This window comes from Janthinobacterium kochi (assembly GCF_051380715.1).
Taxonomy (GTDB): domain Bacteria; phylum Pseudomonadota; class Gammaproteobacteria; order Burkholderiales; family Burkholderiaceae_D; genus Janthinobacterium.
This window is the reverse complement of the sequence record NZ_JBNYXO010000001.1, coordinates 852,547-903,101: the sequence shown is the minus strand read 5'-3', so window position 1 is coordinate 903,101 and position 50,555 is coordinate 852,547. Positions and strand designations below refer to the sequence as shown.

At 60.5% G+C, this 50,555-nt stretch carries 75 protein-coding genes, 2 tRNA genes and 1 pseudogene (2 of these 78 only partly in view); 37 read left to right on the top strand and 41 right to left on the bottom strand.

The window, feature by feature from the left end; all coding sequences use genetic code 11:
* The 22 genes from ACQ4WL_RS04320 to ACQ4WL_RS04215 all read right to left on the bottom strand — a co-directional run.
* Nucleotides 1-1,071, bottom strand: the 5' portion of a protein-coding gene (locus ACQ4WL_RS04320; RefSeq protein ID WP_436508306.1) for a DUF4055 domain-containing protein. 297 nt of this gene lie to the left of the window's left edge; only the first 1,071 of its 1,368 coding nucleotides appear in the window; the start codon lies at nt 1,069-1,071; its stop codon lies beyond the left edge, outside the window.
* Nucleotides 1,072-1,085: 14 nt separating this feature from the next.
* Nucleotides 1,086-2,372, bottom strand: a complete 1,287-nt coding sequence (locus ACQ4WL_RS04315; protein WP_436508305.1) for a terminase large subunit domain-containing protein — start codon at nt 2,370-2,372, stop codon at nt 1,086-1,088.
* The gene (locus ACQ4WL_RS04310; protein WP_071077699.1) at nt 2,353-2,814 is read right to left on the bottom strand and encodes a DUF2280 domain-containing protein; all 462 of its coding nucleotides are present in this window, start codon (nt 2,812-2,814) and stop codon (nt 2,353-2,355) included. The genes ACQ4WL_RS04315 and ACQ4WL_RS04310 overlap by 20 nt, the downstream gene beginning before the upstream one ends.
* Nucleotides 2,815-2,844: 30 nt before the next feature.
* Entirely contained in the window at nt 2,845-3,486 is a 642-nt protein-coding gene (locus tag ACQ4WL_RS04305) for a putative metallopeptidase (protein ID WP_436508304.1), read from the bottom strand.
* 95 nt (nt 3,487-3,581) lie between these two features.
* Nucleotides 3,582-3,827: a hypothetical protein gene (locus ACQ4WL_RS04300; protein ID WP_436508303.1), complete on the bottom strand. Its 246-nt coding sequence runs from the start codon at nt 3,825-3,827 to the stop codon at nt 3,582-3,584.
* Nucleotides 3,828-4,235: 408 nt separating this feature from the next.
* Nucleotides 4,236-4,442: a hypothetical protein gene (locus ACQ4WL_RS04295; protein WP_436508302.1), complete on the bottom strand. Its 207-nt coding sequence runs from the start codon at nt 4,440-4,442 to the stop codon at nt 4,236-4,238.
* On the bottom strand, nt 4,439-4,759 hold the full coding sequence (locus tag ACQ4WL_RS04290) for a hypothetical protein (protein WP_436508301.1): 321 nt from the start codon (nt 4,757-4,759) through the stop codon (nt 4,439-4,441). Before ACQ4WL_RS04290 ends, ACQ4WL_RS04295 begins: the two co-directional genes overlap by 4 nt.
* 9 nt (nt 4,760-4,768) lie before the next feature.
* Nucleotides 4,769-4,915 (bottom strand): hypothetical protein, encoded by a 147-nt coding sequence (locus ACQ4WL_RS04285; protein ID WP_436508300.1) that lies wholly within the window; start codon nt 4,913-4,915, stop codon nt 4,769-4,771.
* A gap of 76 nt (nt 4,916-4,991) precedes the next feature.
* A tRNA-Gly gene (locus ACQ4WL_RS04280) sits at nt 4,992-5,065 on the bottom strand.
* A 542-nt stretch (nt 5,066-5,607) separates the two neighbouring features.
* The gene (locus ACQ4WL_RS04275; protein ID WP_436508299.1) at nt 5,608-5,997 is read right to left on the bottom strand and encodes a hypothetical protein; all 390 of its coding nucleotides are present in this window, start codon (nt 5,995-5,997) and stop codon (nt 5,608-5,610) included.
* Between the two features lie 329 nt (nt 5,998-6,326).
* Nucleotides 6,327-6,869, bottom strand: a complete 543-nt coding sequence (locus ACQ4WL_RS04270; RefSeq protein WP_436508298.1) for a hypothetical protein — start codon at nt 6,867-6,869, stop codon at nt 6,327-6,329.
* 77 nt (nt 6,870-6,946) lie between these two features.
* On the bottom strand, nt 6,947-7,372 hold the full coding sequence (locus ACQ4WL_RS04265; protein ID WP_436508297.1) for a hypothetical protein: 426 nt from the start codon (nt 7,370-7,372) through the stop codon (nt 6,947-6,949).
* The gene (locus tag ACQ4WL_RS04260; RefSeq protein ID WP_436508296.1) at nt 7,369-7,881 is read right to left on the bottom strand and encodes an HD domain-containing protein; all 513 of its coding nucleotides are present in this window, start codon (nt 7,879-7,881) and stop codon (nt 7,369-7,371) included. Before ACQ4WL_RS04260 ends, ACQ4WL_RS04265 begins: the two co-directional genes overlap by 4 nt.
* Entirely contained in the window at nt 7,878-8,306 is a 429-nt protein-coding gene (locus ACQ4WL_RS04255; RefSeq protein ID WP_436508295.1) for a RusA family crossover junction endodeoxyribonuclease, read from the bottom strand. The genes ACQ4WL_RS04260 and ACQ4WL_RS04255 overlap by 4 nt, the downstream gene beginning before the upstream one ends.
* The gene (locus tag ACQ4WL_RS04250; protein ID WP_436508294.1) at nt 8,303-8,659 is read right to left on the bottom strand and encodes a hypothetical protein; all 357 of its coding nucleotides are present in this window, start codon (nt 8,657-8,659) and stop codon (nt 8,303-8,305) included. Before ACQ4WL_RS04250 ends, ACQ4WL_RS04255 begins: the two co-directional genes overlap by 4 nt.
* Nucleotides 8,640-9,545 (bottom strand): ATP-binding protein, encoded by a 906-nt coding sequence (locus ACQ4WL_RS04245; protein ID WP_436508293.1) that lies wholly within the window; start codon nt 9,543-9,545, stop codon nt 8,640-8,642. The genes ACQ4WL_RS04250 and ACQ4WL_RS04245 overlap by 20 nt, the downstream gene beginning before the upstream one ends.
* The gene (locus tag ACQ4WL_RS04240; RefSeq protein WP_436508292.1) at nt 9,532-10,488 is read right to left on the bottom strand and encodes a YdaU family protein; all 957 of its coding nucleotides are present in this window, start codon (nt 10,486-10,488) and stop codon (nt 9,532-9,534) included. The genes ACQ4WL_RS04245 and ACQ4WL_RS04240 overlap by 14 nt, the downstream gene beginning before the upstream one ends.
* Nucleotides 10,485-10,892: a hypothetical protein gene (locus ACQ4WL_RS04235; protein WP_436508291.1), complete on the bottom strand. Its 408-nt coding sequence runs from the start codon at nt 10,890-10,892 to the stop codon at nt 10,485-10,487. Before ACQ4WL_RS04235 ends, ACQ4WL_RS04240 begins: the two co-directional genes overlap by 4 nt.
* Nucleotides 10,889-12,382, bottom strand: a complete 1,494-nt coding sequence (locus ACQ4WL_RS04230) for a DNA-methyltransferase (RefSeq protein ID WP_436508289.1) — start codon at nt 12,380-12,382, stop codon at nt 10,889-10,891. Before ACQ4WL_RS04230 ends, ACQ4WL_RS04235 begins: the two co-directional genes overlap by 4 nt.
* Nucleotides 12,379-12,867, bottom strand: coding sequence for a nuclease domain-containing protein (locus ACQ4WL_RS04225; protein WP_436508288.1), 489 nt, complete (start codon nt 12,865-12,867; stop codon nt 12,379-12,381). Before ACQ4WL_RS04225 ends, ACQ4WL_RS04230 begins: the two co-directional genes overlap by 4 nt.
* A gap of 388 nt (nt 12,868-13,255) precedes the next feature.
* On the bottom strand, nt 13,256-13,384 hold the full coding sequence (locus ACQ4WL_RS04220) for a hypothetical protein (protein WP_436508287.1): 129 nt from the start codon (nt 13,382-13,384) through the stop codon (nt 13,256-13,258).
* Nucleotides 13,381-14,373, bottom strand: coding sequence for a phosphoadenosine phosphosulfate reductase domain-containing protein (locus tag ACQ4WL_RS04215; RefSeq protein ID WP_436508285.1), 993 nt, complete (start codon nt 14,371-14,373; stop codon nt 13,381-13,383). Before ACQ4WL_RS04215 ends, ACQ4WL_RS04220 begins: the two co-directional genes overlap by 4 nt.
* Before the next feature lie 29 nt (nt 14,374-14,402).
* Here ACQ4WL_RS04215 and ACQ4WL_RS04210 point away from each other — a divergent pair, with 29 nt between their 5' ends.
* Nucleotides 14,403-15,032: a hypothetical protein gene (locus ACQ4WL_RS04210; protein WP_436508283.1), complete on the top strand. Its 630-nt coding sequence runs from the start codon at nt 14,403-14,405 to the stop codon at nt 15,030-15,032.
* Between the two features lie 29 nt (nt 15,033-15,061).
* Here ACQ4WL_RS04210 and ACQ4WL_RS04205 read toward each other — a convergent pair whose 3' ends face one another.
* A complete protein-coding gene (locus ACQ4WL_RS04205) occupies nt 15,062-15,493 on the bottom strand; it encodes a hypothetical protein (protein WP_436508281.1) in 432 nt (143 codons plus the stop codon).
* 71 nt (nt 15,494-15,564) lie between these two features.
* On the opposite strand from ACQ4WL_RS04205, the gene ACQ4WL_RS04200 reads away from it, so the two are divergent.
* Entirely contained in the window at nt 15,565-16,209 is a 645-nt protein-coding gene (locus ACQ4WL_RS04200) for a hypothetical protein (protein ID WP_436508279.1), read from the top strand.
* Nucleotides 16,210-16,211: 2 nt separating this feature from the next.
* On the opposite strand, the gene ACQ4WL_RS04195 is transcribed toward ACQ4WL_RS04200, so the two are convergent.
* From ACQ4WL_RS04195 to ACQ4WL_RS04155, 9 genes are all read right to left on the bottom strand, one after another.
* Nucleotides 16,212-18,458 carry a DNA cytosine methyltransferase gene (locus tag ACQ4WL_RS04195; protein WP_436508277.1) on the bottom strand — a complete coding sequence of 749 codons (2,247 nt, stop codon included), beginning with the start codon at nt 18,456-18,458 and terminating at the stop codon, nt 16,212-16,214.
* A 292-nt stretch (nt 18,459-18,750) separates the two neighbouring features.
* On the bottom strand, nt 18,751-19,155 hold the full coding sequence (locus tag ACQ4WL_RS04190; protein ID WP_436508275.1) for a hypothetical protein: 405 nt from the start codon (nt 19,153-19,155) through the stop codon (nt 18,751-18,753).
* Nucleotides 19,152-19,907, bottom strand: a complete 756-nt coding sequence (locus ACQ4WL_RS04185; RefSeq protein ID WP_436508273.1) for a KilA-N domain-containing protein — start codon at nt 19,905-19,907, stop codon at nt 19,152-19,154. Before ACQ4WL_RS04185 ends, ACQ4WL_RS04190 begins: the two co-directional genes overlap by 4 nt.
* Before the next feature lie 57 nt (nt 19,908-19,964).
* Nucleotides 19,965-20,129 (bottom strand): hypothetical protein, encoded by a 165-nt coding sequence (locus tag ACQ4WL_RS04180; protein WP_436508271.1) that lies wholly within the window; start codon nt 20,127-20,129, stop codon nt 19,965-19,967.
* On the bottom strand, nt 20,126-20,389 hold the full coding sequence (locus ACQ4WL_RS04175) for a helix-turn-helix domain-containing protein (RefSeq protein WP_436508269.1): 264 nt from the start codon (nt 20,387-20,389) through the stop codon (nt 20,126-20,128). The genes ACQ4WL_RS04180 and ACQ4WL_RS04175 overlap by 4 nt, the downstream gene beginning before the upstream one ends.
* Before the next feature lie 76 nt (nt 20,390-20,465).
* A complete protein-coding gene (locus ACQ4WL_RS04170) occupies nt 20,466-20,681 on the bottom strand; it encodes a hypothetical protein (protein WP_436508267.1) in 216 nt (71 codons plus the stop codon).
* Between the two features lie 17 nt (nt 20,682-20,698).
* Nucleotides 20,699-20,989, bottom strand: a complete 291-nt coding sequence (locus ACQ4WL_RS04165; RefSeq protein ID WP_436508265.1) for a hypothetical protein — start codon at nt 20,987-20,989, stop codon at nt 20,699-20,701.
* A 67-nt stretch (nt 20,990-21,056) separates the two neighbouring features.
* Nucleotides 21,057-21,197, bottom strand: coding sequence for a hypothetical protein (locus tag ACQ4WL_RS04160; protein WP_436508263.1), 141 nt, complete (start codon nt 21,195-21,197; stop codon nt 21,057-21,059).
* The gene (locus ACQ4WL_RS04155; RefSeq protein ID WP_436508261.1) at nt 21,194-21,544 is read right to left on the bottom strand and encodes a transcriptional regulator; all 351 of its coding nucleotides are present in this window, start codon (nt 21,542-21,544) and stop codon (nt 21,194-21,196) included. Before ACQ4WL_RS04155 ends, ACQ4WL_RS04160 begins: the two co-directional genes overlap by 4 nt.
* A gap of 79 nt (nt 21,545-21,623) precedes the next feature.
* Between ACQ4WL_RS04155 and ACQ4WL_RS04150 the strand changes: the two genes are divergently transcribed.
* From ACQ4WL_RS04150 to ACQ4WL_RS04005, 31 genes and pseudogenes are all read left to right on the top strand, one after another.
* Nucleotides 21,624-22,313: a S24 family peptidase gene (locus tag ACQ4WL_RS04150; RefSeq protein WP_165829470.1), complete on the top strand. Its 690-nt coding sequence runs from the start codon at nt 21,624-21,626 to the stop codon at nt 22,311-22,313.
* Nucleotides 22,314-22,796: a hypothetical protein gene (locus ACQ4WL_RS04145; protein ID WP_436508259.1), complete on the top strand. Its 483-nt coding sequence runs from the start codon at nt 22,314-22,316 to the stop codon at nt 22,794-22,796.
* 40 nt (nt 22,797-22,836) lie between these two features.
* Nucleotides 22,837-23,724 (top strand): hypothetical protein, encoded by an 888-nt coding sequence (locus ACQ4WL_RS04140; RefSeq protein WP_436508257.1) that lies wholly within the window; start codon nt 22,837-22,839, stop codon nt 23,722-23,724.
* Between the two features lie 127 nt (nt 23,725-23,851).
* Nucleotides 23,852-24,139: a hypothetical protein gene (locus tag ACQ4WL_RS04135; RefSeq protein WP_436508255.1), complete on the top strand. Its 288-nt coding sequence runs from the start codon at nt 23,852-23,854 to the stop codon at nt 24,137-24,139.
* Nucleotides 24,136-24,300, top strand: a complete 165-nt coding sequence (locus ACQ4WL_RS27615; protein ID WP_495542726.1) for a DUF3761 domain-containing protein — start codon at nt 24,136-24,138, stop codon at nt 24,298-24,300. The genes ACQ4WL_RS04135 and ACQ4WL_RS27615 overlap by 4 nt, the downstream gene beginning before the upstream one ends.
* A gap of 91 nt (nt 24,301-24,391) precedes the next feature.
* The gene (locus tag ACQ4WL_RS04130) at nt 24,392-24,685 is read left to right on the top strand and encodes a hypothetical protein (protein WP_436508253.1); all 294 of its coding nucleotides are present in this window, start codon (nt 24,392-24,394) and stop codon (nt 24,683-24,685) included.
* Between the two features lie 246 nt (nt 24,686-24,931).
* On the top strand, nt 24,932-25,306 hold the full coding sequence (locus tag ACQ4WL_RS04125; protein WP_436508251.1) for a hypothetical protein: 375 nt from the start codon (nt 24,932-24,934) through the stop codon (nt 25,304-25,306).
* Between the two features lie 62 nt (nt 25,307-25,368).
* On the top strand, nt 25,369-25,890 hold the full coding sequence (locus ACQ4WL_RS04120; RefSeq protein WP_436508249.1) for an HNH endonuclease: 522 nt from the start codon (nt 25,369-25,371) through the stop codon (nt 25,888-25,890).
* Nucleotides 25,891-26,038: 148 nt separating this feature from the next.
* Entirely contained in the window at nt 26,039-26,218 is a 180-nt protein-coding gene (locus tag ACQ4WL_RS04115; protein ID WP_099376056.1) for a hypothetical protein, read from the top strand.
* Nucleotides 26,219-26,624: 406 nt separating this feature from the next.
* On the top strand, nt 26,625-26,852 hold the full coding sequence (locus ACQ4WL_RS04110; RefSeq protein ID WP_436508247.1) for a hypothetical protein: 228 nt from the start codon (nt 26,625-26,627) through the stop codon (nt 26,850-26,852).
* A complete protein-coding gene (locus tag ACQ4WL_RS04105) occupies nt 26,849-27,073 on the top strand; it encodes a hypothetical protein (RefSeq protein WP_436508245.1) in 225 nt (74 codons plus the stop codon). Before ACQ4WL_RS04110 ends, ACQ4WL_RS04105 begins: the two co-directional genes overlap by 4 nt.
* Nucleotides 27,070-27,204, top strand: coding sequence for a hypothetical protein (locus tag ACQ4WL_RS04100; protein WP_254926668.1), 135 nt, complete (start codon nt 27,070-27,072; stop codon nt 27,202-27,204). Before ACQ4WL_RS04105 ends, ACQ4WL_RS04100 begins: the two co-directional genes overlap by 4 nt.
* Nucleotides 27,201-27,446 (top strand): hypothetical protein, encoded by a 246-nt coding sequence (locus tag ACQ4WL_RS04095; protein WP_436508243.1) that lies wholly within the window; start codon nt 27,201-27,203, stop codon nt 27,444-27,446. Before ACQ4WL_RS04100 ends, ACQ4WL_RS04095 begins: the two co-directional genes overlap by 4 nt.
* Entirely contained in the window at nt 27,422-27,562 is a 141-nt protein-coding gene (locus tag ACQ4WL_RS04090) for a hypothetical protein (protein ID WP_436508241.1), read from the top strand. The genes ACQ4WL_RS04095 and ACQ4WL_RS04090 overlap by 25 nt, the downstream gene beginning before the upstream one ends.
* Nucleotides 27,559-28,497: a RecT family recombinase gene (locus ACQ4WL_RS04085; RefSeq protein ID WP_436508240.1), complete on the top strand. Its 939-nt coding sequence runs from the start codon at nt 27,559-27,561 to the stop codon at nt 28,495-28,497. The genes ACQ4WL_RS04090 and ACQ4WL_RS04085 overlap by 4 nt, the downstream gene beginning before the upstream one ends.
* A gap of 37 nt (nt 28,498-28,534) precedes the next feature.
* Nucleotides 28,535-30,316, top strand: coding sequence for a YqaJ viral recombinase family protein (locus ACQ4WL_RS04080; RefSeq protein ID WP_436508239.1), 1,782 nt, complete (start codon nt 28,535-28,537; stop codon nt 30,314-30,316).
* Between the two features lie 31 nt (nt 30,317-30,347).
* Nucleotides 30,348-31,100: a KTSC domain-containing protein gene (locus ACQ4WL_RS04075; protein ID WP_436508237.1), complete on the top strand. Its 753-nt coding sequence runs from the start codon at nt 30,348-30,350 to the stop codon at nt 31,098-31,100.
* Complete coding sequence (locus ACQ4WL_RS04070; RefSeq protein ID WP_436508236.1) at nt 31,097-31,345, top strand: hypothetical protein; 249 nt, start codon at nt 31,097-31,099, stop codon at nt 31,343-31,345. Before ACQ4WL_RS04075 ends, ACQ4WL_RS04070 begins: the two co-directional genes overlap by 4 nt.
* The gene (locus ACQ4WL_RS04065) at nt 31,342-32,028 is read left to right on the top strand and encodes a hypothetical protein (protein ID WP_436508234.1); all 687 of its coding nucleotides are present in this window, start codon (nt 31,342-31,344) and stop codon (nt 32,026-32,028) included. Before ACQ4WL_RS04070 ends, ACQ4WL_RS04065 begins: the two co-directional genes overlap by 4 nt.
* Nucleotides 32,025-32,330 (top strand): hypothetical protein, encoded by a 306-nt coding sequence (locus ACQ4WL_RS04060; protein ID WP_436508233.1) that lies wholly within the window; start codon nt 32,025-32,027, stop codon nt 32,328-32,330. Before ACQ4WL_RS04065 ends, ACQ4WL_RS04060 begins: the two co-directional genes overlap by 4 nt.
* The gene (locus ACQ4WL_RS04055; RefSeq protein WP_099376061.1) at nt 32,327-32,740 is read left to right on the top strand and encodes a recombination protein NinB; all 414 of its coding nucleotides are present in this window, start codon (nt 32,327-32,329) and stop codon (nt 32,738-32,740) included. Before ACQ4WL_RS04060 ends, ACQ4WL_RS04055 begins: the two co-directional genes overlap by 4 nt.
* Before the next feature lie 9 nt (nt 32,741-32,749).
* Nucleotides 32,750-33,637, top strand: a pseudogene (locus ACQ4WL_RS04050) (recombination-associated protein RdgC); the annotation flags it as partial.
* A 60-nt stretch (nt 33,638-33,697) separates the two neighbouring features.
* Nucleotides 33,698-33,967, top strand: coding sequence for a DNA translocase FtsK (locus ACQ4WL_RS04045; RefSeq protein WP_436508356.1), 270 nt, complete (start codon nt 33,698-33,700; stop codon nt 33,965-33,967).
* The gene (locus tag ACQ4WL_RS04040) at nt 33,964-34,380 is read left to right on the top strand and encodes a hypothetical protein (RefSeq protein WP_436508231.1); all 417 of its coding nucleotides are present in this window, start codon (nt 33,964-33,966) and stop codon (nt 34,378-34,380) included. The genes ACQ4WL_RS04045 and ACQ4WL_RS04040 overlap by 4 nt, the downstream gene beginning before the upstream one ends.
* On the top strand, nt 34,377-34,694 hold the full coding sequence (locus ACQ4WL_RS04035) for a hypothetical protein (RefSeq protein WP_436508229.1): 318 nt from the start codon (nt 34,377-34,379) through the stop codon (nt 34,692-34,694). Before ACQ4WL_RS04040 ends, ACQ4WL_RS04035 begins: the two co-directional genes overlap by 4 nt.
* Nucleotides 34,691-35,062, top strand: a complete 372-nt coding sequence (locus ACQ4WL_RS04030; RefSeq protein ID WP_436508228.1) for a hypothetical protein — start codon at nt 34,691-34,693, stop codon at nt 35,060-35,062. Before ACQ4WL_RS04035 ends, ACQ4WL_RS04030 begins: the two co-directional genes overlap by 4 nt.
* Nucleotides 35,059-36,813: a DEAD/DEAH box helicase gene (locus tag ACQ4WL_RS04025; protein ID WP_436508227.1), complete on the top strand. Its 1,755-nt coding sequence runs from the start codon at nt 35,059-35,061 to the stop codon at nt 36,811-36,813. Before ACQ4WL_RS04030 ends, ACQ4WL_RS04025 begins: the two co-directional genes overlap by 4 nt.
* A 112-nt stretch (nt 36,814-36,925) precedes the next feature.
* On the top strand, nt 36,926-37,159 hold the full coding sequence (locus ACQ4WL_RS04020; RefSeq protein WP_436508226.1) for a hypothetical protein: 234 nt from the start codon (nt 36,926-36,928) through the stop codon (nt 37,157-37,159).
* Nucleotides 37,156-37,329, top strand: a complete 174-nt coding sequence (locus ACQ4WL_RS04015; protein WP_436508224.1) for a hypothetical protein — start codon at nt 37,156-37,158, stop codon at nt 37,327-37,329. Before ACQ4WL_RS04020 ends, ACQ4WL_RS04015 begins: the two co-directional genes overlap by 4 nt.
* Nucleotides 37,326-37,685 (top strand): hypothetical protein, encoded by a 360-nt coding sequence (locus tag ACQ4WL_RS04010; protein ID WP_436508223.1) that lies wholly within the window; start codon nt 37,326-37,328, stop codon nt 37,683-37,685. Before ACQ4WL_RS04015 ends, ACQ4WL_RS04010 begins: the two co-directional genes overlap by 4 nt.
* Entirely contained in the window at nt 37,619-38,578 is a 960-nt protein-coding gene (locus ACQ4WL_RS04005; protein WP_436508222.1) for a tyrosine-type recombinase/integrase, read from the top strand. Before ACQ4WL_RS04010 ends, ACQ4WL_RS04005 begins: the two co-directional genes overlap by 67 nt.
* An 88-nt stretch (nt 38,579-38,666) precedes the next feature.
* On the opposite strand, the gene ACQ4WL_RS04000 is transcribed toward ACQ4WL_RS04005, so the two are convergent.
* The 4 genes from ACQ4WL_RS04000 to ACQ4WL_RS03985 all read right to left on the bottom strand — a co-directional run bounded on the left by ACQ4WL_RS04000 (nt 38,667) and on the right by ACQ4WL_RS03985 (nt 40,897).
* A tRNA-Val gene (locus ACQ4WL_RS04000) sits at nt 38,667-38,741 on the bottom strand.
* 82 nt (nt 38,742-38,823) lie between these two features.
* Nucleotides 38,824-39,543 carry a DNA polymerase III subunit epsilon gene (gene dnaQ / locus ACQ4WL_RS03995; RefSeq protein WP_436508220.1) on the bottom strand — a complete coding sequence of 240 codons (720 nt, stop codon included), beginning with the start codon at nt 39,541-39,543 and terminating at the stop codon, nt 38,824-38,826.
* A gap of 135 nt (nt 39,544-39,678) precedes the next feature.
* Entirely contained in the window at nt 39,679-40,128 is a 450-nt protein-coding gene (rnhA, locus tag ACQ4WL_RS03990; protein WP_436508218.1) for a ribonuclease HI, read from the bottom strand.
* Nucleotides 40,121-40,897: a class I SAM-dependent methyltransferase gene (locus tag ACQ4WL_RS03985; protein ID WP_436508216.1), complete on the bottom strand. Its 777-nt coding sequence runs from the start codon at nt 40,895-40,897 to the stop codon at nt 40,121-40,123. Before ACQ4WL_RS03985 ends, rnhA begins: the two co-directional genes overlap by 8 nt.
* Before the next feature lie 19 nt (nt 40,898-40,916).
* On the opposite strand from ACQ4WL_RS03985, the gene gloB reads away from it, so the two are divergent.
* Nucleotides 40,917-41,726, top strand: coding sequence for a hydroxyacylglutathione hydrolase (gene gloB, locus ACQ4WL_RS03980; RefSeq protein WP_436508214.1), 810 nt, complete (start codon nt 40,917-40,919; stop codon nt 41,724-41,726).
* 81 nt (nt 41,727-41,807) lie between these two features.
* Here the strand turns inward: gloB and aceB are convergent, their stop codons facing one another.
* On the bottom strand, nt 41,808-43,406 hold the full coding sequence (gene aceB, locus ACQ4WL_RS03975; RefSeq protein ID WP_436508212.1) for a malate synthase A: 1,599 nt from the start codon (nt 43,404-43,406) through the stop codon (nt 41,808-41,810).
* Nucleotides 43,407-43,621: 215 nt separating this feature from the next.
* Between aceB and ACQ4WL_RS03970 the strand changes: the two genes are divergently transcribed.
* Nucleotides 43,622-44,533, top strand: a complete 912-nt coding sequence (locus ACQ4WL_RS03970; protein ID WP_436508211.1) for a LysR family transcriptional regulator — start codon at nt 43,622-43,624, stop codon at nt 44,531-44,533.
* A 263-nt stretch (nt 44,534-44,796) separates the two neighbouring features.
* On the opposite strand, the gene ACQ4WL_RS03965 is transcribed toward ACQ4WL_RS03970, so the two are convergent.
* The 4 genes from ACQ4WL_RS03965 to ACQ4WL_RS03950 form a co-directional block, all read right to left on the bottom strand.
* Nucleotides 44,797-45,000 carry a cold-shock protein gene (locus ACQ4WL_RS03965; RefSeq protein WP_010398811.1) on the bottom strand — a complete coding sequence of 68 codons (204 nt, stop codon included), beginning with the start codon at nt 44,998-45,000 and terminating at the stop codon, nt 44,797-44,799.
* A gap of 296 nt (nt 45,001-45,296) precedes the next feature.
* Nucleotides 45,297-45,659: an Hpt domain-containing protein gene (locus ACQ4WL_RS03960; protein ID WP_436508209.1), complete on the bottom strand. Its 363-nt coding sequence runs from the start codon at nt 45,657-45,659 to the stop codon at nt 45,297-45,299.
* A gap of 21 nt (nt 45,660-45,680) precedes the next feature.
* Nucleotides 45,681-46,331 (bottom strand): uracil phosphoribosyltransferase, encoded by a 651-nt coding sequence (gene upp, locus ACQ4WL_RS03955; protein WP_436508208.1) that lies wholly within the window; start codon nt 46,329-46,331, stop codon nt 45,681-45,683.
* 145 nt (nt 46,332-46,476) lie between these two features.
* The gene (locus ACQ4WL_RS03950) at nt 46,477-48,159 is read right to left on the bottom strand and encodes an isovaleryl-CoA dehydrogenase (RefSeq protein WP_436508207.1); all 1,683 of its coding nucleotides are present in this window, start codon (nt 48,157-48,159) and stop codon (nt 46,477-46,479) included.
* 396 nt (nt 48,160-48,555) lie between these two features.
* On the opposite strand from ACQ4WL_RS03950, the gene ACQ4WL_RS03945 reads away from it, so the two are divergent.
* Both ACQ4WL_RS03945 and ACQ4WL_RS03940 read left to right on the top strand, forming a co-directional pair.
* Nucleotides 48,556-50,295, top strand: a complete 1,740-nt coding sequence (locus tag ACQ4WL_RS03945) for a putative bifunctional diguanylate cyclase/phosphodiesterase (protein WP_436508205.1) — start codon at nt 48,556-48,558, stop codon at nt 50,293-50,295.
* A protein-coding gene (locus ACQ4WL_RS03940) for an HDOD domain-containing protein (protein WP_436508204.1) crosses the window boundary here: on the top strand, nt 50,292-50,555 show its beginning. Its footprint extends 1,233 nt past the window's final position; the window shows 264 of its 1,497 coding nt (coding positions 1-264); it begins with the start codon at nt 50,292-50,294; its stop codon lies beyond the right edge, outside the window. Before ACQ4WL_RS03945 ends, ACQ4WL_RS03940 begins: the two co-directional genes overlap by 4 nt.

Below are 50,555 nucleotides of genomic sequence, written 5' to 3'. Positions count from 1 at the left end.
GCAGGCGCCCTGCTCGTTGTCGGCCAACGTCTGGCTCACGGTCACGTTCCCAGGCTTGATCACTAGCAGCTCGGCGCCGGCCTGACGCATTTGATCCTCAAGATCAAGCAGGACCAAGCGCCCTGCCTCAACCGCCACGCCGGACATTTCGACATACTTCATGTCGGCATCCGGATGATCAGCCTTAACAGCACTACCCACACCTACAGTCAAAATGGCGGCTTCAAGCATGCGCGCAAAGAGAATAGGTACGCTCAACATGTGGAGGTTTGTCTGGCGATCGCTTTTCGTTTGCCAGTGCTCGACATTAGCATGGGCCAACTCCAGCAGAGGCGGCGTGGCCTGCATGTAGCCCAGGCGCTTGCCGTAGACCGGCACGAATGCGATGCGTTTCAGTGTGGTGGCGCCCTCTTCGTGCAGCACCCAGTCCTTTTTGCCAGCCGTTTCGCGCTGACGCCAGGTCTGCCAGGTGCCACACCCCAGGACGCGCACCTGCTCGATTTCCTTGGTATCGAAGTCGCCATTCGGCTCGGACACGCTTTCCAACAGTCGCAACTGGGTCAGCCCGTCAAGGCTGGTCGCATTCTTCGGCAGCCAGCCCAGGATATTCTGCACGTGCACCTGGACGAAGTACGGGCGCACGCCAGCTGCCTGCTCGTCGGCCTTCGTGACCAGGTTGCCCGCCTTGGGAAAGTCGACCAGGATGCCAGCGAAGCCGTAGCCCATCGCCTCCTGCGTGATCTCCGATAGGAAGCTATGCAGGTCGCGGCCGGACAGGTCAACATTCTGCAGCCAGGGCTTGAGCCGCTCCGGCACGTCCTCGCCCAGCGTCAGCGGTTTGCTGAATGGCTTGGCCGACAGGACGTCGATGGTGCGGGCATAAGCTGGAAAGAGTGTAGCCACACTGAGGCGCATTTTGTGGCTTTCGTCATCCTCGCTTGGCCACTGGGGCATATGCGTCTTCCCGGCGGCGCGCATAGCCTTGGTCCCGCCCAGCAGCGCGGTTACCAGGGCGCAATCCTCGTTCAGCTTTGCGGCTTCTGCTGATTGTTTGCGTACGGCGTCGGTCATGGAATTCCTTGTTGTTACATGCGCAGCGGCGATACTGTGGTAGTTCGCTGCACAATCGGGTAGCGCTTCACGAGGAAGTAGCCGTTTGCGTCGTTCGGATGGTCATGGCCAGACTTCTTGTCCGGCTGGCCGTCGGCGCCCCACACCTGCTGCTCCAGCGCCTCGGTGGTGGTCGGGCACTGGTCGGTGTTGATCTTCCAGCGGCGCTCGCCTTGGGCGTTCAGGATCATGCCGTTGTAGGCGTTGACCCGGTCCTTGACCGCAGGATTTGAGTGGTTCACTTCGAGCAGGAAGCCAGCCTGGCGCAGAATGGACAGGTCGGACTCGCTCGCGTTCTTACTACTGGTGTTCTGGCCGGACGCGTCCGGGAAAATCTTCACCTGGTGGCCCTTGTCCTTGAAGTCCTCCTTCAGGATCTTGGCCATGGCCGGCGTATCACGCACTTGCACGCGCTCGGCCAGCGTGCGCGGCAGCCCTTCGCGCACCACATTGATACAGGCAGTCATGTTCTGCACGTTGAAGTCGAGGCCCACCATTAGCGGCTCACCGGGCAGGATAATCTCGTTCGTGTGGTTCAGCGCGCGGTCGAAGTCGGCATACACGCTGCCGCTGGTCAGATTGGTGAACTTGCCGCGCAGGTAAGCATCAATCAGCGCAGGCGGGTAGCTGGCCATCAGCGACGGGATATAGTCGTCCGGCAGGTTCAGCTCATTGTCGAACGTGCTCGCCTGGATCAGGCCGTACAGGCTGGCCAGCTCTGGCTTGTCCCGGATAGCCTTCACGAACTGCTGATAGACGAACTTGAAGCCCTCGGGCGTCGTCGTCACGTCGATGCCGTTCATCAGCCCCGGCACCTTGTAGCGCATCCGGGCGATGATCTTGCGCCAGGCCATCTGCGCCTTCTTCAGCGGCATCACGTCCAGCTCATCGATCAGCGCGTGGCCGATCTTGAAGCCGACGATGGTTTCCGGCTTCTCCATCGAGCGGCAGATGACCGTGCCGCGATAGCGTCGGCCCTCGTACACCTCGACCTCGTGGTCGCCCTGCTTCACCTTGATGCGCAGGCCCATCGCATAGGCCACCTCCTCCATCGTGGGATAGAAGATGTCGCGGATCTGCGGATAGGTCGGCGCGAAGTAGCCCTGGTTGATGCCCGGCCACTGCCAGAAGTGAGCACAGATCCCAGCGCAGCCCACAAACGTCTTGCCCGAACCGAACCCGGCCACGTAGGCCTTGAACTTGTGCGGCAACTGCAGGAAGCTCGATTGTGGGACGTTCAGGTCAAACTGGATTGTCGTCATGGCGCTTGGCGTCTTTCACGCCGAAGGTGATGGCGACAGGTGTGGGCGCCTGGTCGGCCTGCTCGGCCTTGCCCTTATTCACGTAGATGTCGCCCACTTCCTTGGCGGCCTGCTCGTAGAGACTGGCCACCAGCGGCAAATTGCGCATGTTCTCGGCCTTCTGCGCCAGGCGGCCCAGGCCACGCAAGCGGAATGCCTTGCTGGCAATCGGGATTTCCTCAGCAGTGGCGCGGAACTTGGCGCGCGTCTCTTCGAAGATCGTGCGCCATTTCTGGCTCAGGTTGCGGCCGACGTAGGTATTCGGGTCGTACAGCGACACCTGCTGGCGCGGCACATCGAGGCCGAATTCTTCCTTTACTGCTATCGAAACCTGCGTCGGCGAGTCGAAACAGGCCAGCGCGTTGACGATGTACAGCTTCACCTCGTCCTTGAGTGCGGCCATGTTTTAGTTTCCTGTAAAGCAACGTAAAGGCTACGCAGCCTTTAGAAGACACGTTCCGCACGCCCTCGCTATGTTGATTTTCGCCACTTCTGGCGGTGTCTTTGCTGCGTCGATGATGCGCTGCACGTCCTCGCTTGCGCCGTAGCGCCGGACCACGCCGATGAACTCCTCGACGTCATGGCCGCGCATGCACAGCTTCGGCAGCCCGTACTTGTTGAAGGCTGGCGCGCCGAATTCATCCTGCTCCTGGGCGATGTGATAAAGCTCGTGCTCGAGCAGCGCGCAGAACTCAGCGTCGCTGCACGTCAGGCAATACGATGCGTCCAATGTGATGAGGAAGTCCGGCACGGCGCCGAACCAGTCGGCCATCTGCTGTTGCTGGCGACCCTTCTGCCACGGCCCACAGCGGAACGTCACTTCCTCGCACTGGCCCAGCACGGTGCGGCCGGCCTTCACGAACCCTTCTGGCGCCCACAGGAACTGCACGTCGGCATATTCCAGGTGGACGTGGTCTTCGTTGTAGAGCGCGCCGCCTTCGGTGAGGATGGTTGCGCGCGCCCACTTGAGCACCTCGGGTGCGGGCAGGTACCGGTTGTTCAGCGGGTCGGCGAATTCGGGTGGCGGCATCGGGCGCGAGGAGCTGGGCGCTGCGAGATTGCGGCTTTTTTTCATTCCGACCTACTAGATGTAGTGTTTGACAGTAATTCTAGCGGTCTCAGCCCGGTGATTTTTGACACTTTCGCTCGCGACCTACTAAATGTAGTGTCTCATGCGCCGTCGACGTCGAGCATCACGGGAGGCATCGTTGCGCCTACCACCCACAGCCGGACGGCACCACCTGCATTCAGTGCTGCCAGCTCCACGGCATCTGGGTGCCAGTACGACACCACGGCAGGCAGATCGCCCACGTGCGTGCGCGTTATCGGCAGCGCGTTGCATGGCAACTCGGCTTGATCCCAGCCTGCAGGCGCGCCGAGCACGCCGTTGTTCGACGGATGTTGAATTTTTTTCATTTCACTTATTCGCCAATGTGTTGACGCAAATCAAGGCCCACTCAGGTGGCTTTGACATCATTTGATTTCGAACAAGGATCCGATGCGATGCCGACAACCTACCTGCTTACGCCTGGCCGGAGTTGCCATCCAGACAGCGCGCTCAATGCTATTATCGAGACCGCCATGCAGCTAGTCATGGAGGATGGCTTAGACGCAGCTGAGGGCTACCTTCATGCCCAAGGCGTTAGCCGATACTCGCCGACAACTCCCGCAACTGCGGATAACCTATGTCACCGCCCGTGCCAAGCAGGGCCGCGATGAATTGCGGTGGAGCCTCTTGGCCATGATACGTCGGTGACTGCGCCCGTTTTTCAAAGCTCTGCCACTGGAGCGCGCTGGCAGGTCGCAGTTATCAGGTCGATCTGGTTATTGTGAGCCACGCTGCTGGCGTGCAATAGCGCTCAATACTTGGTGATTGGCGGCAATGCCTCCCGCGAAATACTGCCGCGCAAGCTGCGCCGGGCAACCGAGACGGTCGTCGCGCACCACATGCTCTGTCATGGCCCGCAAATAGATTCGCCGGCCGCGCCCCCCCCGGGCGGATGAATAAAGTGATTGCAGGGCTTCGATCATGGGCGTTCGTAGCCCTTCCCGCCCTGCCGGGCGTGCTTCATCATGGCTTGGTGCGCAGCCTCGGTGCGCTCGCGCATCCAGGCATCGAAGCCGTCATCGGAGCGGCATTGGGCGATGAATACCGACACGCTGCCGTGCGCGGTCTGCGCCAGCGCGTCGCCGGTTGCCTCGTTGATGAGAATGCGCCCGGCGCGATCCGGCGCGTAGATGATGACCTCGCCAAGCTCTTCATCGGCCATCGTGCACATGGTGATCGGGGCGCCGTTGAAAAATACCGTAGCCCGGTATGCGTCCGGATCGCCTACTGTGATGCGCATGGAATCTCCTTATGCGGTGAATGCGTGCAGCGCCGGTTTGGCAATCGCCCACAACCAGGGCCAGGCCAGCAGCACGATCGCGACGATGGCGCCGCCGATCAGCGCGCCCGCCAGAATCAGGGTGATGATCATGGCGCGGAAGTCGATATCGAACATGCGGCACCTCAAATAAAAAGCCGCCAGCGCAGTGATGCGGCCGGCGGCGAAGCCCGGCGTGCCGGGCAAGGAGAACTGGAGCGGGCGGCGGGAATCGAACCCGCGTGGAAAGCTTGGAAGGCTTCCGCTCTACCATTGAGCTACGCCCGCGAAATCTGGTTGCCGGTTACAGCGTCCGGCGCCGAATAGCCGCGGCTACAACGCGCGTCGGCTGGGTGATGCATATCCTGCTCGTGGTTTTAGGCTGATTGATGCGCTAAGGCCTCGCCAGTGCCAAACTACCCGCTGCGCCAATGGCTAAATGCGCGGTAAGTCGCCTTCACATTTGCGCCTCATGGCGCTGGGGATGAATTCTTCGCTACTTCATGGTGCACCTCCTTTTCAGGCCTGCGGCGGCATGCTCGCGCGCGCATCTGGCCAGTTCAGTTTCGTTCGTCGACCTCGGCCTGCGTCTGGCGCTCGGCAGTGATCAAGGTCCACCCCAGCTCGCGGCGCACCTCTTCACGTGTGGGCAGCGGCTCTGGCGTCGGCGTGCGGCGCCCCAGGTACTCATGCCCGAGGGAGGCATCATTTCGGACATGGCGGCCTCGAAGGTGGCGCGCAAATAGAAAAAAAGCCACCTTCGAGGGTGGCTTCGACATTCTTTTTAGGGCAATCTGTAGTCTAACTATTGCCACGAAAGCAACTTAAACTTATATTTTTTTTATTTTCGCCAAATTATCAAACCCACGCACAGCGATATAAATTGCACCTGAAAACGCCAAAAGCGATCCCCATGACGACTGATCTGTCGTCAGTGCATTGTAAACAGTTGCGCCAGCCGTTAGCATTGCCACCCCAATTTCCACTGACGCGTACCAAAGGCGTTGCTTCTCCCTGAATCTATAACCAAAATATCCCGCAAGAAAACAAAACAGTCCCCCAGCGATAGTATAAGAAACAGCATACTGGGACAAATTAAAGCTGATATACAGCCAATTAGTAAGCCTGTCTAAAGAGAGTAGAAATATAACGCCTACCAATAAACTCAGCAATACCCCAGCCACCGCCTTCAACCATTTGTTTTTATCAGTAAGCATCATTGCAATTCCAAAAAAGTTTAATGATGTATCATATCAAAAAAACTTTCCATTTTGAAATTAATTTATTTGCTCATAGACGATTCAGAAGAGGACTGCGCAATAGAAAAAGCCCGCATGAGCGGGCTTCGGTATTGCTCCCACGACTATAGTGCGTGGTGAGCGGCGAATTCAAGACGTGCAGATACGGCGCTGGGTCCGGGTACTGTCGCTAGTTCCGGCTATCGGTGGCGCCAGGCGCACATTACGATTTCCGGAAGAGTTTTCTTGAATAAGAGACTGGATTATACAACGGAATACTGTTTGTAAACACAGGCCCTGCATATTTTTCGCTACCGGTCGCCGCCGCGCAACAGGCCAGATGCCCGCCCCGAATGACTATCGGCGATGGCGCTCAGTTCGCTCACCATATCCTTGACGCGCTCCAACTCCAGGCCGGCAGTGCCGTGGATTGCGGCCGTGCCGGTTCCCTTGCAACTGGCGCAGATGCCGTTGCCCAGCAGCGCCTTGACGCCGGTGCCGCTGCAGCCCTTGCAAGTGCTGTCGAGCCAGTGAGCCAGCGACTTCTCGGCCACGCGACGGTACAGCGCCTGCGCGGACTGCGCATCCCAAGCGGTATTCTCCGGCACCCAGCGCCGCATCTGGCCGCGCTTGATCACCTCGACAGTCCAGATGCGCAGCAGCTGCGCCAGATTCTGCTGGTTGCCCTCGAACATGCGAATGAGCGTGCCGTCGGCGTACTTCACGCGGCACAGCAGCGCGCCGATGTCGCCAGCCAGCGCCGCGGCGGCCAGCGGGTCCGTCTGGTGGTGCAAAGCGTCGTCCATCAGGTTGCTCGAACCTATCGATGCGATGTAGCGGTCTGTAAAGCCCATGTCTTGCCTTTCATTTTGTATGCCAACGTTAACACCCTTTTTAGCCCTGCGCCAGCCCTGCCACTCCTCGGAGCCGCTCATACCCGCAGCACGCCGGTGCGGTTGAATTCGCGCACGGCGGCTAGGCCAGCGCGGGCAATTTCGACATTCGACGCGCGGCGCAGGAAGACCATGGTCTTGCCTACGCCATCACGCAGCACGCGCATTTCATCGCCGTTGACGCCGAATGTGCCTGTGCGCTGGGCGCGCGCTTGGATCTCGGCAATCGCCTCGACCATGGCCTGGGCCACCGGCAGGATGGCATGGCCAGCTGGCGCAATGCGGCGCGCCATGTCGGCGTTGCTCAGCAGGTCGTAGACGTGCTGCTCCTGGAAGTGACCCTTACCCATAGCCTCGCTGGCCTGGAAGCCTGGCATTTCGAATGCCATGGCGCGGCGCATCCCGGGCGGCAGCACGGCTGGCTTCGGGGTGTAGCGCTTGCGCGGTTTCTTGTTGCTGCTCATGCTTCCACCTTGGACTGAGCCATTGCCAGCGCGCGCAGACGCGGATCGGCGTGCGCCATCACATCCAGCAGCAAGCGCTTTTCCTCCAGGTAGGTCACGGCGAATTTCGGATCGTGCATCACAATGCTGGACGTATTGCTGATCAGGTCCGCGCACTTGATCGTCTGCACCCAGCCAGGCGCGGCGGCCAAGCGCTTGCGGCCGGCGGCCTTGCGCTCGGCGCGGTTACCCACTTCCAGGTCGGACAGCAGCATGACGCCATCGGCGACGACGGGGCCAAACTGGCGGCAGAGCTGCGCGTATTCGACGCCCTGATCCTCGATGCAGTCGTGCAGCCAGGCCGTGGCCATCATTTGATCAGGATGGATCAGCGATGCCTGCCAGCCGACAGACATGGCAATGCCGGCCACCTCGGCCAAATGATCCGAATATGGGTTTCCCGTGTATTTTCGCTGCTGCGCGCGGTGCGCGTGACGCGCAAACATCATTGCTTCGTATGCAATAGTCATGCCGAATCTCCTTGTAATTCTCGAATGGAAACACTGGCGTGTGGTATCTCGGAATAGCCTTTTTGCAGAGTGATGCTGACCACCTGTGCGTCGTCGCGCCACACGATGCCGTTGCAGCCATCCTTGATGCCTTTTAGCACGTTGTCGGCGTCAGGCTTCTTCGTGGCCCGAATGGCGCCGGCGGCGGCCAGCGCTCGACGCTTGTTCGACCAGCTGGCCGGGATCTGCAACGCCAGGGCAATGATGATTTCGATTGGCGCAGCGCTGGGAGCGGCGCCAGCCATGGCCGCAGTTGCGGCAATCTTGACCAAGTTTTCGTAACTGGCTGTTTTGGCGGGCGTGTAGGCGACAACGGCAGGTCCGCGCCGGGCAAACTTCGGCCGCCCCTTGGCGACTGGCTGGCCGGGAATGATGAAGGTGATCATCGGCCAGCCTCCAGCTTGGCGACCACGGCAAGCGTCAGCGCCATGCGAGTCGCTGCGTCGCGGTCGTCGGACCAATGGTCAATCACCACCCGCACCGCGCAGTTGGCACCAGCGCCCCAGCGGCCATGAACGCTACCCCAGTTGTGCAACACGTCGACCTGGTGCTCGGCTGCCAGCGGCCCGATTGCCGCCCAGTCGCCAGCCCAATCCGGCACCAGCGCCTGGCCACGGCTTTCGGCCGCGCCCGCCGGCGGCGTGCCGACCAGGGCGCCGCCCAACTCGGCGATGTTGGTCCAGCCCAGCAACTCGGCAAGCCGTTTGTTTGCTGCGATTTTATTTTCTTGATTTTGCATTAGAGGCCTTTCTAAGCCGTTTTTCTGATGTGTCCGCTACGCGGGTAGCCACCACACCGCTCGCGCAGTGCGGCGGCACCTCTGGCAAATCCTGAGCAGCATTCGCAGCCTGGATGCTCGGGCGTTTCCCCCTGTGCGACTGCCAATCGAAGACCACCAGCCTGCCGCCGCCCTCGCGCAATCGGTCAAACGCCCGCGCACCCAGGAACTGCTCCAGGCCGGCCGCGTCCAGGTTGCTGATGACGATGGTCGGGCGCGCCGCCTCATAGCGGCCGTTGATAATCTCGAACAGGATCAGCTTTTCCGTGTCGCTGCCGTGCTGCACGCCAACCTCGTCGAGGATCAGCAGGTCTGGGTCGACCAGGTCGCGGATGGCCTGCGCCTCGGTGCGGCCAGCGCCCTTGGCGTAGGTTTCCTTGACGGAGCGCACCGCGCGCATCACCGACGTGAACACAGCTTGGCGGCCGTGGCCCATGATGTGATGGGCAATGCCCACGGCCAAGTGCGTCTTGCCGGTGCCGACATCACCAGCGAAGATCAGGCATGCACCAGTGGCCCGTGCATCTTCGAAGTTCTCGGCGTACCGGGTGGCCACGGCCAGCGCACGCTCGGCGCCTGGGCAGTCTGGCCGGTACGATTCGAGGCGGCGATCAGCAAAGCGCTCGGGAATAGCGGCACGGCCAAGCTTTGCGGTCCATTCGCGCGCCTTGAGCTCCTGGCGCCACGCGGCGCGCTGCTCTGCCTCGCGCACCTGGTCCTCGACGTTCATGCAGCCAGGGCAGCCGGACCAGGCGTCGCGAATCAGCATTGCCGTGTACTCGCCGTGCATCGGGCACCGCTCGATCTGCGCGCTGGCGTAGCGCTTCTTGCCTTCAAAAGGTGCCATCTGCCCCAACGCCCTTGTGGTAATCCTGCTTGCCAAAGTTTCCATGCTGTGCCGTCTTTCCGCCCAAAGGCGTTCGTTTCATCGTCAGTTGATCCCACTTCTCGCGCAACTTTGCCGGCGAGAGGATGTTCGAGCACCAGAACGCGTCTCCCTGGGCCCATTGGAAAAGTTCGCAGATTTCCGCGTGGGTGCGCTTGTCCCGCTCGCGCAGCAGACGCACGTCATCAGCCCAGCCGTCGAAGTTCGGCTGCTTTGCAGCAGCATTGTTCGCCAGCACCCGGCCGAACAGCCAACGGGCGCACTTCTCGTCGTCAGCGCTGTGCTTGCGCTTCTCCCTGGCTTCCTTGATATCGACCACAGGCACCGTTGGAATCGCCGCGTCGGGGATTTTCTCCGACAAGGTTTTATATATTGGTGATTGGGTATTGGGTATTGGTGTTTGGGTAGCCGTTGCAGGCGTTGCAGGTGCCGTTACAGGTGGCGTTTCAGGTTCCGGGATTTTCGGGGCCTGCAACGCACCCGCCATCGCCCGGAGTTCCTTGATTCCGATATTCCAAGCAGCGTGCTGCCCAGCAGCCGTAAGCTGCGCAAACAGGGCTGCACGCTCGTCTCTATGCCGCCTCATGCGTGTTTCCTCGTTCGCTTTCTTTGCCTCTCGCTCTGGCTCGCCGGCCTGGAATGCGAAGATAATTTCGTCGCACGTTTTGTGGTGCCAGCCATCGGCAGCGAGAGAAAAAAACTCTTTGAGAACGACGTCAACTGCTTTTTTTTCTTCGCGGCTGCGTGCGCGGACGACACGTTTTATTTCCTCGACGTCCGGATCGAGCGGCATTTCCTTGTCGAGGTAGCGTCGAATCATGCGGCAATAGATCCCGTCCTCGCAGGCGGAAAGGTGCGAGGTATTCTTGTCATAGTCGCCAATATGGTGCTCGAAGTAATTCAAGGTCGGGCCTCCTGCGCACGCGCCGCGCCGAACAGCGCAACTACCAGCGGATCGCCCACGGCGCCCGCCTTGCGGATCCAGTACTTGCTGCGCCATCGCGCCTTCATCGAGTCATAGCGGCCGTCCTGCTTGGCCTTGGCCTCAAAGCGTAAGCGAACCTGGCGCTTCGTCAGGTGCTTTAGCGTGCACGGCGCATCTGGCAGGTCGCCGACGGCGTACACGGCCATGGCGGCGCCGGCGCGCGGGTGCGGCTTCCAGCTGGCGATGTAAATCTTGCGATCGGCGTGCAGCAGGCCCACCCAGCGCAGCACGGCAGCCTGGCTGACGCCTGACTTGATAACGATCTCGGCTTTGGTGCCGGGCATGGCGCCCAGCACGAACTCACTGAAATTTGCGCGCGTCATGCTTCACGCTCCGCGAACAGGTCGGCTTGGCGCGCCAACTCCTTCACTGCTGCCGCATCAGCGACCACGGCTGCAGCAACCACATCAACCTCATGCCGCGTGCGCGCGACGGCGATCGGGAAATATTCAGCACTGATTTCAAAGCCGATGAATTTAAATCCTTCTCGCACGGCCGCCTTAGCGCTTGTGCCGCTGCCCATGAACAAATCCAACGTGGTGCCTCCCGGCGGTGTGACGAGGCGTTGAAGGTAGGCCATCAAGTCGGTGGGCTTGACGGTTGGATGGGTGTTGCTGGTCGTCTCAGTCATTTCGACCTTGCGCAGCGTGGTACCCTGCTTGAACTGCGGCCCAGGGTCTGTCAGCCCCGCGTTGCGGTCGGCGCGGCTGGCCTTTGCACAGTAGAAAAACCGAGCAGCACTGCCGCCGTCAAGCCGGCGCGCGCCAGGCTTCATCTTGAAGCCGACCACGCCGTCGTTTTCGCTGTCGGCGCTCGGCTCCGCGCCACGTCCCTTGCACAAACTTCCGTAAATTCCTTGGCGCTCGCGCGGTGAAGAATCGTGGCTGATATCGCCCTGCTGCCCTGCCGCATCCGGAAATACTGCCAACACCTCATCACTGCCGTCATGAATGATGTTGGCGGGAAAGCGGCCCGGCGCCATCTGCCCATGAAACAGGGTGGCACCGACCTCCTCCTGACGCCAGTTGCCACCCGTCTCGTTCAGTGTGGCGCCCGGTTTTAAACGCTTGACGGTGTAAGCCCCACCCAGAGCGTCGCTGGCGTGCACGCGGCAGGCGTCGACGTTGATCGCACCGGTGCCGTGCGCCAAGACATTAGTTGCGACCGAGCCGACCAGCGGCTTGCGCGCCACGCAAATCGGCTCATGGGCCGGCTTAAGGCCGCCGCGAGCCCAGCCCTCGAAGCCTACTTCAAGCATTTTCACGCTTTCGGCTTGTCCAGCGGCCGCCTTGGCCCGGGTCCAGATTTCAACCTTCGGAAAGCCTGAGCCGAACAGCCACATGATCTGGTCGCGGATCTCAAAACCTGCGTCCTCAATGCCACTCGCCATGCGATGATAGGTGCGTGCCGAAGAGAACGACAACAGGTGGCCGCCAGGCTTGAGCACGCGGAACACCTCGCGCGCCCAGTCCTCGCTGAAGTCCTGGAATGCACGCATTGCGGCCGGTGTAAGGTCATATTTACCGGCCTCGGCTGCGATCGACTTGTGACCGCCATTCGGGCCGGCGTCCGGCGCATGCGAGGCGAAGCCGCGTCGGCGCTCAGTGCGCGCCACGATATCGGCACCATCCCAGGCTTTACCCATGAAGGAAATGCCATACGGTGGGTCAGTAACGACGCTGTCAACGCTATCGTCAGGCAGCGTGCGCATCAGCGCGATGCAATCAGCGCGATACAGCGTGGCGTCGCCAATGACGACGCATTCGGCTGCGTCAGTAACTGCGGCATGTTCTTGAGCGTTAAAGGCACTCATGGATTCTCCAAATTGGGTGTGGTGGTCGACGCTGCATCGAGCAGGCTCATCGACCGTAAGATTTCATGTGTGGCGCCGATGGCCGCGCGAAAGGCAGCCTCCAGGCCGACCAGCGACAGATCAGCTGGGCGCGGGCGCCGGCCGTCGAGCACGTCGTGGCAGGCGCTGCAGCCGAACGCCGCGGCAGTGTCGGGCGCCTTCAGGCCCATGCCCTTCCCGTCTGCCAGGAAATTGCTGTGGCAGAGCACCGTGGTGTCAGGATCGAAGTTGCAGACGGCCAGGCGCAGCGTGCAGTCCTGGCCTCGCGCGGCGCGCCGGATCGGCGTCGAGACCGGGCCTTTCGACTTTAAGCCGGCCTTGCGCTTCGGCGCCGTGCGCTGGTGCGACTGCACGGACAACATGCCGGTGCTGGGCATGGGCGAGGTGCGCTTGAATGAAGTGCGCGCAAGGGGCTTGCTAAGCTTCATGGGTGAGCGGCGCATCATGTTACGATCGCCAATTTGATCGAGGCGCCTATGAGGCTAAGAACGCTGAAAGACGTAGATACAGCCGCAGAGGCGGTGCAAAACGTCGAAACTCCAGAATATGGTATCCAAACCATGCATATCGACCACGTCGTAACCGAAATTAGGTCGCGATTGCTTCGCGGCGATTTCATTGATTTCAGGAGCAGACTAGTTGTCAGGCTTTGGCTCGCACGGGAGGCCCGTCGACGCCGCGCACGCGAGGAAATAACGCAAAATGGCCTGGCTATAAGAAGCACTCGTGCGGCCGAGCGAGCTAATTTGCACTCGTTTGTCGCCATACTAATATCGCTGCTCGCCCTTGCAATATCGCTATGGCCCATCTTGCTCCCCTCAAAATAGCAGTGCGTCATGCGTCCTCCTCGGAAAACAAGCGCGCCTGCACACCGCCATTCGCATAGACCATATCCATGATGGTCGTGGCGGTAGGTTCATCGCGGTCGCCACGCCATTTGTTGCTGGTAATATTCTTTATCATTCGCAAAGTCCGTAAGCAGAGCTGCACGCCGTTGGCTCGTCCAACGCTGTGAGCAGCGAAAATTGTTTGCCGCCGCGGCTGGTCTTCGACCACTCGACCACGGATTCGATGGTTGATGCCTGACCCGCGTGCGCCTTGGTGCCCATGTGAAAGAACGACACAGGCGAGCGTGGCCGGCACACTTCCGACACCAGAGCCTCCCATTCCGCGATTCGAGCGATGTGCTCGGGGAACCGGCGCGACACTTCGTGCAGCTCCCCTTTACTGCAGTTGACGCAAGGCATGCAGCCGACGCGTGACATCCCTTGCTTGTAGAGTGGATTCGGCTCGATGCCGGCCAAGCGATGGGCCTCGAACACGTCACCGACATTCCAGCGCAAGATGGGCCGGTAGGTGAACAGGCCGCCGCCCACTACCTCGAAGTGCTTGACGCACGCACCAGTGCCTTGCAGCCGCTCGCGGCGCGACTGGCTTTCATCGATACGGACGCCCTGCCAGGACCAGATCGCATCGCATTCACGATCGATCAAATCCATGGCGAACTCCGTCAAGGGCTTGGTCTTGAGGTATTCAGTGCAAAACTGCCGTTTGCGCGATGGGAAGCCGCCGCGCACCATGCAGAGGTCCAAGTACGGGTTTCCAGTTGGGTGAAGTAATTCAAGGGCGCGCTGGGCGGCCTCTGCCGTCCAGTGGTACATAAACTTGCGTTTGCCATACACTGCAAATTCAGGTTCGCCGCCTGCGATACGTGACAAGTTGGCGCGTTTGGTAGCGAACTCGTCAGCGAAGTCGGCTCGCACCACGTCGACCTTGATGCCCAGGGCCGCTGGCAAGTAGTCCAGCGCATATTCCAGCGTGCTCTCGTGCTCGTTGCCCGTATCGGCCATGACGAAGCGACACGCGGCCATACCGTGCTGCTCGAGCGCGAGAATAGCGGTGGCCGTGCTGTCTTTGCCGCCCGAAAGTGAAATCAAGTGGATCAGGCTCATGATAAGCTTTCCTTTTGACAAGGAAATTTATGCTGATTCGGCTGAACTGGTTTAGATGGGCAACTTTGATGATTGCTTTGAGCGCAGCCTCGTACTACGGATATCGCGCCACTCCTTGGTCGTGCATGGATGTGACCGTGACAGCTTACTGGGTGCAGGCTTTGGGATCGATCGCCGCGATTCTTGGCGCTTTTTTCCTTGGAGAAAGACAGGCCCAAAAAGCCGCCGAAAACTCCTTGCATTTGATTGAGACTGAAGAAAGAAAACGATTGGCCTCTATTTTTGCAATCTGCACTGCGGCGAAAACTCGTGTGGATAATATTCGATCGATTTTTTGTGCCAAAGACTACCTCGACAATGTCGGAATCAGGCGTTACGCGAACTATGACCACTCTATTACTAAAAGCATCATAAATGTACTTGGTGCAATACCCGTGCATGAAATTGGAAGCGCGTCTGCGGCTGAGGCAATTCTGGATATACGAGATCAGCTCATTTTTACAATGAAATCGATTGATGCCCTTGACGTTGCATTTAAAGAGCGCGCTATTCACCATGACAACAACTTTGTTGTTGCTCAAACAAACGTAGCCGTTCATTTGAACGTTATTGATAAGGCCTACTTGACCCTTCAAGAAACAATCGGGGCGAAATCTTGATTGCAACCATACTAAAGCGGTAATAGATATCATGCGGACTCCATCGCGCGCTTGATGCCAGCGGCGTCGAGGCCAGCAGCCTTGCAACCCAAGCGCGTGGCGTGAAAGTAGGCCTGCGTCTCGCTTTCGTGGCCGGTCATAGCCAGGCCAGCATCGACCAGGCGCCGCATGGCCTCTCGCGCAGCGCCGGAAGAGTTCGCGCAATAGTAATTCCGCAAACCCCAGTGATATTTCGGGCGCTCAGCCACGGCGCCCAGCATGTGCCGCAGCTTGGCGAAGTCGCCAGGCATGATTGCGTCGCGGACGGCGGCCAGCGCGCAGGCGGCGCATTTGCCGTGCTGGGCCAGCTGCTTGGCGGTGCTGGCCTTGCCGCAGGCGCAGGCCTTGCGGATCAGTGAATAATCCGGAGCGGCCTGGTTCGCCATGTGGCGGCGGGTAATTTGAGCGGGATTGGCGATCATGGCAACTCCGTTTTGATTGCATTTGAGAAAGTTCGGGTATGCTTCAAAATTTCGTCCATTAAGTATCTAGAATGAAATTCACTCGTAAAGACATAGCCATTTGCCTTATAGCCATATTGATAATTTCCATCCTTGGTTTTATGACGGCTGGTTTGCAGGATGCAATGACAGCGAAAGGTGGGCGCCTCGGAACAAGCGAAACAGCCAGTTGGGTTCAAGCCCTCTCTTCGTTCGTAGCTATATGTGCAGGTTTCGTGATCGCGAGTGTGCAGAGCGCTAATGCAGAGAAACTGGCTAAGCGTGAACGCGCGGAAGCGGACGATGAGCGCCTCACTTCCGCATTTACCGTCGCGGCATACGCCCACCAAATCGCAATTGAAGCTATTGACGATATGTTGGATCAAGCAAAAATCTTTGGGTACTTGGAAGTCAGTTCTTATCACCTGGACTTTGATGGCGCCGAAGCTGCTCTCGCGGCGATTCCCTTGCACAATTTGAGATCCACTGTAATGGTCGGTGCAATACTCGCGATGAAGAGAAGCGTCCATGTACTTCGTTTCATTACTGAAAACGCCCGTCGGGATCCTGGCTTCATGAATTCGGACTATCGCGACCTTCACGCAGAGGTGCTTACATTTAAGGCAATAGAACAAGACGCATTTCACGAAATCGTTGCCGTTGTAGAGCAAGGTAGGGTCGTACTTAGTAATATATAAACTCACGCCACCCTCGCTATCTCGCGCTCATGTGCGAAGTTCGCCAGGATCAACGCCTTGGCCATGGGCGGGCAGACCGAGTTGCCACACATGCGCACCTGGGCGCTCTTCGTCAGTTTCAGGCCTTGGGCCGGGTCGTCGCCGATGATGTAATCGTCGGGAAAGCCCTGGGCCCGGAACAGCTCGCGCGGCTGTAACATGCGCAGGCCAATATCCACGATCTGATAGTCCTGGCCTTGAATCGTCACCAGGCCGAACCTGTCGCGGCTCGTGACCGTATTGAGCGGATCGGTAAGGCTGTGCGTCTCGCTGGCGCCGTAGTAGGCCAGCAGGAACGAGCGCACCTCGGCGTGGTGCTGGCCACCGGCGCTCACCGTGCCCAGCGGCTCATCCGTACCGGCCGCCGTGCTGGTGCCACGCAGCTTGATAATGTTGCTGGTGACCAGTACCGACTTTCCGCCACCGCCGGCCGTTACCGTGCCGAGTGGCGCATCAGCGGCGTGGCCCACGCTGGCGCCCATGTCGCGCTGGATGTGCGCCGTGACGATGCCCATGGCATTGCCGGTGCCGGGCCGGGCCTGCTGGCCCCCAGCGGTGACCGTGTGCATTGGCTCATCGAGGCCGCTGCCGGTGGCGCCGGTGCGGAACTTCGTGATGTGCGCCGACACCATGCTGAAATGGCCGCCCTTGACCTGGGCGCAGATGGTGCGCAACGGCTCGTCGGCCGGCATCACGCGCTGATTGCTCGCGTTGGCATGCTCGGTCAGGAAGGCCGTCACCAGGCTATGGTGGTCGCATGCGGTGACTGTGCCGATAGGATCGGTCAAGTCGGAGCCGACGACGCCCGTGTAATGCTTGGCCAGGAATGCCGTGGCCACCGCTTGATTGCCTGCGGCGGTGATAGTCGGTACCGGCATGTCTGCTCCCGCGCCAGGATGGCCGGTGGTGTTTGTCATGACGAATGGAACCAATTCAGCTTCGATCAAAGCATGCTTCGATGCTGCGCCGACAACCGTGCCCAGCGGCTTTTCAATGTCGAGCGAGCGCGGCCCCCGCGCCGCGTGCACCAACACAACGCTTTCCTCTTCCCCGCAGCGCGGGCATTCGGCGGGCGCCAATCCGCCGACGCCAGTTGCGTGCTGGTCGTGGAATTTGTCCCCGCAAGCCTTGCAGTGGTACAGCGCCGGGCGCTCGCCATATCCAACCTGAACCAGCGTGGCCACGCCCAGTGCCTTCTCACCGCGGTGCGCGCCGGTGATTGTGCGGAACGGCTCGCCGATGGATTCCGTGCGATCGCTTCCTTGGTGCGTTACAGGGACGATAGTCGGCGCCACGACGGAAAACCCTGGTGCGCTGGTGATGGTGCGCAGCGGTTCGGCCGTTTCCCAAACGTTCGGGGCCCTGCCGGTGGTTTTGCTGTTGGCCGTGTTCACGATGAACGGATCGGCCGCGTCGACCACATAGCGCATGATGCCCTTGGCGATGCGGCGCAGCGTGGCCGGCGCCAGCGGCTTGTCGCGCTCAAAGATCGATGGGCACGGCAGGCTGAAGTCGATGCATTCGGCGGCCGTGCGGTACGGCAGCAGCTTGCCCGCGCGCACGCCGATGCTGTCCGGAGCGCCGTGGGTTGGTTCTGGCCACTTGATGGCGATGCCGTCGCGACGCGCCACCAGGAAGAAGCGCTTGCGGATGGTGGGCGTATCGTGGTCGCAGCCGCGCATTTCGCGGTAGTCGACGGTGTAACCGTGCGCGCGCAGCTGGCGAATGAAGCTGTCGAAGGTCTTGCCCTTCTTCGCTGGGTCCGGCTTGGCGCTGCCGTCGGCTTCGACCAGCAGCGGGCCCCACGTTTTGAATTCCTCGACATTTTCCAGCATGATGACGCGGGGCTTGCACTTGGCCGCCCAGCGCAGCGTCACCCAGGCCAGGCCACGGATGCGTTTCTCGACGGGCTTGCCGCCCTTCGCCTTGGAAAAATGCTTGCAGTCTGGCGACAGCCATACCAGGCCCACCGGACGGTTGTTCGTGACCTTGATCGGGTCGACGTCCCACACGCTCTCGCACAGGTGCGTGGTGTGCGGGTGGTTTGCCGCATGCATGGCCAGCGCCTCGGGGTCGTGATTGATGGCGATATCGACCGGGCGGCCGAATGCTTGCTCCAGGCCGGTGCTGGTCCCGCCGCCACCGGCAAAGTTGTCGATGATCAGTTCGCTGCCGAGGTCGAGCGGTATAGTAGAGAAATCGCGCCTCATGATATGACGCCTTTTTTGCAACGGAGGAAACTATGTCGAAGATGCACTACTACCGAGGTTGCGAGATCGAAGTGCGAGCCTCGCAATACACTTGGGGTGCGCAGCAAGGCAAATGGCACGGTAGTTTCACGATATTGAGAACGCCAGATGGCGAATCCCACGCTATGTCTGGCGTCTTGCTGGGCGGAGTTGAACCGGAAACGGAAATCGAGGCCCGAGAGCATGCTTTGTACTTGGCAATCCGCTGGATTGACCAGAATTGGTTTAAGGGCGTTCCACACTAACGATGGCTTCATGGGCGCACCTCCGCAACTGGCCGGCGAACGACCACGACAGGCATTGCGCCCACCGTGCCACGAAAATGCGGCGTGGCAATCTGGCCAGGCTGTTCGGGCTCAGCGCCGATCAGCGCCGCGCGCGAGGCTTCTTTCAGCACGTAGCGAATGCCCGCCAGGCGCACATTTCCCTGGATGAAGCGTGAAAAAATCATGCGCAAGCGGTGCTCCATGCCCGCTTCTTCGATATCAAAGCCAGCACGCTCGCAGATTTGGTAGAAGGTGCCCGGCCCGGCCAGCATCGCCTGCAGCAATACATACGAGCGGGAGCCCTGTTTAGGGAGCGTGACGCCAGAACGGCGGCGCTTCGTCTTATTTACGCCAAAAGTCGGGCGCGCGCGATTGTCAGCTTGGCCAGTCACAATGCCACCTCAGCCAGCACCGAATCGCGCCACTTCACTTGCTGGATGGGCGTGCCGCTGGAATGCGCCTTGCCGGTGTCCGCCACGAAAGCGTGAGCACGCCCCTTTTCCGTCGGCACCCAGTGCCCGGCGATGTTCTCTTGCAGGCCAGCTTGCACCAGCAGCTGGTTGAAGGCCTTGGCGCTCTTGACAAAGCGGCTGCCCAGCTCGGTCGGCGTGTAGTAAATCTCCTGGCTGGGCGTGGCCAAGTGCGTGCGTTCCATCAGCTGCAGCATGTTGACGCCGGTCAGCGCGGCGGTGCCCTGGTTCGCGCTGATGGCAGCGGCATTCTTGTCGAGGCCGATCAGGCGCGCGATGCCGAAGATGGCGCGAAATTCCTTGGCGGGCGAGATTGCGCTGGGCTTCGGCGCGGCCGGCGCTTGGCCGGTGGCCACCGCGTCGAAGGTGCGGATGACTTCCAGGTGGAATTTCGGGCTGATCCACATGGCGTAGGCGTACACCAGCTCCTTGCAAACGTAGGTGCCGCCATTGCGGCCCTGGCTGGTGATGGTTGGCAAACTCTGCGCCGGCGCAGAGTTTAATTCCGCTTCCAGCTCCTGTATTTCCGGGCGACGGAAGAAGAATGCGGGCTGGTGGCGACTTTCCGCACCAGCAGCCTTGTGCAGGTCGTTAAGGCAAAAGCGGCCTTCTTTATCGACCGCGATCAGCGTATTCGCTATCGTGATGCCTTTGTGTTGTACAATTTCGGTCATAAATTCTTTCGCGAATTTTTGTTGTTTCAAGGAAGCCCGCCTGCCAGCGGGCTTTTTTCATTTCTGGCCTTGCATATCCTGCAGCATTGCTTCGTAGTGCTGGCGCGTCCGGACATGGCAGGGGTCGACCGGCAATTCGCGCTCGACGTGCTCTTGCTGCTGGGCGCCCTGCTCGGCCTGCGCCGGCGCGCCGCCTCCCGGCTGCATGGTTGTCCAGGTCAAGCCGCCACCTCGGCGCGCGCGATGCGCTTGAGCTCGCTGATCGACACGTCGAACACCTCGTGCATGCGGATCAACAGCGACGCGCCGACGGGCAGGCGGCCGTGGCGAATCTTGGAAATCACAGGCGGCGCCACTTCCAGCGCGCGGGCCAGGGCGGCGTCGTTCTTTGGGCCTTTGGCCAGCAGCGTGTCGAGCAGCTCGTTGTTGCCAGCAGCGTTGTCCAGCGAGCGATACGGCGTAATTGCAGTTGTTTGCGTCATGTCATATTCCTAATTGATGGTGATTAAAGTGGCTGTTTCCGGTCATGCGATGCTGTAGCTGTCGGGTGAGGATCCGTTATGGAGGCTCACGCTGCGGCACCTCGTATTTCTTCGCCACCCTGTCGGTGGCATCGCGCCATTTCTGGCGCGCTTCCTTGTGCGCGGCCTTCGCCGCGCTCTCGCCCTCCCCGTCCTTGGCACCCTGCAGGTCTTTCTCGGCCTGGCGGTAGATCATCGAACGCTGGAAGACCAGCTCCCTTTCCTCGGCGGTGACCTCGGCTTGTTTATTCAATAGCTGCCTCCATGCCGTTAAACCCGCATCCGCACGACGCGCGGGACGACGCCGAAGCACGGGCGCGGCGCCGGCGAAATCTGGGCCCTGTTATTTATTGATTTGGGCCTAGCTCCGCTCGAAAACGGCGGCGTATCATTCCGTTTCGGCCTGGCGTCCAGGTGATTGCGGATGATTACGATCGTGCATTCGTTCAGCACATCGCTGACGGTCTTGCGCATCGCTGTGCATGCGGCTTGCAAGGCATCCTTGTTGTCGTCCGTGATGTAGCCCTTGACGAGTGCGGTACGTTTTTGCTTCTGTTTCATGGTTTTCTCCTGGTGGTCGGTGGTACAGGGTTTGGGTACAGCGAAATTGCAGGGTGATAGGCGCGCGTTACGGCGGCTGCTCACCCTCCAGTTGTTCAAGGCATTCATCGAACGGCACGCCTGGCGGCAACTGGTGCGGTTCGACAATGGGGATGCGCACGAAGTCATCCGCCGGGCGCGGCGGAGAAATGGGGATCAGGCGGATCATGGAATTGCCCTTGCGTCGATGCCGACAGCAGCGCGGTCTGGCACGGTGTCGAGAATGCAGTTCGTTGTGGGCGGCTGGCGGCCGGCGTGGCCTGGCGGTGGAACGGAATCGGTGGCGCGGCGAGGTGTGGACGCAGCAGCCAAGTCAGGCCAAATCTTGTGCCAGTCGTCAGGGCGCAGATCTTTGCGGGAAACCTCCCCTGCGGTTGCCGTTTCGATAGCGAGGCAGTATTCGATGGGCACGCTGCGCAAGCGCCAATTGCCGAGCCGTGCGGAGCTGACGTCGATCTCCTTGGCCAAGGCTGAAAGGCCGCCGCACAACTGGATTGCTTTATCTAGTGGATTCATGAAGATCATATTACACGACTTGTGTATTTCGATCAAACATTTTGTGTAACACACTCTGTGAATGTTTAGCTATTCTTTGATGATGAACAAAAAGGCAAACAATATTCCTTGGGAGCGCATTGAAGCGCGACTGGTGGAACTCCAAAAAGACCAGCAATGGCTGCGCGAAACGCTGGGCATTGCGCCCGCTGTATTGACGAACTGGAAATCACGGGGAGCGCCTGTTGGCAAAGCTGTGCCGGTGGCACGCGCCTTGGGTCTGACCACAGATCAGCTCTTGGGCCTCGACAGCTCATCCCATATTGCCGACGGCAGTCCCGTAACCGATGATGAAAGCATGGCACCTTCCACGGTCGCCATTCGCATGGTGCCAGAGCATGTGCGCGCCGGAATTACGGGCTTCGGAGCAGATCACATATTCGAGGACGGCGGCCACTTCCATATCCCGCGCCTTTGGCTGGAAGAGCGAGACTTGGCACCAGGCGCATTGCTGGCAATCAAAGTTAGGGGCGACAGCATGCGACCGCTGATGTTTGAGGGGGACGTAGTTGTCGTGAACGTCACTGACAAGAATCGGGTGAACGGCAGCGTATTTGCGCTGAATTTCAAGGGAGAGCCGGTCGTGAAGCGCCTCAAATATGAGCGCCGCGAGTGGTATCTAACATCTGAAAATCCAGACTTCCCGCAAGAGCCTTGTCGCCCCGGTGATTGTGACGTCATCGGTCGCGTCGTGCGCTTTGAGGCGCGCAATTTCAAGGATCGGCTATAAATGAAGGTCTTGATATTCGTCCTCGGCGCAATGCTTGCGCCGGTGGCCCACGCTGAGACTTGGCAATGCACGAACGCAGCATCTGGTCGCGTCTACACCGTCAGCCAGGCCGTGCCGGCCGACGCCTGCAAGCTGGTCAGCAGTACGAAAAATCCGCACTTCACAGGCCCAGCGGTCAGTGAGCAGCCGGTTCCTGTATCCATGCGTAGGCCGCAGTCCTGCAACAAGATGGCAGCCCAAGAAGTCCAGTTAGGCATCCGAGAATTCGCAAAGTGGCACATCGAGGGCGATCACCTTGCCGTGCATTGGGTCTACGCAATCGAGAAGCAGCCCGAGGCGAAGCGCCTGCAGATGGTCACGACCTACGCAAATATGGATGCGTGCCTTGGTGGCGCCGCACGGGAGATCATGTTCTACCGCAAGGGCAAGCTGATGGGGATTGCTTCGCCAAGCGCGGGCGTGCAATTACTAAAACTAAAATAAAACCATTTACTTTGCACTTTCTTAGTCAAGATAAAATAACATGACCTCGAACACAGGAGCAGTTGGCCACGGAAAAGCATCTACTAGTGCCTATCCAGATGACGCACATCTTTCCACCTTTACGCAAAACATCCGGATATTTGCATCTTTAATAGAGATGGCGAATAGCGAATTTTCCAAAGATGAGCCGGATACTAATCGCCTGTCGATCTATCTCGCGGACATTAAATCGCTTCAGGCTGAACTAGTAGCGCAGCGCGATCGGGCAATCGCAGCAAATGGGCAAGACGATCCAAACGTTATCGCCCTTTCTACAGTGATGCAGGGCGATATGGTTGCGCTAAACACCAGAGCGATGTTGCGTGTCGCCCAGATTGAGACTGGCATGGCCGCCGCAAAAGAAAAATATGATGCCAATATGGCAGCACTTGATGACGATCTAGTAAAAATATTGGTACAAAATAGTGATGTGATCAAGGTTGACAATAAGCCCATACAGGATAATGATGCAATTATGAGCGCAACAACTGACAAAGATTATATAGATGCACGTCTTAAAGCTATGTCGGACAGTCTCGATCATCGGCTGGAAACGGCTGCGGCAAAGTCGGATGGCCGGCTCGAGGTCATCGAAACGAGATTGGATGGAAGGCTTGCATCGATTGAGCACATGCTTGTGGCGAAATTTGCCGCACTAGATGCCAATGTCCATAAAACCAACGCCGACACCATCAAATGGACTGTCGGTCTTTTCATCACAATCGGCTTGCTTGGTCTTGCGCTCATGACCTTCCTGATCAATAATTCCGGTAAATTCTCTGCAGTTCAACCGCCGCCCGCGACGTCTACCGCTCAATCTGGTGCAACGGCGCCAGCCGCGACTGCCGCGCCTCAAGTTGTGCCGGCGACACCCGCAGCGAAGCAATAGCTGAAGCCCGCCGCGTGCGGGCTTTTTTACGCCTGTCACCGCAACTATTGGTTAGATTTACTATTGCTAATTTTACATATAATTGGTGTGCGAAACGGCACGCCCCTATGCCGCACCAGGAATAAAAATGAAAGCAATATTGGTTGCAGCACTGGCAGTCTCCCTCTCCATATCCATTCCAGCCTTCGCACGCGGCGGGCACTCGACGAGCCATGCAAGCCCATCTGGTCACAGCGCCAAAGCTGCAACTGGAACGGGGGCAAAATCATCTCACGAACATGTCGGCGGTTATACAAAGAAAGATGGCACAGTCGTCAAAGGACATGACCGCTCGACCAAGGATGACACCAAAGACAATAACTGGTCCACCAAGGGCAATATAAATCCTGAGACTGGCAAGGCCGGGACGAAATGAAATCTCTTTTCCTTTGCTGCGCCTTGGCCGCCTCCGTCGCATTGAGCGGCTGCGGCGGTGGGGGCATTGACGACAGCGACACCGTTACCTGCAAAGATGGATGGATTTCCCATTCAAAAGATAAGCAAGGTGCATGCTCCTCTCATGGCGGCGTGCGCTAACTTTCTGTCGAATTTGTTTTAAGAAAGCCCGCCGTGCGCGGGCTCTTTAATGCCCTCGCATTCCCAATAACTTACAAATTGGCAATACTCAATGCATAATGCATTTATGCAACTTTGCGCCGCCATTATTGAGATCAAGCAAATCCAGCTGGCCGTGGTCCAGGTCGAGCCAGAGCATACCTGGCCGTCTACTGGCCCGGCCGCGCTGGCGCATGCGCAACTGTTCTTCCCCGCCCTCCCTATCTTGCTCCTGGCACCGCGCGTCGGCAGCTTCTCCCGAAGCTACGCCACGTTCGATGTCGCGCCTCTGATCAGCCAGATCAACGCTAACGAAATCAAATGGCAGGCTTACCGGCGCCCACCGCCGCCCGAACTGCCCTTTTAAGCATCCACACCAGCCTCGACGATTCGAGGCTTTTTTTCGTCCGTCAAATCCTATCGTCATCCGACACAAAAAATAATTACACAAACTGTTTGCTGTGAATACACAATATGTGTAATACTTCGTCCATCGAAAGCAAACACAGGAGTACGACATGTCCCCAGCAGAGCTCGCAGCACTCGAAGCGGTCCTCATCTCCCACGGCGAAGTGATCCCGGCAATCGCCATCCCAGCGCGCGGCTAATCGCCATGAGCGCCCGCGACCACCATGCAGCCGAGCTGCGCGAAGAAATGATCACCGCTCTGGCAGCCGAGAAAACCTCGGCAGCACGCACCGTAGTGCTGACCGGCGGCACCGGCGCCAGCGGGATCGCCAACCTGCTGCTCGAACGGCTGGCAGCGCCTGGCGCCATGAATGTGCTGGCGCGCACCGCCTTGGCATGCGATGCGGCCACCGCTGGCAACGCGTTCCGGGAATTTGTCGCTGGCACGATTTATTCGGATGCGCTGGCGGCAGCCACCAAAGAAGTCGATGGTGCCGCGCAGCTGGCGCGTGACGATCCGGCGAACTGCCAGGCCAGGACCCGCGCACAAGCCGCTGTGCTGGAGAAATTGCAGATTTAGCGGTCGCCCGTGCCGCTGTTCAAGGCAGAACAGGACTCATAAACATAGATGGATTTCTACCCATGCTCACTATCTCGATTGACTACCTGCGTTCCGAAATCGAATACGCCCCGGAAACCGGACTGCTGACCTGGAAGAAAACCTCCAAGAACAAAGTTCGGCAGCGCGGCTCGCCGTGCGGGCGACTCGACAGGGATGGTTATCGCATTTTGAGCATTGACAACCACTCCCATTTGGCGCACCGCCTGGCATGGGCGATTCATTTTGGCGAGTTCCCAACGCTGAGCATGGATCACATAAATGGTGTGAGAGACGACAACCGAATTGTGAATCTTCGTCTGGCAACTCATGCACAGAACATTGCAAACACAACCGTCAAGGCGGCATCTGGCCTCAAAGGCGTGACGGAGCGCCGCAATGGCAGTTGGCAGGCCCAAATCAAGATCGGCGGCGTCAATCACTACCTTGGCTGCCACAAGACACGTGAACTGGCTGCTCAGGCTTACGAGATTGCGGCAAAAGCAGCATTCGGTGAGTTTCGATTTAGCAATCGTCCCTCCCCAGTAACGGGTTCTCTGCAGTAAGCGGTCGTCGGGTGCTGCAACCATCCGGCTAGTCCTGGTCAGGCAAAAGAACCGACCCAGTGGGATCTGAAATGCCCCGATTGATCTTCGTGAGGATCAGGCGCCCGGGGAAGCCCGGCGCCACAACTAACCTTGAAGGAAATACAGCATGTCGAATTTCAAAAAAGACCAGAAAGTGAATGTGAAGGGCACGAAGACCGAGCCGCTGCCGCGTCCGGGCAAGTTCGTGCAGACGCATCCAGGTGCGCGCGGTGACTTCCTCGAAGTGCTGTTGGACGGTTCGACGCAAAGCCAGCGCTTCCGCCCTTCGCAGGTGTCGGCCGCCTGATTTACCGCTGCGGCCTGTCGCCCAGGCCGTCGCCCCTGCCCTGCGCCAGGCGAGCGCAGGAACCACATGGCTGCTGATTGCCGAGGAACCTAGACCACACAGGTAAAGCTGGTGCAAGCGGGTGGGCGGATCGGAGGGGTAGTCGGCAGCCATGTGGTGAATGCGCAGGCTGATGCGCGAGCGGAGATTATCCCGGGCGCTTGTTTGAGCTGACGTATCGAGAACTGGAATATGCCGGAGGAAATCAGCGCCGGCCGCCACACGCGCTTCCTGGCGTACGCAGGATTGAATACCCCGTTAGCTCAGTGGAGAGCGCCGAGGAAACTAACTCGGAGGATGGCTTAGCGGCCGGGTTCGACTCCCAGCGGGGCACCAAAGAACAACGAATTTCAACAGGGAGAGCGCGATGCGCCGAGTAATGCTTAAAAAGTTCGATAAGTCGGCTGGAAAGTTTGGAGCCTACGTCGATGACGTTGCCGCAACATTCCACCAGTTTGGCGCGACCTATCAGGAATTTGAGTCTGGCCCCGGCAACTACACGGTCGGAATTATCGAACTTGCCGACGGCACTGTGCAGGAATTCGCTCTGAACATGTTCCGTTTTCTTGATCCAATCGGCGCAGGCAAAGCATGATCGCCGCCCGCAACGTCACCGCCGGCCGCCAGTCCCGCCTGGCCGTTTCTGCCGCCCTCGCCTTTGCCCACCAGGATGCAGGCGTCGAATCAGCGCTGAACAGCGGCTGCCTGGATGCGACCGACCATATCCCGGCCGGTGCGTGCTACGGCGCCGAGGCCTCGACCAAGCGCAACGGTATCCGCGTGCTGCTGACTGGCCGTGAAGGGAGTGCATCGTGAGCTACGTCATCACCACCTGCACCGCCGCCGGCAGCCAGCACACCTACGCCGGCACCGGCAGCCCTGACGCCACCCTCGCCGCGCTGCCGGAAGACGAGCCGATGAGCATCACCGTGCTGGTGTCGCCATGATCACCCTCTTCCACCGCCTGCTGGCCGCCCACCGCCACTACCAGGCGCAACACCAGCACCGCATGAACAAGATGCGCCTGGCCGGCGTGCGCCGCGAACTGGCCGGCCTCGAAGAAATGCGCAAGGAATTGATCACTGCACAGATCGAAGCGCTGATCGACCTGGACGCATCCGCCGCGCGCGTGCAGCGCCTGGGCCGCGCCCACCGGGAGGCGCAGTGGACGTCGTCAGCCAAGCCGTGATTGACGTGGCCAGCCAGGCCCTGCGCAACTGGCATGCCGGCCACGCCATCGTCTACGCCGTCCGCCTGGCGCTGTTGAAGGAAAAAATCATAAAACTCACAAGGAAAAAGTCATGAACGCAGTTACGCAAGAAAGCCGCACCGCCATGCAAACAACGCAGTACGAACAAGGCGACCTGCCCGTGGTGGCCACAAGCAGCGCCTCGCTGATTCTGGACAGCGCAAGTATGGACAGCATGATGCGCTTGGCCGACATCATGGCCAAAGGCCGCGCCACTATCCCGGAGCACTTGCGCGGTAGCCCGTCCGACTGCGCCGCCGTCATCATGCAGGCCATCCAGTGGCGCATGAATCCCTTTGCAGTGGCGCAGAAAACGCACTTGGTCAACGGCGCGCTGGGCTACGAAGCGCAGCTGGTAAATGCCGTGATCCAGTCGAGCGGTGTCACGCGGGACCGCTTCAACTACGAATGGTATGGCCCTTGGGAAAAGATCATCGGCAAATCCAAGGTCTGCACCGCGCCGGCGAAGGGCACGAAGGGCGCTGCTGACTACAAGAAAGAATATCAGTTCCGCGTGCCGGACTACGACCTCAAGGACGAGGATGGCCTGGGCGTGCGCATCTGGGCGACGTTACGCGGTGAGGCTGAACCACGCGTGCTCGAACTGCTGCTGGTGCAGGCCAGCGTGCGTAATTCCCCGCTGTGGGCGACGGACCCGAAACAGCAGTTGGCGTACCTGGCGATGAAGCGCTGGACCCGCCTTTACTCCCCCGACGTGATCCTGGGCGTGTACACGCCGGACGAGTTGGACGAAGGCAGCCGCGAGGCCCGCGACATCACGCCGGCTGCGGCGGCTACGGATGACCGCACCATAGACCAGCTTCCGGAATGCACTGACGAGCTGTTCAAGCAAAAAGCGCCGGAATGGCGCAAGACCATCCTGGACAAGAAGAAAACGCCGGCGCAGCTGATCGCAATGCTCAGCACCCGCGCCACGTTCACCGAAGCGCAAAAAAATACCATCGACAGCTGGGCGCACGAAAACGACTAATCGCCACATCCAACAATAAAATCATCGAGGACACATCATGCAACGCGAAAACACTCTCACCCGCGAAATCCACAATCTGCTCCAGGGCAGCGACGACTGGCACGCTTTCCGCTTCGACCACCATGGCGCCAGCGAGGCAGCCGCGATGCTGGGTCTGTCGAAAAAAGTCACTCGCAGCGAACTGGTGCGCATGAAGGCCACAGGCCTCGCCAAGGAGTTCAGCGACTGGGTGCAGGAAAATATCCTGGACTACGGCCACGAGGTCGAAGCGCTGGCACGCCCTTTCGCCGAACGCATCATCGGCGACGACCTCTACCCCGCCACCCTGTCTCTGGGCCGCGAAAGCGCCTCTTGCGATGGCCTGAACATGGCCGAGACCATCGGCTTCGAGCACAAGCAATGGAATGCAGAGCTGGCGGCATCAGTTCGCGCCGACGTGCTGCCAGAAGAGCATCAGCCGCAGGTCCAGCAGCAACTGCTGGTGACCGGCGCCGAGAAGTGGCTGTTCATGGCATCCGACGGCACTGAAAACAACATGGTCTGGATGTGGGTGTATCCGGACACCGCCTGGTTCGCGCGTATCGTCGCCGGCTGGGAGCAGTTCGATATCGACGTCGCCAATTACACGCAGGTGGACATTGCCGAGAAGCCAGCGGCCGAGCCTATCGCCGCCCTGCCCGCCCTGGTCGTCCAGACCGAAGGCAAGGTCGTCAGCAGCAACCTGGTGGCGTACAAGGCCGCCGCCGAAAAGTTCATCGCCAAGATCAACACCAAGCTGGAAACCGACGAAGACTTCGCCAATGCCGAAAACACCGTGAAATACTGCGGCGAGGCGGAAGATAAGCTCGAGCTGGCCAAGGCTGCCGCCCTGGCACAGACCGCTACCATTGACGAGGTGATGCGCACGGTCGACCACATCAAGGCGCAGTTCCGCGCCAAGCGCCTTGAGCTGGAAAAGCTGGTAAAGACCCGCAAGGAACAGATCAAGGAAACCATCCTGAACGAAGGCCGGCACGCATTTACCGCCCACATTGCCGCGCTCGAAACCGAAATCACGCCGCTGCGCCTGCAGCAGCCCCAGCCGGATTTTGCAGGCGCCATGAAAAACAAGCGCACCTTGGGCAGCCTGCGCGATGCCGTCAGCACCACGCTGGCCAATGCCAAGATCGCCGCCAACACACAAGCCGCCGACTACCGCGCCAAGCAGGCCTGGTGCCGCGAACACGCCGCTACCTATGGTTTCCTGTTTATGGACATGGCCAACATCATCGGCAAGCCCATGGAAGACTTCCAGCTCGTCATCACCACCCGCATCGCAGACCACAAGCGCGCAGAGGAAGCGAAGGCCGAAGCCGAGCGGGCACGGATCCGGGAAGAGGAGCGCGTCAAGGCAGAAAAGGCAGCCGCCGAAACGATCCGCCTGGCCCAAGTCGAATCTGACCGCCTCGCGGCAGACGCGGCGCAGGCCGAGCGCGAACGCGCGGAAGCCGACACGCAGCGTCAGCTGGCGGAGCAAGCATCGCAGATCGCTGCCGAGCGCGCCGCCGCACCCGGCGCGCAGGTTGCCGCGCCCGCGCCGACCTCCCCTATCGGCCTCCGCCGCGCGCCGTCGGCCGCTGCACCAGTGCGGGCCCCGAGCCGCTCAGCGCCAGCACCTGACCTGCTCGACGACGCCGCCGATGACCTCTACCCATCCGACAGCGACATCCTCGATGTGCTGCTCGACCAGTTCGGCCTGACGCCGGCCGAGGCCATCGACCGCCTGGCCAAGTTCGACTTTGCCGCCGCGCGCGCCAGCCTGGTCGCCGAAGCCGCATAACCACCGCCCCACCCATTACTAGGAGAACATTGTGAGCACCATCCCTCAAATCGTCATGTGCCAGGTCGAGTCCAGCCAGTTTGCAGCCATCGGCCACGTGCCAGAACTGAACGTGCTGGCCATCCAGTTCCACCCGAAGAAGTCGACCGGCCAGAGCGACATTTACCACTATCAGAATTTCAGCGCCGATCTGTTCGCTGAATTCCTGGGCGCTGAGTCGCAAGGCAAGTTTTTCATCCATCGCATCAAGAAGTTCGCCGACCAGTTTCCGTATTCGAAGATCGATCAGGCGGCGTTCAACCACACGGCGCCGCAGCCGGCCGTTAAACCGGCCAGCTTGGCCGAAGCCGCGCCGGTCAAGCTGAGCAAGGAACTGTTGGCTGGCCTGCTGACGGGCCGCGAATACGGCAAGGAAATGATGAAGGAAGAGGAAATACAGGCCAAGGCCGCCGGCCTGATCGTGATCTTTGGCGCCAGCGACGACCTGATGGAGTTCCGTGGCTTCGTGGATGACGAGCGCGGCGCGCCGACCATCGCACTGCTCGACGCCAAGGGGTTGCTGCCATTCCGCGAGGATATCCAGCACGACGACGATGCACTCAAGGATTATTTCGCCCGGGCGCCGCAGGTGCGCGCCGTGGATGCCCTGTGGGCCAAGGAAGACGGCTACAGCTGGACTTACCGCACCGACGTGCCGCACGCCACGTTCGAAATCGTGGAAGGCGGCGAGCCGTATTGCCGCGGCATCGTAATCGACGTGGCTGACCTGGGCGGTGCAGCATGACCACCCGCGCCGAACGCCAGGCACAGGCGACTGCAAAGCTCCAGGCTGCTTGCGACAAGTTCAACGCCGCGCACCAAGTCGGCGCCGCCGTCAGCGTCGAGCTGGATGGCGGCGAATTCCGCGAGACAATCACCGTCAGCGAGGCGCAGGTGCTCAGCGGCCACACCGCAGTCATCTGGCTGGATGGCATCAGCGGCTGCTATGACCTGGAACGCGTGACGGCTTTGAAGGCGGCAAAAGCATGAGCGCCGCCAGTACCGAAGAACGTTTCCTGCGCGACGTATCCAAGCACGAGATGACCGTGATCCGCGATGACGGCGTGCACCGCCACATCCGGTTCAAGCAGCCGGACAGCAGCAACATGTTCTTCGACCTGATCACCTGGCCGGGCTACCTGTGCTACTGCGGCGACATGGGCACCTACGTTTTCCAGCGCACGCAGGACATGTTTGGCTTCTTCCGCAAGAACGGACGTCTGGACGGCATCGATCACCGCTATTGGGCCGAGAAGATCGAGGCAGCCGACCGCACCGGCGCGACAAGGCACAGTCACGATGAGTTCATACGCCAGATAAATGACTGGGTGGACCAGCAAGCAGAAGGCGACAAGCCGGGCGACGACGAGCCTGAGCAGCTTGCGCTGTGGGCTGAAGCCTACGCCGAGCTGCGCGCCGAGGTCGAGTCGGAGGTGCTGAGCGCGGACAGCAACGAGGTGCGATGCTTCGACGCCGCGAACGACTTCCAGCACGCCGGCGATGCGTGGCAGGCATTCCATGGCCCGGATGCAAAGTTCGAGTTCAGCGATTTTTGGGAGGTCGATACGAAGGAATACACGCCCCGCTTCCTCTGGTGCTGTTACGCGTTGGCCTGGGGCATTGAGCAATACGACGCGGCCAAGCGGTTGCCGGCCGAGGCGGTGCCGGCATGAGCGAAGAGCAGAACTTCGGCACCCGCCGGGTCAGTATGTGCCTCTCGGTTCGTGGTGCGCTGCGGCGCCTGGCCGAGTCGCGGGCCAAGCGGTCGGAATTTACCGACGATGGCAAGCCGCTTTCACGCCTGCAGGCCATCGAATTGCTCCAGGACGAGTTGTCCAAAGGGCGCGAAACCATCCCGCTGGGCGAGAACTGCGCCAACCCATGCCGTCATGCCAGCAAAGGATGCAAAGGGTTTGACTATGGCAAAGACGGCGGCTGCCCCGGTTATTGGATTGATCCGGGAGTACCGCCATGACGAAACAGACCTACTTCCTCGTACACGACGAGGCACGGCGCCGGGCGGTTGAATTTGCCAAGACCGCACCGCCCGGCTGGATGGTCGTGTTTTCCGAGCCGAAGAAAAAGCGGGCCCAGGAAGAGAAGTATCACGCAATGATCGGCGAGATCGCCAAGCAGGTGGAGCACATTGGGCGAAAGTGGGACGCCGACGACATGAAGCGGTTGCTGGTGGACGAGTTTGCCGACGAAATGCGCCTGGCCGGCACGCCGCTGCACCACGACGGGCGCGTGACGCCCAGCTTCGACGGCCGCCGCATTGTGCAGTTGGGTGTCCAGACCAGCGACTTCTACGTGAAGGAAGCCGCGCAGTTTATTGAGTTCCTCTACGCCTTTGGCGCCGCGCGCGGTGTCGTTTTCTCAGAATAAGGAAATGCCATGTTTTTCAAGAATTTGCAGGGCTACCGCCTGCCGCAAAACTGGCCGATGACGGCCGACGCCCTCGCCGATGCGCTGGAGCCACAGAAATTCACCGATGCCACCAGCATGGATATGGTCAGCCAAGGCTGGGCCTCTCCGCGTGGCGCCGACCAGCCGCTGGTGCACGCCGTCGGCGGCCAGCTCCTGCTGCAGCTGAAAACCGAAAAGAAGCTGCTGCCGTCCAGCGTCATCAACCAGTTCACGAAAACCCGGGCGGCGGAAATGGAAGAAGCTCAAGGCTTCCCGCCCGGCAAAAAGGCCATGAAGGAACTGAAAGAGCGCGTCACCGACGAGCTGCTGCCGCGTGCGTTCCCGCTGGCCAGTACCACTGACGTGTGGATCGACCCGATCCACGGCTGGCTGGTGGTGGACGCGGCCAGCCCGGCCAAGGCCGACGAAGTCGTCAAGCTGCTGCTCAAGTCCGTCGACAAGCTGCCACTGGAAAGCCTGCGCGTGCAGCGCTCGCCGGTGGGCGCTATGACGGAATGGCTGCAAGCGGACGAATCACCGGCAGGCTTTACGGTCGACCAGGACGCCATCATGCGCGCCACAGGCGAAAGCAAGGCCCAAGTGGCGTACAAGCGCCACACGCTGGAAGCGGACGATATCCGCCGCCACATCGCCGCCGGCAAGCAGTGCACGCGCCTGGCCATGACCTGGGGCGACAAGATTTCTTTCGTGCTGGACGAGAGCCTGGCCATTAAGAGCGTCAAGGCACTGGACATCATCAAGGAAAGCGCCACGCGCAACGACGACGAGCGCCTCGACAGCGATTTCGCGCTGATGTCGGGCGAACTGGCCAAGATGCTGGCCGATCTGGTTGAGGCGCTGGGTGGTGAGGCCGAGGTAGATTCGCGGCCGCTGGGCCCTGCCGTTGACGCGGCGCCGGCCAAAGGTCACGAGCCAGTGCACGAACAGCGCGTGGTGCTGGAATTGAACGGCCAAGCGCCCGGCACCGTGCCGCCCGGCGACGGCAGCGCGACCGATCCGCTGTACGACCAGGCCGTCGAGGTGGTGCGCACAAACCAGCGCGCATCGATCTCGCTGGTGCAGCGCCACCTGCGGATCGGCTACAACCGAGCGGCCCGGCTGATCGAAGCGATGGCAGCCGCCGGCGTGGTCAAGGGCACGCAGGGCATCTACACGGTGGCGGCCGTGGCGGGAGCAGCAGCATGAGCGCTGTGCGCACCCCTGGCCTGCTTTTCGTTGCCGAAACAGGCCAAGATGACGGCTGCAGCCCGGAAACCGTGATCCGTGGGATGGACGGCCGTGCCGGCGTAGCGGTGGCCATCGACTTTGGCGCAAACAATCCCGGTATGCGCGAGGCCAACGCGCAGCGCCTGGTCGCTTGCTGGAATGCGCTCGATGGCCTGTCCGACGATCATCTTGCTGGCGGCTGGAACGTGCGTGGCATGAGCTCCTACGCCAAGGACCTGGAAGAAAAGCTTGCCGCAGCACGGGTGCTGCTGGCCGAAGCGGTGAAGCCGCACGACGACCATCTGGCCGCCCTTAAGGCCGCCGGCGAGCAGCCAGTCATCAATCCGCTTTCCGTCCGGATCAACAACTTCCTCAATGGCGGCGCCACATGATCAACCGCCTCTACACGGTCAGCGCCACCCTGACGGCCGTCATTATGGCCACCAGCGAACGCGAGGCTGAAATCTGCTTTAAGTCGAGCTTTGGCGAGATCAAGGACCAGCCCATCGATGCGGTGGCAGATCAGGAAATCCGGACCGAGGCCGACCTTCCTGACGACTGGACCGTCGATTGCCTGCCGTATGGCCCACGCGACAACGCGCTGACCATCGGCGAATTCCTGGACGTGCTGCCGCCGCTGGTGGTGCGCGATACCAAAACCGTCGATATGTTTGCGGCACTGGGCGAGAAAGCGACTGCAGCATGAGCGCAATGATCCTGCGCAGCGTGGCGGAAACGCTGCCGCGCTTCGCCTATCGATTCGCTAACGAGGTCGCACTGCACGAGGGCATGGCGCAGGTGCTCGCCGAAGCCGGAATCGAATTCCAGCGCGAGGTGGTGGCCGGGCCGAAGGACCGCTTCGACTTCCTTGTCGCGCCAGGCATCGTCATCGAGGCCAAGATTAAGGGCTCGCTGTCGCAGGCGCTGACGCAAATCGCCCGGTATGCCGCCCGGTCCGACGTTACAGCGGTGGTGCTTGTAACAACCAGGTTCTGGGGCAATGCGGGCGCCAAGGTCGACCAACTGCACGGCAAGCCAGTGCGCATTATCAAACTGACAGGAGCATCGTTTTGACTTCGACATACGGAACCATCAACTACACCGAGCGCTTCTGGCTGATCCAGGGCGAGCCGTTCGTGCGGGCGCGACTCAAGCGCGTATTCCCGCGCGTGCCGCAGCACGCCGCCAAGCATATCTGCATTTCGGTGACGCCCGAGAATACGCGCGAGCTGGCCTGGTTTATCGACCGGTACCCGATGGACGTCGACCGCCGCGACATCATGGATCGGCTGGCAAATCAGCACCGGGATAGCGAGACACGCCTGGCGGATCTGATGGCCGGACATGTGACGCCCTTCGAGATTAAGCTCGCCAAGCCAGCGCGCGAGTATCAGGCTTTCGCGGCGCAGATGCTTGAACTGAAAGGCGGCTTCTTGCTGGCCGACGACCTGGGCCTGGGTAAAACGGTCTCAGCGATCTGCGGCATGGTGCGGGCCGAGAACCTGCCCGTGGTGGTGGTCTGCCCGGCGCACCTGCCGCGCCAGTGGCGCGCCATGATCAAGGAATTCGCGCCCGACCTGATCGTGCACATTCTCAAGAAGGGCTCGCCATACGACCTGATGCCGCGCACGCGCTCGAAGCAGATTGAACTGATTCCGCCACGCCTGCCGGACGTGATCATCACCTCGTATCACAAACTGCGCGGCTGGGCCGAAACGTTGCATGGCGTGGCGAAATACGTGGTCTATGACGAATGCCAGGCGCTGCGCAGCCCTGGCACAGCAATCTACCAGGCAGCCGCACACCTTGGCGCCGGCGCGGCGCGGCGCATGGGCCTGAGCGCAACACCGATCTACAACTATGGCCACGAGTTCTATCACGTGCTGAACGTAGTGGCGCCCGAGGCGCTGGGCGAGTACGACGAATTCGTGCGCGAGTGGTGCTCGACTGAAGTGGACGGCAAAGCCAGGCTGGCCAACGCCAAGGAATTCGGCGCCTACCTGCGCCGCGAGGGCATCATGCTGCGCCGCACGCGCGCCGACGTCGGCCGAGAGCTGCCCGACCTGTCGAAGATAGTGCACGAAATCGACGCCGACGAGAAAGCGCTCGACGCCCTGCACAGCGATGCGATTTCGCTGGCCAAGATCGTCTTGCGCCATAACGAGCAGTTCCGCGGTGAAAAGATGCAGGCCGCCGGCGAGTTCGACGCGCTGATGCGCCAGGCCACTGGAATCGCCAAGGCGCCGTACGTCGCTGAATTCGTCAAGCTGCTGCTCGACAGTGGCGAGCCAATCGTGCTGTTTGGCTGGCACCGTGCGGTCTACAGCATCTGGATGGAAGCGCTGGCCAGCTTCAACCCTGTCTTGTACACGGGCAGCGAGTCAGCAAATCAAAAGGACGAGGCAGTCAACGCGTTCCTGACCGGCAAAGCCCAGGTGCTGATCATGTCGCTGCGCTCCGGTGCCGGCGTCGACGGCCTGCAGGGCTACTGCAACACCGTGGTGTTCGGTGAGTTGGACTGGTCGCCTGGCGTGCATGAGCAATGTATCGGGCGCGTGCACCGGGATGGCCAGGATGCGCCCTGCTCTGCCTACTTCCTCGTGTCGGACAGCGGCGCCGACCCGATCATGGCCGAAGTGCTGGGCGTGAAGCGGGAGCAGATCGAATCGGTGCGCAATCCGGACTCGGCCCTTGCCGAACGGATCAACACCGGCGAGAACAACATTCAGCGGCTGGCGCGGGAATTTTTGGCAAGGCGCGGCGAGGCGTTGACGCCAGTGGACACGGTGACCGCACTTCCAGGCGATCCAGGAGCTGCGCCATGAACGACAACGACGAAGCCCCGAACAGCGAGCGCAGCCCGCGAGCGGCACGCGTGGCGACGGCCTTGATCCTGATCTATGTGATCGCCAGCGTGACCGGCGCCTGGTGGGCGGCATGAGCGCCCGCAAGCCGGCGCCGGCCGAATCGCCGCGCGAGCTGGCCGATCAGCACGACCTGCGCCTGCACCGCGCAAAGCAGCTGGCCAGGCAAGTGAGCTACCAGGGCCTGAACTGCTTCATCGCCGGCTTCTGCTGGCACAAAGGCGATGCCGACATGACCGTGTACATCGAGGGCCTGGCCGAACCGGTCGCGCCCGCCGAATTAACCATATTGGAGCAACCACAATGATTGACCTTCTGGACCTGGTCCGCAGTATTGCCGCCAACGCAGCGCGCGCGGAAGAAGGTGAGAAATATTCCAATCCGTGCGCACCCGGCTCGCAGGTACTGGCCAGAGCGCGTCAGGCCTGCGTCGAGCGCGGCCACGCCGCCGACGTTCCGGCCAGGAGTGCGCCATGAACATGAGCGAAGTCGAAATGCGCCACATCGCCGAGATGGTGGCGGCGCTGGACAAGGCCGCAGGCAAGAGGCCCGCCAGCGCATCGGGGGAATTGAACAGGCAGCAGATCTGCGCCGCGCTCGGGGTCAGCGAATCAACGATCCGGCGCCTTGAGCAGATCGGGCTGCCATATACACCGGTCGGCGCGCGCTCCAAGCGCTACGACCTTGAAGAATGCAAGAACTGGTTAAAGGAAAACAACCAATGTCCATCTGGGATGACAAAGAAGGTAGGAAACACGTCGGCATCATGGTCGATGGCAAAAGAATTCACAGAAAGTTGCCGGAAGGCGCAACTACGAGTGATGCCAAGTTAGCAGAGGCAGAGCTGCGCGCAGCGGTTGCGCGCGCTCCGAAAAGCCAACAGGTGCACATTCCCGGCGACCCGCCAATGGCCTTCATCCTCGCGCTCTACGTCGAGCACGCCGCCAGTTTGCGTAGTAGCGACACGTCGAAGCATCATGCGAAACGGCTTGGTCCCTGGGCGGAGCGCTACAAAGCAAGCCAGGCCCAGGAGTTTGCCGATCATGCTATTCGTGACATGAGCAAGCTCATACCAAATAAGAAAACCGGCAAACTGGAGCCTGCGTATGCGCCAGCAACGGTGAACCGGTCATTGGCATGTGCAAAAAAGGGATTGCAGCTGGCATGGCGCCAGCGCCTCATTCCTGAAAACTATGGCTTGCGGATCGATAACGTGGCCGTCAACAACAAGCGCGAGGTGTTTCTCACGGTTGAGCAAGTGAGGAAGATTGCCGCCTTCTGCACGCCGATTGCGCAGGCCGCGATATGGGCAGCACTGCTGACTGGCGCGCGCCGCGGCGAACTGTTCCAGATTCAGCGTGAGCATATTGGTAGGGATTCGATCACCTTCCCTGCCAGCAATACTAAAACACTTCGTATGCGCGTGGTGCCGATCATCCCGGCCTTGCGGCCATGGCTGAAATATTTTCCATTGGAGATGACGTTGTACGGCGTGCAGTCGTCGTGGCGCCGCGCGCGCGTGAAGGCTGGCATGCCTCACGTGAATTTCCATGACCTGCGCCATTCTTGCGCAAGCATCATGCTGGGCCTGGGCGTGGACCTGTACACCATCAGCAAAATTCTCGGCCATGCCAATGTGCAAACAACACAGCGCTACGCACACTTGCAGGTGGATGCTCAGCGCCTGGCGCTGGATAAGTTATCGGCACTGGTGGTGGCGAAGTAAATTACACCCGAAAATTACACCCAATAAAAAAGCCGACCACATAAATGTGTCGGCTTTAATATAAGTACTTGATTGTATTGCGAATTCTTGGTGGGAAGTGCAAGTTTCGAACTTGCGACCCCTGCAGTGTGAATGCAGTGCTCTACCCCTGAGCTAACCTCCCGAAGCGAGGCGAATTATCGCATAGGTGTTGCGGCATCTGCAAGGGCTGGCAACAGGAAATTTAGCATGTCCCGCTTTTTTTCTCAGGTGGCCGCTGGTGGTGGCGCCAGGACGGCGGTCCAGATGCACTGGCCTTTGGCGGCCTTGTCGAGGCCGACGATGGTGGCTTCGTGGGCGGCAAGCTCGTCGGCCGTGGCGCTCTGGAAGATGACTTCGGCCAGGGGCACGATTTCCAGCACGGCACCGTCGGCAGCCACTTCCACTTCTTCTTCCATGCTCAGGCTGTTTTGCCCCCGCGTCATGGCCAGGTAGACGTCGGCCAGCAATTCGGAGTCGAGCAGCGCGCCGTGCAGCTTGCGGTGGGCGTTTGACACGCCGTAACGGTCGCACAGAGCATCGAGCGAGTTGCGCTTGCCCGGATGCATTTCCTTCGCCTGCACCAGGGTGTCGATCACGCCATGTACTTGCTCATGCACGGGTGGCAGGTTCAAGCGCTTGAATTCCGCGTTCAGGAAGCCGATATCGAACGGGGCGTTGTGGATGATCAGTTCGGCGCCAGCGATGTAGGCACGAAACTCATCGGCGATTTCCGCGAATTTCGGCTTGTCGCTGAGGAATTCCGTCGTCAATCCGTGGACAGCCAGCGCGCCCTCTTCCGAGTCGCGCTCGGGATTGATGTAATGGTGAAAGTTATTCCCCGTCAACATGCGGTTGTTCAGTTCGACCGCCCCGATCTCCAGGATGCGGTCGCCCGTGCGCGGGTTCAGGCCGGTGGTTTCAGTATCGAGAACGATTTGACGCATGGCAGATTCAGTCGTAAAAGCAAAAAGCGAAGGGCACAGTATAGCAAACCTGTGCCCTTCTTTTACAGCATCATGCGCTGCTTCGCAGGCCGCAAAGCGCGACGCGCGACGCGCAGCAGGTTTGCTTGGGCATTCTCAGGCGCGCACGGTTTCCACGCCCAGATTGGCCAGTTCATCGGCCCGTTCGTTGCCCGGATGGCCATTGTGGCCGCGCACCCAGCGCCATTCCACTTCATGCACGGCCTGGGCCATATCGAGGGCTTGCCACAGGTCGACGTTCTTCACGGGTGCCTTGGCCGCCGTTTTCCAGCCACGCGCCTTCCAGCCGTGGATCCATTCGCTGATGCCCTTCTGGACATACTGGCTATCGGTATACATCACCACCTGGCAGGGACGTTTGAGCGCCGTCAAGGCTTCGATCACGGCCTTCAATTCCATGCGGTTATTCGTCGTATTGAGTTCCCCGCCGTAAATTTCTTTCTTGGCGCCATCGGCAACCATCAGCGCACCCCAGCCGCCCGTGCCGGGATTGCCCTTGCATGCGCCATCGGCATAAATCTCAACCTTCGTTTCTACCTTATCCATCTTGCTGTTCCCGCCTTTTATTCGTGACCGGTGCGCCTGCGGGCGCCGTCGCCGGTTTTTTGGTCCACGCCGGACCGATCAAACGCATCCCTTTGACGCGCTTGATCGCCTGCACTATATACACTGCGCCCAGATATGGCCACCAGCGCGCACCGGCCTTGTCCATGAAGGCGTTGCGGCGCAGCCATTTTTCTGTCTTGCAGGCGGGCGCGTAGCAGCCGAAGTGGCTTTGGCTGACGCCCATGTTCAGCAATTTTAACCAGTCTTTCATGCGCGGCATAGAGATCAGTTCGCCCGCCCGCGGCAGATAATGGCGTCCCGTGACCCTCCCCAGGCCCTGGCGCATGCCCCACAGGCTGGCCGGATTGAAGCCGCAGACGATCACACGCCCCTCGGGTATCAGCACGCGCTCGACTTCGCGCAAGACCTGGTGCGGCTCGGCGGCAAACTCAAGTACGTGCGGCAAGACCACCAGGTCCAGGCTTTGCGAGTCGAACGGCAGCTCATCGAAGGCAGACACCAGGGCCAGGCGGCTCTCTTGCGGCGGGCGCGACGGCAGGCGCGAATCGAGCAGCCATTTGTTCGGCATGCGGCTGGCGGCCAGCGCGTCGAGCTGCGGCAAGCCGATCTGCACGGCGTTGTAACCGAAGATGTCGACGGTCAGGCTGTCGAGGCATTGCTGTTCCCAGGCACGCACATACAGGCCGGCCGGCGTCTGCAGCCAGCCGTCAAGCGCTATAATGGATTTTTCGGATGCCACACTGTCCATTCAGTTTTCTCTTTTGCTCATGACACACTCCCCTGAACACGCTTTATCGGTACTTGCCGTGCCCGCCTTTGCCGACAATTACCTGTGGCTGATCCATGACGGCCGCCACGCCGCCGTGGTCGACCCCGGCGATGCGATGGCCATCCTCGATGCGCTGCAAGCCCATCAGTTGACCTTGTCCGCCATTTTACTCACGCACCACCACGCCGACCACACGGGTGGCGTGCCTGAATTGTTGCAGCATTTCGCCGTGCCCGTCTTCGGCCCGCGCAATGAGGCTATCACAGCTATCACGGAACCGCTTGCGGAAGGCGATGTTGCCTATGTGGCCGAGCTGGGCTTGCAGATGACGGTCATCGACGTGCCCGGCCACACCAAGGGGCATATCGCCTATGTGCGCCAGCGCGACGAGCGCAGCGGCGCACCGTGGCTGTTTTCCGGCGACACCCTGTTTGCGGGCGGCTGCGGCCGCCTGTTCGAAGGCACGCCGGGCCAAATGGCCGACTCGCTGGGCAAGCTGGCCGCCCTGCCCGACGATACCGAGGTATTTTGCGCGCATGAGTACACCTTGTCCAATCTGCGCTTCGCCAACGCCGTCGAGCCGGGCAATCTGGTCTTGCAGGAGCGCATCGCCATCGACACGGAAAAGCGCCAGCAAGGTTTATCGACCGTGCCGTCGACCATTGCCCTTGAGAAGGCCACGAACCCCTTCCTGCGCTACCGTGAACCGGCAATTTTGACCAGCCTGAAGGTGGAAGGCAAGCTGGCCGCCGACGCCTCGCCCGTGGAAGCGTTTGCGGCATTGCGGATGTGGAAGAATAATTTTTAAGCCGATCTTTCCGCAATAAAAAATCCCGGCAGATGCTTTGTTGCATCGCCGGGATTTTTTCATGCTGCTACTTGATCAGGATCAGATTTCTTCGTACAACGGCAAGGTCAGGAATTCGGCGAACGATTCCGACGTCGACATTTCCTCGAAAATCTGGCCGGCACGCACATAGGTCGGGCCATTGCCGCCTGGCGCATCGCGCTGCACCTTGGCCAGCTCTTCCGGAATCATGGCGCGCACCATGTCAGCCGTGACCTTGCGGCCATCTTCCAGCACACCCTTGCTGGAACGGATCCACTGCCACACTTGCGAGCGGCTGATCTCGGCCGTGGCCGCATCTTCCATCAGGTTATGGATAGGCACGCAACCATTGCCGGCCAGCCAGCTGCCCAGATAATGGATGCCCACGTTGATGTTGTAACGCAAGCCCGCTTCCGTGATCGGCGCTTCCGGCTGGAAGTTCAACAGATCCGACGCTTTCACATCGATGTCGGGACGCTGTTTCTCGATCTGGTTCGGTTTGTCGCCCAGCACTTTCGTGAACTCGCCCATGGCCAGCTCGACCAGGCCCGGATGGGCCACCCAGCCGCCGTCGTAGCCATCGGTGGCGTCACGCGCCTTGTCGTTGCGCACGCCGCCCATGGCGATGTCGTTCTTTTCCGGATCGTTCTTGATCGGGATCAAGGCTGCCATGCCGCCAATGGCCGGTGCGCCACGTTTATGACACGTTTTCAGCAGCAGCAAGGCGTAGGCGCGCATGAATGGGGCCGTCATCGTGACTTTCGCGCGGTCGGCCAGGCAGAAATCCTTGTCCAGCTTGAATTTCTTGATGCACGAGAAGATGTAATCCCAGCGGCCCGCGTTCAGGCCCGAGCTATGCTCCTTCAGTTCGTACAGGATTTCATCCATTTCAAACGCAGCCAAAATGGTTTCGATCAGGACAGTCGCCTTGATCGTGCCCTGTGGCAAGCCCAATTCGTTTTGCGTCATGACGAAAATATCGTTCCACAGGCGCGCTTCCAGGTGCGATTCCATCTTCGGCAGGTAGAAATACGGGCCGGCACCGCGCGCCAATTGTTCCTTGGCGTTATGGAACATGAACAGGGCGAAATCGAAAATGCCGCCGGAAATGCGCTTGCCATCGACCAGCACGTGCTTCTCATCGAGGTGCCAGCCGCGCGGGCGCACGACGAGGGTCGCGATCTTGTCGTTCAACTTGTATGACTTGCCATTTTGCTCCAGCGAAATCGTCTTGCGCACGGCGTCGAACATATTGATCTGGCCCGTCAGCTGGTTATCCCAGTTTGGCGTGTTCGAATCCTCGAAGTCCGTCATGTAGCTATCCGCGCCGGAATTAAACGCGTTGATGACCATCTTGCGCTCGACGGGACCGGTGATTTCCACGCGACGGCATTCCAGCGCCTTCGGGATCGGCGCGATCTTCCAGTCGCCGTCGCGGATGTGCGCGGTTTCTGGCAGGAAATCAGGACGCTCGCCCGCGTCGAGGCGCTTGGCCCGCTCCACGCGCACGGCCAGCAATTGCTGGCGACGCGGCTCGAAGGCGCGCGTCAGCTTGGCCACCAGCGCCAGCGCTGCCGGCGTGAGGATCTGTTCGTAGCCGGGCTGGATTTCACCCGTGATTTGCATGCCTTCTGGAAGTGTGATCGTGTTCTGCGTCATGAAGTTCTCCGGTTTTTAATAAATATATGCAAAGGTGATCTGGTGATCCAAGTATATGCTGAACGACTGTGCGGACAAGCTGGCAGAGGCGCAAAAACACTCTGCCGGGCGGCGCGTTTGTTCTATAGTATTGCACTATAAGGCATGGAAACGAGATTAAAAATCACTTCATCTATGCGTTTTTATCACAAGTGATGAGATAACGAGAGCACAGCATGGGCCAGTTCAGACAAATATCAACGTTCGTGGAAGTCGTCGCAAAGGGCAGCCTGTCGGCGGCCGCACGCGCGGAAGGCATCGCACCGGCCATGATCGGCCGGCGACTCGATGCGCTGGAGCAGCGCCTGGGCGTCAAATTATTGCAGCGCACGACGCGCAAGCTGGCGCTGACGAATGAAGGCGCGGTCTTCCTGGAAGACTGTCAGCGCATCCTGGGCGAGCTGGAAGAAGCGGAAGCGGCCGTGGCCGAACGCAGCGTGAAGGCCAGCGGCCATTTGCTCATTTCCGCGCCGGCCGGCTTCGGACGCCAGCACGTGGCGCCCTTGATCCCCTCTTTTGTCGCCGAGCACCGCGACGTGACGGTGTCGCTGAACCTGAACGACCGCCTGGTCGACCTGATCGGCGAAGGCATCGACGTGGCCATCCGCATCGCCAGCCTGTCCGATTCCTCGCTCGTGAGTACGAAACTGGCGGACAACCAGCGCGTGCTGGTCGGCTCGCCCGCCTACCTGAAACGGGCGGGCACGCCGCGCATCCCGGCCGACCTGGCGAAACATAATTGCCTGGCGATCAGCAGCGAAGGCAGCCAGCGTGGCTGGACCTTCCGCGAAAACGGCAAGAATGTGATTTTAAAGGTGGCGGGCAATATGGTGTGCAACGATGGCGAAGTGCTGCACGACTGGGCCTTGGCCGGCAAGGGCCTGGCGTGGCGCTCGATGTGGGAAGTGGGCGCCGAAATCGCCTCGGGACAACTGGTGACGGTGCTCGATCAGTTCGCCGCGCCGGGCAACGACATTTATGCCGTGTTCGCCCAGCGCCGCCATTTGCCGCTGCGCATACGGGCGTTTGTGGATTTTTTAAGGCATTCGTATGCCCAACCCGACTACTGGCGTGAAAGAGCAATCTAGTCAATGCGGGCCGAACTGGACGAACGCAGCTTGGCGTAGGTCGGCGTAGGTCGGCTTGGCGCAGCGTAAGCCGACACCAGCCCATACATCTTGCCAGCACCACCATTGTCGGCTTACGCGCAAGCGCTAAGCCGACCTACGCGGCGACGCAAAACATGGCAAAAGAGCCACTTGATTCACGCAAAACCCATGCCTCACGGAAATTCAGGCGAAAAAAAATCCTCGGAGACCGAGGATTTCTTTATTTCGTTTGATCCAGCGTATTAGATTGGCTGAATGTTCGAAGCTTGCTTGCCTTTAGGGCCAGCGGTCACTTCAAAAGAAACGCGTTGGTTCTCTTGCAGGGACTTGAAGCCGTTCGACTGGATAGCCGAGAAGTGAGCGAACAGATCTTCGCCGCCTTCATCAGGGGTAATAAAGCCGAAACCCTTCGAATCATTGAACCATTTTACGATGCCAGTTGCCATTACAATTTCCTATTTCAGTTAAGTTGGGCTTGCGCCCGTTATATCGTTTGAAGCAAGAAAGAAATGACAGACTAACTGCACTACTACCTCGAATCCAACGATGCCCAATTATACCAACAAAACTGAGAAAAACCATTCTTTCGCAAAATAAACTTGCAAACACTACTTTAATAGCCAAATCCCCGTCTTGCGGCGCCCCGTACCAGCGGCATGGACACACTATATCCTAATCTGCGACGCGGGTGCTTTGCGTTGCATCAAATGAATCATTGCAACCACATCTTTAGTGCCGCTACTCAGGCGCTGAAATGAGTGGCGCCCGCATCGCGTGTGGCCCAGTGCAGCAGCGCCTCCACTTGCGCCCGCACCGCGGGCCATTCCGCCACCGCCTGCGCAGGCGCATTGAGCATGGCACGCACCTGTTGTTCGATGCGCCGGCATTCCTGCCCCAGCGCAGCGAAACCGAAGGTGGCGGCCGAGCCAGCTACCGCGTGCAGCGCGCGGTGCAGCTCCGTCAACGGTTCCAGACGGGGACCTTCGCTGTCGCAGCGGCCGCTTGCCTGCGCGATCGTTTGCATCAGGGCTGGCACGCCAGCCGCATATTTTTCGTTCAGGGCACGCAAACGCGCGCGAAAATCGGGGTCGATCAAGGTTGCCATCGCGATACTCGCCTGAATGGCTTACTTGGTGCCGAAGATGCGGTCGCCGGCATCACCGAGGCCCGGCACGATGTAAGCGTGGTCATCCAGGTGCGAATCGAGCGCGGCGCAGAACATCTTGACGTTCGGGTGCGCGTTCTGGAACACGGTCACGCCTTCCGGTGCGGCCACCAGCGCCAGGAAGATGATCTGCTCGTCCGTCACGCCCCGCTTCTTCAGCACGTCGACGGCGTACACTGCCGAATTACCGGTCGCTACCATCGGGTCGCACAGGATGAAGGTACGTTCGTTCAAGTCTGGCAGGCGCACCAGGTATTCCACCGGCATGTGGGTGGTGGGATCGCGGTACACGCCAATGTGACCCACGCGCGCCGATGGCACCAGGTTCAGCAAGCCATCGCTCATGCCGATGCCGGCGCGCAGGATGGGGACGATGGCCAGTTTCTTGCCTGCGATGACGGGCGCGTCGATAGTCACCAGCGGCGTCTTGATTTCGCGCGTAGTCAGCGGCAGGTCGCGCGTGATTTCATAGCCCATCAGCAAGGTGATTTCCTTGAGCAATTCGCGGAAAGTGCGCGTCGACGTATCGTGCTCGCGCATGTGGCTCAGCTTGTGCTGGATCAAAGGGTGATCGGTAATGAACAAATTCGGGAAGCGTGGATCTTGTTTCATATTGTTGTTCTTTCTCTGCTCTCTGGCCGGCGGCAAGTCTGGGCCGCAGGCGCGCTGTGTGTCGATAAAATGATGGATAGCGGCATTATCCCAGTCCACGGCGCGCCTGTGGCCGGAATTTTCGAAATAATCGGATTTTTCAGGGTCAATACTCGCGCAGTGCGCGCGCCAGGATGGCCGCGCAATCGGTGCCCGCCGGCAAGCGGCCATACGCGCCGCCCGGCGCTTGCACCAGCCGCGACTGCAGGAATGCCTGCGCGATGAAGGGCGGCGCATGGCGCAGCAGCAATCCCGCCTGCACGGCCAGCACGATGCGCTCGGATAATTGCCTGGCGCCGAATTCATCCGTCTGCGGCCCGTCCAACTCGGTCAGCAGGCGCGTCCGGTACTCGGCAAAGGCGGCGTCGGCATCGCCGGCCAGCGCCAGCTCGGCCGCCAGGGCGTCGCGCGCGGCGGGCGACTTGCCGAAGGCGCGCAAGACGTCGAGGCACATGACGTTGCCCGAGCCTTCCCAGATCGAGTTGACGGGCAGCTCGCGGTACAGGCGCGCCAGCGGCGCGTCTTCCACATAGCCGGTGCCGCCCAGCACCTCCATGGCCTCAAAGCCGAAGCCCGGCCCGCGCTTGCAAATCCAGTACTTGCCGGCCGGCGTCAGCACGCGCGCCAGCATCGCTTGCCCAGCATCGTCCCTTTCATCGAAACAGCGGGCCAGGCGCAGCGCAAAGGCCGTGGCGGCTTCCGATTCGAGCGCCAGATCGGCCAGCACGTTTTGCATCAGGGGCTGCTCGGCCAGCGGCTTGCCGAACACGGCCCGCTGGCGCGCATGGTGCAGTGCCTGCGTCAGGGCGGCGCGCATGATGCCGGTGCTGCCCAGCACGCAATCGAGGCGCGTATGGCTGGCCATTTCCAGGATAGTGGGTATGCCCCGCCCCGGCTGGCCCACCAGCCAGCCATAGGCATTGGTGAATTCCACTTCCGACGAGGCATTCGAGCGGTTGCCCAGCTTATCTTTCAGGCGCTGCACACGGATGGCGTTGCGGCTGCCGTCGGGCAGGTAGCGCGGCAGGAAGAAGCATGACAATCCGCCCTCCTGCGCCTGCGCCAGGATCAGATGGGCGTCGCATTGCGGCGCCGAGAAAAACCATTTATGGCCGACGATGCGCCAGGCGCCGCCCGCCTCGTCGCCGAACAGGGCCTGCGCCTCGTCCGGCGGCACAGGCACCGCGCGCGTGGTGTTGCTGCGCACGTCCGAGCCGCCCTGCTTTTCCGTCATGCCCATGCCGACCAGGGCGCCGCGCTTCTGTTCCACGGGCAAGGAGCGGGGATCGTATTCGCGCGACAGGATCTTCGGCAACCAGCGGGCGGCGATTTGCGGCAGATCTTGGGCCTGGCGCAAGGCCGGCACCGAGGCATACGTCATCGTCACGGGACACTGCGTACCGTTTTCCACCTGCCCCACTAATAGATAGGCGGCCGCGCGCGCCACCTGGGCGCCAGGACCGGGCGACGCCCAGGGCGACGCGTGCGCACCGGCACCGACGAGGATGGCCATCAGTTCATGCCAGGCCGGATGGAACAGCACTTCGTCGATGCGGCGCCCGGCCCGGTCGAACTGCTGCAGTTCGGGCGTGTGGATATTGGCCAGGCGCGCCAGCGCATACGTCTCGGCGCGGCCCAGCTTTTCACCCAGCGCGTCGAGCTCCTGCAGCGCCGCGCCGCCGCCCTCGCGCAGCAGCGCTTCGATCAGCGCCGGGTCGCAGTCGAACAGATTGACGTTTTCAAAGGGCGTGGCCTGGTTGAAAACTTCATGTGTGTCAAAAGCATGCATGGGGGTCTCCCGCGATTTGTTATCATGGCGCCCTTGCCGTCGCTGGCGCACCGTCAACACCGTCTGCCAGCCAGACTAGCGCAAAGCGCATGGCAGGGCAAGCGCGCTACCGAAAGCCGGCGCGGCAAAAAGCTTCCACGGGGAACGAAAATGCCCGCGCGTGTCGCGCGACATGATTTTTTTCATGGAAGGCAGGAATATTTACAAAACCTGAAACAATGTTGCTCTATTTCATGTAATCGAATGCTTTTCAATGATACATTTCGTGTGGATCGCGTTCCGATAGTCGCTCTCCGGCCCGCTATGGCGCGCGTAGCGCACGATGCACTCTTTCCGTTGGCGCCCTGCCCTGCAGCGATCGCCGGCACTGATAAAAAAAAGGTAAAAGCCAGCACGATGTTTTCCAGTACCCCATCCGCCGCCCACCGCGAGGCACGCCACGAGTTGGACAACCTCATGGAAGAGGCAGGCGACGTCGTGTTCCGGCTCGATACGGACGGCCTGATCCTGTTCGCCAGCAAGCGCGCAGCCACCCTGTTCGGCGCGCCATCGGGCCTGGCCGGCCACTTGCTGCTGCCGCTGGCCACCGAAGCGTCGCGCGCGGCGCTACAGGCGGCGCTGGAAGACTCCCTGGAAGAACCGGGCCGCCTGGAAGTGCGCCTGCAAACGCCGGACCAGGAGATCTGGTTCGAGCTGCGCCTGTCTTCTTATATGAACGGGGACGGCATCGCCGAATTGCTGGTGGTCGGGCGCGACACCTCGGCCCAGCACAACACGGAAGAACGCTTGCGCCACATGGCCACGCACGATGCGCTGACCGGGCTGCCGAACCGCCTGCTGCTGTCGGACCGCATCCGCATGGTCATCGCCCAGGCCGCCCGTTCGGGCCAGGGTTTTTCGGTCGCCACCATCGGCCTCGATGGCTTCAAAAAGGTCAACGATGGCCTGGGCCACCCCGTCGGCGACGCCGTGCTGCGCCTGGCCGCCGCGCGCCTGCGCAAGACCTTGCGCGATAGTGACACCCTGGCGCGCGTGGGCGGCGATGAATTCGTCGCCGTGCTGCCCGGCAGCGCCACCGATGCGCAAATCAAGCTGGTGACGGGCCGCCTGCTGGCAACCCTGCAGGCGCCATTCGAAGTCGACGGCCACACGATCTACGTGGGGGCGTCCGTGGGTGTATCGATCTATCCGCTGCACGCGGAAGATGAAGTGCGCCTGGTGGCGCTGGCCGATGCGGCCATGTCGCGCGCCAAGGAAACGGGCAAGGCCCGCTGCCTGGTTTACAGCCCGCGCCTGAATGGCCCGTCGGAACACGATATTTCGCTGGAAGCGGCCATGTTCCACGCCGTGCGCGAAGGTGAATTTCTGCTGTTTTACCAGCCCATCGTCGATGCGCACACGCGGCAAATCCAGGGTTTCGAAACCCTGATGCGCTGGAAGCACCCGACCCTGGGCCTGGTGCCGCCTGTGCGCTTCATTCCGATCGCCGAAGCCAATGGCCTGATCAATCTGCTGGGCGCCTGGGCACTGAAGGCAGCCTGCGTGCAGCTCAAGCAGTTCCAGGAAGTGGCCAAGCGGCCGCTGTACATCTCCGTCAACATCAGCCCGCGCCAGTTCCGCAACGACAAATTCCTCGACGTGCTCGATGACGCCATCGCCTTTTCGGGACTCTCCGGCGAACACCTGGTGCTGGAAATTACGGAAGGCACCCTGATGATCGACCCCGTGCATGCGGAAACCATCCTCGTCAAGATGACGGAGCGCCGCGCGCGCATCGCCATCGACGATTTCGGCACCGGTTATTCCTCGCTCGCGTATCTGAAGCGCTTCCCCATTTCCGTGCTGAAGATCGACCGCACCTTCATCAAGGACTTGCCCGAATCGAGCAAGGATGCGGCCATCTGCAACACCATTCTCGACCTGGCCAAGCACTTGAATTTGTCCGTGGTGGCCGAAGGCGTGGAAACGGAGGAGCAAATGCACTTCATGGAGTCGCGCGGCTGCCAGTATGTGCAAGGCTATTTGACGGGCAAACCGATGCCGGCCCATGCCGCGCTATCGGCCTTGAGCGAAAAAACCTATGCAGCGCTGGTGCCCACGCCGTCTGCCAATGAACAGCGCGGAGGGGTGCAATGAATCCAGGTCATTTCACGGTGCCGACACAGCTCGGCAAAAACACCCTGGACCTGCTGTGGGCGCGCACGCGCCAGCAGGGCGACATGCCCGGCTTCGCCAAAGCCATCAGCGCTATCCTGGGCGCCATGCGCGGCGAGGATGACCACGAATTCGACATCACGCAAACGGTGCTGTCCGACCCTGTCCTCACGCACAAGGTACTGCGCCTGGCCAACAGCGGCATGTATTCTGCCTTCGGCCAGCGGGTCAACACGGTCTCG

Excerpts from the sequence above, each read along its gene's own strand:
- ACQ4WL_RS04125 (WP_436508251.1), top strand. The coding sequence starts at position 24,932 with ATGAGCGCCCGCGACCACCATGCAGCCGAGCTGCGCGAAGAAATGATC.
- aceB (WP_436508212.1), bottom strand. The coding sequence starts at position 43,406 with ATGACGCAGAACACGATCACACTTCCAGAAGGCATGCAAATCACGGGT.
- ACQ4WL_RS04260 (WP_436508296.1), bottom strand. The coding sequence starts at position 7,881 with ATGACTATTGCATACGAAGCAATGATGTTTGCGCGTCACGCGCACCGC.
- ACQ4WL_RS04285 (WP_436508300.1), bottom strand. The coding sequence starts at position 4,915 with ATGTTCGATATCGACTTCCGCGCCATGATCATCACCCTGATTCTGGCG.
- ACQ4WL_RS04085 (WP_436508240.1), top strand. The coding sequence starts at position 27,559 with ATGAACGCAGTTACGCAAGAAAGCCGCACCGCCATGCAAACAACGCAG.
- ACQ4WL_RS04220 (WP_436508287.1), bottom strand. The coding sequence starts at position 13,384 with ATGATAAAGAATATTACCAGCAACAAATGGCGTGGCGACCGCGATGAA.
- ACQ4WL_RS04225 (WP_436508288.1), bottom strand. The coding sequence starts at position 12,867 with ATGATGCGCCGCTCACCCATGAAGCTTAGCAAGCCCCTTGCGCGCACT.
- ACQ4WL_RS04175 (WP_436508269.1), bottom strand. The coding sequence starts at position 20,389 with ATGACGCAAACAACTGCAATTACGCCGTATCGCTCGCTGGACAACGCT.
- ACQ4WL_RS04030 (WP_436508228.1), top strand. The coding sequence starts at position 34,691 with ATGAGCGCAATGATCCTGCGCAGCGTGGCGGAAACGCTGCCGCGCTTC.
- ACQ4WL_RS03945 (WP_436508205.1), top strand. The coding sequence starts at position 48,556 with ATGTTTTCCAGTACCCCATCCGCCGCCCACCGCGAGGCACGCCACGAG.
- ACQ4WL_RS04275 (WP_436508299.1), bottom strand. The coding sequence starts at position 5,997 with ATGATGCTTACTGATAAAAACAAATGGTTGAAGGCGGTGGCTGGGGTA.
- ACQ4WL_RS03950 (WP_436508207.1), bottom strand. The coding sequence starts at position 48,159 with ATGCATGCTTTTGACACACATGAAGTTTTCAACCAGGCCACGCCCTTT.
- ACQ4WL_RS04215 (WP_436508285.1), bottom strand. The coding sequence starts at position 14,373 with ATGAGCCTGATCCACTTGATTTCACTTTCGGGCGGCAAAGACAGCACG.
- ACQ4WL_RS04140 (WP_436508257.1), top strand. The coding sequence starts at position 22,837 with ATGACCTCGAACACAGGAGCAGTTGGCCACGGAAAAGCATCTACTAGT.
- ACQ4WL_RS03960 (WP_436508209.1), bottom strand. The coding sequence starts at position 45,659 with ATGGCAACCTTGATCGACCCCGATTTTCGCGCGCGTTTGCGTGCCCTG.
- ACQ4WL_RS04210 (WP_436508283.1), top strand. The coding sequence starts at position 14,403 with ATGCTGATTCGGCTGAACTGGTTTAGATGGGCAACTTTGATGATTGCT.
- ACQ4WL_RS04035 (WP_436508229.1), top strand. The coding sequence starts at position 34,377 with ATGATCAACCGCCTCTACACGGTCAGCGCCACCCTGACGGCCGTCATT.
- ACQ4WL_RS04245 (WP_436508293.1), bottom strand. The coding sequence starts at position 9,545 with ATGGCACCTTTTGAAGGCAAGAAGCGCTACGCCAGCGCGCAGATCGAG.
- upp (WP_436508208.1), bottom strand. The coding sequence starts at position 46,331 with ATGAAACAAGATCCACGCTTCCCGAATTTGTTCATTACCGATCACCCT.
- ACQ4WL_RS04265 (WP_436508297.1), bottom strand. The coding sequence starts at position 7,372 with ATGAGCAGCAACAAGAAACCGCGCAAGCGCTACACCCCGAAGCCAGCC.
- ACQ4WL_RS04120 (WP_436508249.1), top strand. The coding sequence starts at position 25,369 with ATGCTCACTATCTCGATTGACTACCTGCGTTCCGAAATCGAATACGCC.
- ACQ4WL_RS03970 (WP_436508211.1), top strand. The coding sequence starts at position 43,622 with ATGGGCCAGTTCAGACAAATATCAACGTTCGTGGAAGTCGTCGCAAAG.
- ACQ4WL_RS04160 (WP_436508263.1), bottom strand. The coding sequence starts at position 21,197 with ATGATCCGCCTGATCCCCATTTCTCCGCCGCGCCCGGCGGATGACTTC.
- ACQ4WL_RS04315 (WP_436508305.1), bottom strand. The coding sequence starts at position 2,372 with ATGACGACAATCCAGTTTGACCTGAACGTCCCACAATCGAGCTTCCTG.
- ACQ4WL_RS04040 (WP_436508231.1), top strand. The coding sequence starts at position 33,964 with ATGAGCGCTGTGCGCACCCCTGGCCTGCTTTTCGTTGCCGAAACAGGC.
- ACQ4WL_RS04020 (WP_436508226.1), top strand. The coding sequence starts at position 36,926 with ATGAGCGCCCGCAAGCCGGCGCCGGCCGAATCGCCGCGCGAGCTGGCC.
- ACQ4WL_RS04290 (WP_436508301.1), bottom strand. The coding sequence starts at position 4,759 with ATGCGCATCACAGTAGGCGATCCGGACGCATACCGGGCTACGGTATTT.
- rnhA (WP_436508218.1), bottom strand. The coding sequence starts at position 40,128 with ATGGATAAGGTAGAAACGAAGGTTGAGATTTATGCCGATGGCGCATGC.
- ACQ4WL_RS04270 (WP_436508298.1), bottom strand. The coding sequence starts at position 6,869 with ATGGGCTTTACAGACCGCTACATCGCATCGATAGGTTCGAGCAACCTG.
- ACQ4WL_RS04305 (WP_436508304.1), bottom strand. The coding sequence starts at position 3,486 with ATGAAAAAAAGCCGCAATCTCGCAGCGCCCAGCTCCTCGCGCCCGATG.
- ACQ4WL_RS04195 (WP_436508277.1), bottom strand. The coding sequence starts at position 18,458 with ATGAGGCGCGATTTCTCTACTATACCGCTCGACCTCGGCAGCGAACTG.
- ACQ4WL_RS04010 (WP_436508223.1), top strand. The coding sequence starts at position 37,326 with ATGAACATGAGCGAAGTCGAAATGCGCCACATCGCCGAGATGGTGGCG.
- ACQ4WL_RS04235 (WP_436508291.1), bottom strand. The coding sequence starts at position 10,892 with ATGACGCGCGCAAATTTCAGTGAGTTCGTGCTGGGCGCCATGCCCGGC.
- ACQ4WL_RS04310 (WP_071077699.1), bottom strand. The coding sequence starts at position 2,814 with ATGGCCGCACTCAAGGACGAGGTGAAGCTGTACATCGTCAACGCGCTG.
- ACQ4WL_RS04300 (WP_436508303.1), bottom strand. The coding sequence starts at position 3,827 with ATGAAAAAAATTCAACATCCGTCGAACAACGGCGTGCTCGGCGCGCCT.
- ACQ4WL_RS04115 (WP_099376056.1), top strand. The coding sequence starts at position 26,039 with ATGTCGAATTTCAAAAAAGACCAGAAAGTGAATGTGAAGGGCACGAAG.
- ACQ4WL_RS04095 (WP_436508243.1), top strand. The coding sequence starts at position 27,201 with ATGATCACCCTCTTCCACCGCCTGCTGGCCGCCCACCGCCACTACCAG.
- ACQ4WL_RS04055 (WP_099376061.1), top strand. The coding sequence starts at position 32,327 with ATGACGAAACAGACCTACTTCCTCGTACACGACGAGGCACGGCGCCGG.
- ACQ4WL_RS04165 (WP_436508265.1), bottom strand. The coding sequence starts at position 20,989 with ATGAAACAGAAGCAAAAACGTACCGCACTCGTCAAGGGCTACATCACG.
- ACQ4WL_RS04130 (WP_436508253.1), top strand. The coding sequence starts at position 24,392 with ATGCATAATGCATTTATGCAACTTTGCGCCGCCATTATTGAGATCAAG.
- ACQ4WL_RS04105 (WP_436508245.1), top strand. The coding sequence starts at position 26,849 with ATGATCGCCGCCCGCAACGTCACCGCCGGCCGCCAGTCCCGCCTGGCC.
- ACQ4WL_RS04015 (WP_436508224.1), top strand. The coding sequence starts at position 37,156 with ATGATTGACCTTCTGGACCTGGTCCGCAGTATTGCCGCCAACGCAGCG.
- ACQ4WL_RS03965 (WP_010398811.1), bottom strand. The coding sequence starts at position 45,000 with ATGGCAACTGGCATCGTAAAATGGTTCAATGATTCGAAGGGTTTCGGC.
- ACQ4WL_RS27615 (WP_495542726.1), top strand. The coding sequence starts at position 24,136 with ATGAAATCTCTTTTCCTTTGCTGCGCCTTGGCCGCCTCCGTCGCATTG.
- ACQ4WL_RS04205 (WP_436508281.1), bottom strand. The coding sequence starts at position 15,493 with ATGATCGCCAATCCCGCTCAAATTACCCGCCGCCACATGGCGAACCAG.
- ACQ4WL_RS04060 (WP_436508233.1), top strand. The coding sequence starts at position 32,025 with ATGAGCGAAGAGCAGAACTTCGGCACCCGCCGGGTCAGTATGTGCCTC.
- ACQ4WL_RS04255 (WP_436508295.1), bottom strand. The coding sequence starts at position 8,306 with ATGATCACCTTCATCATTCCCGGCCAGCCAGTCGCCAAGGGGCGGCCG.
- ACQ4WL_RS04135 (WP_436508255.1), top strand. The coding sequence starts at position 23,852 with ATGAAAGCAATATTGGTTGCAGCACTGGCAGTCTCCCTCTCCATATCC.
- ACQ4WL_RS04070 (WP_436508236.1), top strand. The coding sequence starts at position 31,097 with ATGACCACCCGCGCCGAACGCCAGGCACAGGCGACTGCAAAGCTCCAG.
- ACQ4WL_RS04250 (WP_436508294.1), bottom strand. The coding sequence starts at position 8,659 with ATGCAAAATCAAGAAAATAAAATCGCAGCAAACAAACGGCTTGCCGAG.
- ACQ4WL_RS04155 (WP_436508261.1), bottom strand. The coding sequence starts at position 21,544 with ATGAATCCACTAGATAAAGCAATCCAGTTGTGCGGCGGCCTTTCAGCC.
- ACQ4WL_RS04065 (WP_436508234.1), top strand. The coding sequence starts at position 31,342 with ATGAGCGCCGCCAGTACCGAAGAACGTTTCCTGCGCGACGTATCCAAG.
- ACQ4WL_RS04230 (WP_436508289.1), bottom strand. The coding sequence starts at position 12,382 with ATGAGTGCCTTTAACGCTCAAGAACATGCCGCAGTTACTGACGCAGCC.
- ACQ4WL_RS04200 (WP_436508279.1), top strand. The coding sequence starts at position 15,565 with ATGAAATTCACTCGTAAAGACATAGCCATTTGCCTTATAGCCATATTG.
- dnaQ (WP_436508220.1), bottom strand. The coding sequence starts at position 39,543 with ATGCGTCAAATCGTTCTCGATACTGAAACCACCGGCCTGAACCCGCGC.
- ACQ4WL_RS04110 (WP_436508247.1), top strand. The coding sequence starts at position 26,625 with ATGCGCCGAGTAATGCTTAAAAAGTTCGATAAGTCGGCTGGAAAGTTT.
- ACQ4WL_RS04005 (WP_436508222.1), top strand. The coding sequence starts at position 37,619 with ATGGTCGATGGCAAAAGAATTCACAGAAAGTTGCCGGAAGGCGCAACT.
- ACQ4WL_RS04150 (WP_165829470.1), top strand. The coding sequence starts at position 21,624 with ATGATGAACAAAAAGGCAAACAATATTCCTTGGGAGCGCATTGAAGCG.
- ACQ4WL_RS04185 (WP_436508273.1), bottom strand. The coding sequence starts at position 19,907 with ATGACCGAAATTGTACAACACAAAGGCATCACGATAGCGAATACGCTG.
- ACQ4WL_RS04145 (WP_436508259.1), top strand. The coding sequence starts at position 22,314 with ATGAAGGTCTTGATATTCGTCCTCGGCGCAATGCTTGCGCCGGTGGCC.
- ACQ4WL_RS04295 (WP_436508302.1), bottom strand. The coding sequence starts at position 4,442 with ATGATCGAAGCCCTGCAATCACTTTATTCATCCGCCCGGGGGGGGCGC.
- gloB (WP_436508214.1), top strand. The coding sequence starts at position 40,917 with ATGACACACTCCCCTGAACACGCTTTATCGGTACTTGCCGTGCCCGCC.
- ACQ4WL_RS04080 (WP_436508239.1), top strand. The coding sequence starts at position 28,535 with ATGCAACGCGAAAACACTCTCACCCGCGAAATCCACAATCTGCTCCAG.
- ACQ4WL_RS03985 (WP_436508216.1), bottom strand. The coding sequence starts at position 40,897 with ATGGACAGTGTGGCATCCGAAAAATCCATTATAGCGCTTGACGGCTGG.